The following is a 57,671-nucleotide window of genomic DNA, read 5'->3' as shown; positions in this document are numbered from 1 at the left end:
CCCATTGACAGTATTTCAATGATACTTGAGAGTTGCACGCCAAAGCCTGTAAGTGAAACAACACCCACAATAATCCCTGCCGTTGCGGTTGCAATGCCAATGCCGATCATATTACGCGCCCCCGACTCTAAACCATCAATGAGTTCTTTTACTCCTTGTTTTAACAGAGCCACAGGATTACCCGGATCCTGACGGAAAAAACTCAGTAAAGGGCGTTGAGTGATTAAAATAACAGCAAGGACTAAGGTTCCCCAAAATGCTGACAACCCCGGAGAAAATTGTTCCACCATTAAACACCACATTAACACCACCACAGGCAGTAAGAAATGCAACCCTGCATTAACTGTCGGTTTACGGTGAGGTAAAACCGCCACAGGTGAATTTGGGTCATCTAATTCCAAGTCAGGGAACTGTGCAACACGGCGAATTAACCCTAAATAAATGATTCCCAGCAAGACACAAACAATCAAAAATGCCCAATCAGGCGTCACATTTTTGATCCAGCCTAAACCGTAATAAACCACTATAGCCAATCCCGTTACCACAAGTATATAACTAACTATTTTTAAGAGCGTGATAAGGATTGGGCTAACCGGATCAACACGGGCTAAACCACGTAATCCCATTTTTTGTGCTTCAAGATGCACAATATACACTAACGCAATGTAGGAAATGAAAGCGGGTAAAAAGGCGTGAGTAATCAACTGGCTATAGGGCATATTAACATACTCAATCATCAAGAATGCCGCCGCCCCCATTACAGGCGGCATAATCTGTCCATTAACAGAAGAAGCTACCTCAATAGCCCCCGCTTTCTCAGCACTTAATCCAACACGTTTCATCATCGGAATAGTAAAGGTTCCCGTTGTAACCACGTTCGCAATTGAAGAGCCAGACACCAAACCTGTTAATGCCGAAGATACGACGGCGGCTTTCCCCGGGCCACCGCTTAAATGACCAAGATAGGCAAAGGCTGTTTTAATAAAGTAGTTCCCAGCCCCTGCTTTATCGAGCAATGCCCCAAACAAAACAAATAAAAACACATATTTTGTTGACACGCCTAGTGCCACGCCAAATACACCTTCCGTTGTAATCCACTGTTGGTTAATAATCTGGGAAAATGATCCTGAACGATGGCTAATAATCCAACTAGATGGCAAAAATTGTCCCAAGTAGTTATAAAGTAAAAAGATAATGGCGATGATCACCAACGGTAACCCTAAACTACGGCGACAAGCCTCAAGTAATAATCCCAACCCCAAACAACCAGCAATGATGTCTTGTATATTCGGTGCGCCAAATCGGGTAACAAGCCCTTCATAGAAAAAAATGTAGTAAGCCGCTAAAAATGCGCCAACAGAGGCAAAAAGCCAATCTTGCCAAGGAATACGGTGTTTGGGTGAGTCGGCAAAGGCTGGAAAGGAAAGATAGGCTAAAAATATTGCAAATGCTAGGTGGATAGAACGAGCTTTGGTATCATCCACTACCACGTTTAAGTCTAAGTCCATATTACGCAACACTTCTTGCAACCAAAAAGGAAAAGGTGAAGTGTAATAAATTTGAAATAACGACCACAATATAGCAGTCAATACAATCAATTTTTTTGCCAAACCACTGGGGTTGCGCCCACCAGAATCATTTGATGCCACCATATCTTGCAGTTCATCATAATCAACTGCCTTGCTTTTTTCGGACATAAATCCCCCGAAGAGATAAAAAAATCAAAATGGAAAATTGCAAATCGTGCGCCACACAAACTTACAACTTCCCATTTTATCAAAACACAGATTCATCAATTATTGAATCCAACCACGCTCTTTATAGTAACGTACTGCTCCGTCGTGTAATGGTGCGGAAAGAGCATTTTTTATCATATCTTCCGCTTTAAGATGCGCAAATGCAGGATGCAAACGTTTAAAGCGATCAAAATTATCAAATACTGCTTTCACTACAGCATAGACTTTATCTGCATCCACATCTGATGAGGTAACAAGTGTGGCATAAACACCAAAGGTTTCCACCGGATTATCGGATCCCTTGTATAACCCCCCCGGAATCACAGCTTTAGCATAGTAAGAATGGTCTGCAACCAATTTATCGATAGCTTCTCCCGAGACAGGAACCAATTGTGTATCGCAAGAGGCAGCGGCTTCTTTCAGTGCACCATTTGGATGTCCAACATTATAAGTAATCGCATCTAAATTGTTATCGCACATCACCGATGCCATTTCAGATGGCTTAAGCTCAGAAGCGACTTTAAAGACTTTATCCGACCAGCCCTTTGCCGCAAGAATCACGTTCATGGTAGCACGTGTACCGGAGCCCGGATCCCCCACATTGACACGTTTACCTTTCAAATCATCAAAAGTCGCTATATTTGCATCCTTGCGAACCATCACAGTAAAAGGTTCAGGGTGAATAGAAAACACGGCACGCAATTTATCATTTTTCTTATTTTCAAAAGAACTCGAACCGTTGTAAGCGTGATATTGCCAGTCTGATTGAGCAATTCCCATATCCATTTCTTGAGCCGCAATGGCGTTGAGATTAGCAACCGATGCACCTGTAGAAGGCGCATTACATTTTATTTGTGTTTTTGCCGTATCACGGTTTACCAATTGGCAAATGGACTGCCCCACCACATAATAAACCCCTGTTTGACCACCGGTACCAATCGTAATAAATTTTTCTTCCGCTTGCCCAGACATCGCACTCATCGCAAGCGTTGCTGCAAGTGATAATTTTAATAATGTTTTCATAAAAAGCCCTCTTAAATATGGAAAGGAAGGAATGGAAACGGATCTCAAACTTTCTCCGAAACACGTTAGAATATATACGCCTATTTTTCCTATTACGCAAACGTTTTCTTCAAAAAAATAGGTGGAATTTTACATTTTATTCACATTTTAAGAATGGTAAGGTGACGACTTTTTATCTGAATGCAATCCTTTGATGAAAAGAAGATCCATAGCATTAACCCATCAACTAAAAATCTCGCCATAATGCCGACAACCTTGCAAATCACGTTATCGAAAAATGTCTCTGTGATTTCGTTTCGGATAAACTTTCGATAAGTTTGTGATAGTTTTCATAACGTATCGGAGAAATTCGTCCTTCCTCCACTGCCTCACGCAAAGCACAACCGGGATCATGTAAATGTTGGCAATCACGGAATTTACAGGTCCCTAACACATATTGAAACTCTCGGTATCCTTTGGTTATCTGCTCTTTATCTAAATGCCATAAGCCAAATTCTCTAATCCCCGGTGAATCAATTAAACTTCCCCCTTGAGGTAGATGATAAAGACGAGATGAGGTGGTGGTATGTTGTCCCAATCCAGAGGTTTCACTCACCGCCCCCACTTGTGCATTCACCGTCGGGAAAATATGATTAATCAGGCTTGATTTCCCCACACCGGATTGCCCAACAAAAATGGATGTTCCTTCACGGAAAAGTGCGGTCAATTTTTCCATATTTTTTCCATTTTGAGCGGAAACCATAAGGGTTTGATAGCCAATATCACGATAAATTTTTAACTGTTCGTCAACCTCTTTTTCTTGCGCTGAGGTCAAGAGATCCGCTTTATTCACCACTATAACAGGGTCAATTCCTGCGTTTTCACACACCACAAGATAGCGATCAATAATGTTGAGAGAAAGGGCGGGTAAAACAGCGGAAACGATAATAATGCGATCAATGTTTGCTGCAATGGGTTTCAAACCATCATAATAATCCGGTCTGGTCAGCTCATTTTTCCTTGGCTGAATGGCTTCAATCACCCCACTGACACCTTGCAATTGCTCGTTGCCTTTTCGCCAAATCACGAGATCGCCCACCACCAAACTTGAAAGGGTACGGCGTAAATTACAACGGCAAATTTCTCCTTGTGTATTCTCCACATCCGCATGCACGGAATAACGGGTCACCACAATCCCTTCTTGCGACTCCCCTAACATATCATCTTGCCATTCAATGTCTTTTTTATGATGACGATGCAAAGTGCGGGCATGGTTGGATTCAATTCGGCGGGCTTGGTTTCGGGTCAGTTTTCGTTTAGCCATAAAAGTGCGGTCGTTTTTTATTGTGATTTTGATAGAATGGAAAAAATTTTTACATAGGATACCTTATATTATGCCATTAGATAAACAAAATCTGATTTGGATTGATCTGGAAATGACGGGGCTTAATCCGGAAAAAGAACGGATTATTGAAATCGCCACCATTGTCACCGATAAAAACTTAAATATTTTGGCAGAAGGGCCTGTGCTTGCCATTCACCAAAGCGATGAATTATTAGGAAAAATGTCAGAATGGTGTGTTAAAACCCACACAGAAAACGGTTTAGTGGATCGGGTAAAAGCCAGCAAACTCACCGAACGGGCTGCCGAATTACAAACTTTGGATTTTTTAAAACGCTGGGTGCCCAAAGGGGCATCGCCGATTTGTGGCAACAGTATCGCTCAGGACAAACGCTTTCTTTATCAATATATGCCGGAATTAGCTGATTATTTCCATTACCGTCATTTAGATGTCAGCACCTTAAAAGAACTGGCAGCACGCTGGAAACCTGAAATTTTAGAAGGTTTTAAAAAAGCGAATACCCATTTAGCACTAGATGATATTCGTGAATCCATCAAAGAACTCGCCTATTATCGAGATCATTTCATTCAATTAGATTGATGAAAACTTAATCAGGCAAGTGATTTTGAGCAATTTGCCCTTGCAAGGGATCAAAATATTCGTATAATGCCACTCCATTCACTTAAGTGAACTGCGGGAATAGCTCAGTTGGTAGAGCACGACCTTGCCAAGGTCGGGGTCGCGAGTTCGAGCCTCGTTTCCCGCTCCAATCCTACATTCTCTGCGGGAATAGCTCAGTTGGTAGAGCACAACCTTGCCAAGGTTGGGGTCGCGAGTTCGAGCCTCGTTTCCCGCTCCAAATTCCAATCCATTGCCGAAAGGCGATGGATTTTTTGTTGATAAAACGCTGAACATTTTTATCAAACAAACACAAATAGCGGGAAAATCCCCTTAGCGAAAAACGCAAAAGTGCGGTAGAATTTCAGACTGTTTTTGACTTCGATAATCATCAATCCATGAATGCGTTAACCCAGTATATTCCTGATGAAGCCACGATGTTGCGTTTTGGCAAAAAATTGGCCGAAACCATTTTAGGCTGTCATGCCAAACGTGCCGTTATATTATATTTAAACGGTGATTTAGGTGCGGGCAAAACCACACTCACACGAGGCATGGTGCAAGGTTTAGGTTTCCAAGGCAAGGTAAAAAGCCCCACTTACACCCTTGTGGAAGAATACAATATTGCCGGGAAAATGATTTATCATTTTGATTTGTATCGTCTTGCCGACCCGGAAGAATTGGAATTTATGGGCATTCGGGATTATTTTGCCAAAGAGTCCATTTGCCTGATTGAGTGGGCTGAAAAAGGGGAGGATATTCTTCCTCCGGCTGATTTATTGGTCAATATTGATTATTATGATGATGCAAGAAACATCACATTAATCGCCCAAAATGATTTAGGTGAGCAAATTCTTCAACAACGTTAATTTTTTATCTGTTTTACCATGAAAACAAAATTTTTATTTTTTTTAGGAATAATACTCTCTGTTTTTTCATCTCCCCTTTTGGCGGCACCATGGACCATCGCCATTGATCCCGGTCATGGCGGGAAAGACCCCGGTGCTATCGGGCGTAATCTTGGTATTTATGAAAAAAATGTCACCCTTTCTATCGCCCGTGAACTCAAAGCCTTATTAGATAAAGATCCTAATTTCCGTGGCGTTCTCACCCGCAACGGGGATTATTATATTTCCGTACCGGAACGTTCGGAAATCGCCCGTAAATTTAAAGCCAATTATTTGGTTTCCATTCATGCCGATTCATCGCTAAACCCAAGCCAACGGGGGGCATCGGTTTGGGTGCTTTCAAACCGCCGGGCCAATGATGAAATGGGGCAATGGTTGGAAGATGATGAAAAACGCTCTGAATTATTAGGCGGGGCGGGAAAGGTTCTCTCTCACAATAACGACAAATATTTAGATCAAACGGTGCTTGATCTGCAATTTGGCCATAGCCAGCGTACCGGTTATGAAATAGGCAGAAATATTTTACGCCGTTTTTCTAAAATCACGACATTAAGTCGCAACACGCCACAACATGCCAGCCTCGGTGTGTTGCGTTCACCGGATATTCCTTCTGTTTTAGTGGAAACGGGTTTTCTTTCTAATGCCGAAGAAGAACAAAAACTCAATTCCCCGGTCTATCGCCGCCGTATCGCTTATATGATTTATGAGGGGCTTGTGGCTTATCGTAACGGTAATTTGAAATCCATTGTGGCTTTTGAAGAGAACGATAAAGAAAACAGCAACAAAACCAACCGCACTTTATCCTCAAAAGGGGAAATTAAAGACAGCTTAATTCGCCATAAGGTAAAAAATGGCGAAAGTTTAGGTAGCCTTGCCAATAAATATGACGTGAAAGTCGCCGATATTGTGGCACTTAATAATTTGAAACGAAAAGAACTCTGGGTGGGTGAAACCATTAAAATTCCGGATAATGGAAAAACAAAAAAATCGGAAAAAACCGACCGCACTTTATCCACCAAAGGAGAAATTAAAGACAGCGGTATTCGCCATAAAGTGAAAAAGAGTGAAAGTATTAGTAGCCTTGCCAATAAATATGAAGTCAAAGTGGCGGATATTATTGCTCTTAACAAATTAAAACGTAAAGAACTCTGGATAGGTGAAACCATTAAAATTCCGGATAACGGTAAAAATCAAAAAATAGCTGAAAACCCAAAAACGGAAAAAACAACAAAATCAGCAGATAAAAAAGACAATAAAAAAACCGATAAAAAAGAGGAAAAGAAAAACAGCAATACTGAAAGTAAAAAAGCGGCTATTCCTCGCTATCACACCATCAAAAAGGATCAAACAATTTATGCGGTTTCACGGGAGTATAATATTCCGGTAAACCAAATTTTAAAACTCAACCCGACATTAAAAAACGGTAAAGTCGTGACCGGTCAAAAAATTAAATTAAGGGAAAAATAATGGCGATTAAAATTCTTTCCCCCCAACTTGCCAACCAAATTGCCGCCGGTGAAGTGGTGGAACGTCCTGCTTCGGTAGTGAAAGAATTGGTTGAAAATAGTTTGGATGCCGGTGCCAATAAAATCCAAGTGGATATTGAAAATGGCGGCGCAACGCTTATCCGTATCCGTGACAATGGCAGCGGTATCCCCAAAGCGGAATTAAGCCTCGCCCTTGCCCGTCACGCCACTAGTAAAATTGCCGATTTAGAGGATCTCGAAACGATTTTAAGTTTAGGCTTTCGTGGCGAAGCCTTGGCGAGTATCAGCGCCGTTTCCCGTTTAACCCTCACCTCACGCACGGCTGAACAAAACGAAGCATGGCAAGTGTACGCCCAAGGGCGTGACATGGAAACGACCATCACGCCGGCCTCTCACCCGGTTGGCACCACAGTAGAAGTGGCGAATTTGTTTTTCAACACCCCTGCCCGCCGTAAATTTTTGCGAACCGATAAAACCGAATTTGCCCATATTGATGAAGTGATTCGCCGCATTGCACTGGCAAAATTTAATATCGCTTTCACTCTCACCCACAATGGCAAAGTGGTTCGTCAATATCGTCCGGCTATCGAGCTTTCCCAACAACTCAAACGGGTGGCGGCCATTTGCGGGGAAGAATTTGTCAAACATGCACTGCGTATTGATTGGAAACACAATGATCTCCACCTTTCCGGCTGGATTGCTACCCCCAACTTTAGCCGCACACAAAATGATCTGAGTTATTGCTATATCAATGGACGAATGGTGCGTGATAAAGTCATTACTCATGCCATTCGCCAAGCCTATGCAGCGCATTTACCTAACGAAAGCTACCCGGCTTTTGTGCTGTTTATTGATCTCAATCCTCATGAGGTGGATGTGAACGTACACCCCACCAAACACGAGGTGCGTTTTCATCAACAACGCCTTATTCACGATTTCATTTATGAAGGGGTAAGTCACGCATTAGAGAGCCAACAGGCGATTCCACTTCTCTACCCAAAAGAAAGTGCGGTTGAAAATCGCTCAGAAAATGTGGTGCGTGAGCCTGCTGCGACTTATCACAAGGATTACGCTCCTAAGCCCAATCGTGCAGCAGCCGGGCAAAATATGTTCGCAGCGAATTTTTCCATGGAAAAAAGTGAGACAAAATCAGCGCAAAATCTACCGCACTTTTCTGCCCACAATATCCCTTCATCACATCAAGGATATCGTGATTATCGGGAAAATTATCGTGCCGAACAGCCAAGCAAAACCGAGCAGAAACTCTATGGCGAACTATTGGGTGCGACACAACATGATGAAAAAACGACAAAACCTACACCGCCATCAATCATTGTGCCAACAGAGATAAGCGACAATCCATCACATTTGCGTGCCTTATCGCTCATAGAAAACCGAGCGTTATTACTCCAACAAAACCAAGATTATTTTTTGCTTTCTTTGGAAAAATTACAACATTTGCAATGGAAACTGGCTTTACAGCAATCCCAAATTGAGCAACAACCTTTATTGATCCCTATCGTATTTCGTCTAACGGAAAAGCAATTTAACGAATGGGAAAAAAAAGCGGAAGATTTTGCACAAGTTGGTTTTGAATTTATCGGAAACAAAGCCCAACTACGCCTAACCCTCAATCGAGTACCGCTGATATTACGCACACAAAACTTACAAAAATGCGTGATGGGATTACTCAACGAAACTGAAAATTCCCCCCCATTTTTGACCGCACTTTGCACAAAGTTAGAAAGCAAAGTGTTCAACGTATTTGCCGATGCGGTTAAATTATTAAGCGAGGTGGAACGCTTGCTCAATAACGACAATCGGGATGAATTTAACCATTTACTCAAGCCGATAAATTGGCAACCTTTATTAGACGAACTCTAAATGAAACCAACTGCAATTTTTTTAATGGGGCCTACCGCCTCCGGTAAAACGGATTTAGCCATTCAACTGCGTCAACAGTTGCCGGTGGAAATCATTAGCGTGGATTCCGCCTTAATTTATAAAGGAATGGACATTGGCACGGCAAAACCCTCCAAAGAAGAATTGGCTTTAGCTCCCCACCGCCTCATTGATATTTTAGATCCGGCGGAAAGCTATTCCGCCATGAATTTTCGTGAAGATGCCTTACAGGAAATGGCAGACATTACCTCACAGGGCAAAATCCCTCTGCTTGTGGGTGGCACTATGCTCTACTACAAAGCCTTACTTGAAGGGTTATCCCCTTTACCCTCAGCAGATGAAGCAATCCGTGCCGAGATTGAACAAAAAGCCGCACAGCAAGGTTGGGCGATGCTGCACCATGAACTGGCAAAAATTGATCCGATTTCTGCACAACGCATCAATCCTAATGATAGTCAGCGCATCAATCGAGCCTTAGAAGTTTTCTATATTACGGGAAAATCCCTCACTGAGTTGACTGAACAAAAGGGCGAAACCCTACCCTATGAGATCATGCAATTTGCCATTGCCCCTGAAGATCGCCATATTTTGCATAATCGAATAGAACAACGTTTTCATAAAATGATTGAATTGGGTTTTCAACAAGAAGTGGAAAAACTCTATGCACGAGGCGATCTCACAGCGGATTTACCTTCTATCCGCTGCGTGGGCTATCGCCAAATGTGGGACTATTTGCAAGGCAAATATGAGCACGATGAAATGGTATTTCGTGGTATTTGCGCCACCCGCCAACTCGCCAAACGCCAAATCACTTGGTTACGGGGCTGGAAAACACCGGTTCAATGGTTAGATAGTCTCAATCCTACCCAAGCCAAAGAAACGGTGTTACGCCAAATCGAAGCACAGATAAAGAATTAGCAAAAATGACCGCACTTTCCTCGCTTATAGAACAAAAACTTACCGCACTTGGTTCGATTTTGTGCCAATCTTTTCCTGAAACGGATATCCATGTCATCACCCAACACATTCAGCAATATCAACAAGAAAAAAGCCACCCAATCGGGCGATTAGGCTATGCGGTGGCGATGTCGGAGTTTGTGGAAAAAGTCTTGCAAAAACAACCGCACTTATTGGCACAATGGTGGGAAAAAAGCCCAACTTTTGCAGAGTACGAACAATATTCAGCTCGTCTGAACAATCAACTGGCGAATATTTCCGATGAAGTGGCGTTTTATAAAACACTGCGTATTTTCCGCAATATAGAAATGGCGAAACTCAGTTTTTGCCAAAGCCTCAACCTTGCCACGGTTGAAGAGATTTTTATCCGTCTTTCACAGTTGGCTGAAAGCCTTATTATTGCTGCTCGGGATTGGCTTTATCGCCAAGCCTGTGAGGAAATGGGCACACCATTGGACGAACAAGGCAAAGCCCAACCACTTTATATTTTGGGCATGGGAAAACTCGGTGGATTTGAGCTTAATTTTTCTTCCGATATTGATTTGATCTTTACTTATCCCACTCAGGGAGAAACGAATATCGAAGGAAGCCGGGCAAGAAAACCGGTGGATAACGCCAAATTTTTCACACGCCTAGGGCAACGCTTAATCAGTGCCTTAGATGATTTCACCGTAGATGGGTTTGTTTATCGTGTGGATATGCGCCTACGCCCTTTTGGTGAAAACGGGGCGTTAGCCCTAAGTTTTGCCGCCATGGAGCAATATTATCAAGACCAAGGACGGGATTGGGAACGCTATGCCATGATTAAAGGGCGTATTTTGGGCGCACAAAGTGATGATCCGAATATCACCTATTTGGAAAAAATGCTCCGGCCTTTTGTTTACCGCCGCTACATTGATTTCAGCGTGATTCAATCATTGCGGGAGATGAAAGGAAAAATTGAACGAGAAGTTCGCCGCCGTGGGCTGAAAGAAAATATCAAACTGGGGGCAGGTGGGATCCGTGAAGTGGAATTTATCGCCCAAGTTTTTCAATTAATTCGTGGGGGACGGGAAATTGCCTTACAACAGCAGAGTTTGCTTCATATTCTGCCTAAAATAACCCAATTGGGGCTTATTACCCCAACGCAATATCAGCATTTGCGGGAAAGTTATCTTTTCTTACGCCGGGTCGAAAATAGCCTACAAGCCATCAATGATCAACAAACCCAAACCTTGCCCACCCATGACATAGACCAATGGCGATTAATTGAGGCCTGTCGGCATTTCACTTGTTTAGATGAGCAAAATCAGCAGATTGAACGCCACTATATAATAGAAAACTGGCAAGATTTTCACCGCACTTTACAACAGATGCAGGAAAAAGTGCGCGCGGTGTTCAATCAACTTATTGGTGAAGAAACAGAGGAAAACAGGGAAAAAGAAAACCAATGGCTGGACTTTTTAGAGGCAGATTTTGATGACATAGCGCAAATGCTACAAGAAAGCGACATCCAGCCTGAAGACATTAATGAAATATTAAATAAACTCGGTCAATTTAAGGAAAATTTACATCGCCGAGTGATTGGAAACCGTGGACGGGAAGTGCTGGCACAATTAATGCCAACGGTGTTTTCACTGATTTTTAAACAAGAAAACTACCGCACATTATTACCACGAATTTTGCATCTTATTGAGAAAATCTCTAGCCGAACCACCTATTTAGAGCTGTTACTTGAAAATCCTCAAGCCTTACGTCAAGTGATCGAACTGAGTGCCCAATCTCAGCTGATTGCCGATCAACTTGCCCAACATCCGATTTTGCTTGATGAGCTTCTTAACACGGAAAGTTTGCGTCATCCTCTCCCCTTCACCCAATATGCTGATGAACTTCAACAATATTTATTGCGCTTACCCCAAGATGATGAAGAGCAATTTATCAATGCCTTACGCCAATTTAAACAAGCCACGTTGTTGAGGGTCGCTGCTGCGGATATTTTAGGCGCATTGCCGGTGATGAAAGTCAGCGATCATCTCACCTATTTGGCAGAAGCCATCATTCAATCCGTGGTGAATTTGGCGTGGAAACAGGTTTCTGCCCGCTTTGGTGTGCCTCAACATTTACAACATGGTGAAAAAAACTTCTTGGTGGTGGGCTATGGAAAGCTCGGGGGGATCGAATTGGGTTACAAATCCGATCTCGATTTGGTTTTTCTTTATGAAGCGATGGAAGGCCAAACCGTAGGCGGGAAAAAAATCATCGATAACAATCAGTTTTACCTCAAACTTGCCCAAAAAATCGTGAGCATTTTTAGCTTAAATACCAGTGCGGGGGTACTTTATGACATTGATATGCGATTACGCCCCTCCGGTGAAGCCGGTTTACTGGGGTGTTCCCTCTCCGCCTTTGAAAATTATCAATTGAATGAAGCTTGGACTTGGGAAAAACAAGCCTTGGTACGGGCTCGCCCGGTTTTTGGTGAAGCCTCATTGCGGGAAAAATTTGAAGCCATTCGTCAGCGGGTTCTTTCCACCCCAAGGGACGGTGCAACGCTAAGACAAGAAGTGTCAGCCATGCGTGAGAAAATGTTTACCCATTTATCCCATTCTCAAGACAATGAATTTAACATTAAAACAGATCGTGGCGGCATTACGGATATTGAATTTATTGCCCAATATTTAATGTTGGCTTATGCCCCACAAAACCCCGCATTAACCAGATGGTCGGACAATGTGAGAATTTTTGAATCTATGGCGAAAGCGGGCATTATTCATCAATCGGATGCCACCCAACTCAAACAATGCTATGTGGATTTACGCAATAACATTCATCACCTCAATTTGCTCGGTAAAAATGCCGTCGTGTCCAATGATGAATTAATAACGGAAAGGACGTTTATCAAGCAATTTTGGGATAAACTGTTTCACTAACGCTTACTGTTATTTACCAATCCCATACTGCTTTAATTTATTGGCAATGGCGGTATGGGAAATGCCCAAACGTTGTGCCAGTTTTCTTGTGCTGGGGAACTCTTTATAAAAGGCACGCAGTACTTTTTCTTCGTATTGTCCGATAATTTCTTCTAGGGTTTGATGTTCAAATTCATTAATAGAAATGACCGCACTTTGTGGCATTGTCAAATCTAAACTGGCAATCGTTAAATGATTTTTTTCTGATAATGAACAGGCTCGATAGAGCGTATTATAAAGCTCTCGGACATTGCCCTGCCAATCATATTGGGCTAAATAAGTGAGAAAATCAGGCTCAAAGGTTGGCAGTGAAATATTGAGTTGATCGCTAATTTCTTGCAAAAAACCTTGTACAAGGGAAGGAATATCCTCAAGCCGTTTACGCAATGGCGGCACATTAATTGTCAATACATTGAGGCGATGAAATAAATCTGCTCTCACCTTTCCCTGCTCAACCAACCGATTAAGCGGCACTTGCGAGGTACAAATCACCCGTACATTGGCATAATGCTCTTTCTCTTCGCCCACTCGGCGGAATGAACCATCCGTTAGAAAACGGAGCAATTTTGCTTGAAGATTGAGTGATAATTCAGCGATACCATCCAACAATACCGTGCCTTCATTGGCATATTCAAAAAAACCGATGGTTTCACTTTCCCCCACTTTTCGCCCAAACATTTCGCTTTCTGCATCTTCATCAGGCAATCCCGCACAATTGACCGCAATAAATTTTTTATCTCGGCGTAAACTTTGAAAATGGCAGGCTTTTGCCAATAAATCTTTTCCCGTTCCTGTTTTACCTTGGATCAATAAAGGCACATCAAACATGGCAAAACGCTGTGCATTTTCTACCGCACTTTTCATGGTTTCGCTTTGGCTAACAAAGCAAGCAAAAGGATGTTGAGGATCAAATTTGAAAGTCATCGAGCGTGGCTAAAATGAGTTGAAAGTATCGCTATAATAAGGGGTTTACAAAAAGGTGTAAAGATTGTTTTACAGAAAAGCCAAAAGTGCGCTGAAAATCAACCGCACTTTGAGCTGAATTACAGTTTTAACATCCGTATCGCGTCTTTCGCGCGGCTCAAGAATTGTTTACGCTCTGCCGTTGCCATACCGCTACTGGTTCCCGGTAATTTCACGGTGAGCGGATTGACCGGTCTTCCATTAATATGGAATTCATAATGTAAATGTGGTCCGGTGGAAATACCGGTATTACCGGAAAGGGCGATGCGTTCGCCTTTTTTTACCTTTTGCCCTGCACGCACTAATGGACGGCTTAAATGCATATAAACGGTTTGATATTCACGACCATGGCGTAACACCACATAACGCCCTGCGCCCCCTGCTTGATAAGCCACTTTTTCGACTAATCCATCTGCCGGTGCGATGATAGGTGTACCTGTTGGGACAGAGAAATCCACACCTTTATGGGGACGAACCCGACCTGTCACCGGGTGACGGCGGCTTGGATTAAATGGCGAAGAAATTCGAGCCTGACGCTGCAACGGATAACGTGCAAAACCTTTTCCTAGGGTTTCGCCTTGTTGGTTATAATAACGACCATTTGAGGCTTGAATGGCATAATAACTCTTGCCGTTAGCGATAATATGAATCCCCTCAACATTACCTTGACCGGTGAGTTTATCCCCTAAATATTCCCGTGAAACCAGCACCGCAAACTGCGTATCTTTTTTGAGTTTTTGTAAACTCACTTGCCATTGTAATGCGGAGCTTAATTGCGAGATCTGACGAGAATCTAGCCCCAATGCACGCAAACTTGCCGAAAATGAACCCTTTACTTGACCTTTCAAGACTTCTTTTTTCCAAACACTTTGTTTTTCGAGAATTTGACGTTTAAATTTTCCCTCTGCAATACGTTCATAGATCCTCTCCTCTTTTTCGGAGACGAGCCAATTTAAGTATTCCAGTTGATCGTTTTTATCTAAAATCCAGTAGAATTGTTGCCCTGCCCGCAGATTTTTTAATTCCGGATAAGCCGCAATGAGTGATTTTGCCGTTTCATCATCCAAACCTGAAAGCCCTAATACATCACTTAACTTATCACCACGCACCACGGTATGACTAAATTGATCGGTAATTCGCAATGCTTCGTCTGCCACATCAAGTAAACTGCTTAAGGCATCTTGTGCATCTTGAGGAAGGGTATCCAGCTCATCAAACTCCGGTTTCACTTCTTCAACTTCATCATCTTGGGCTTGTAATTCGTCATCATAAGAAGTGGCGTCTTCCTCTGTGTGTTGAGGTAAAGCGGCTTGATTGACAGTTTCTTCCGGTATGAGGGATTGATATTGCGCATCACCGACCATTTCAGGTTCAAGATTGCTTTGGACGGAAGGTTCCGATTCAGTGTTATCTTTAATCCCCAACATGATACCGCTAAAAATTAACGCCAATGAAACAAAAAAAATCAGTGCTTTGATACGGGATCTTCTTTTTCGTCTGTCTCGGGCTAATTTAACATGTTGCAAAATAGATTACCTAAATGAAAATAATATCGTCTTTCAGACTACAAATTATTAAAGAGGTTCATTCTACCTTAAAACCCATCAAAAGGATGGCGAAATATTCATCATAAGGTGCGAACATCTTGAGAAAACAACGAAAATAGGCTAAGGTTAGCCACCAAATTTGATACAGACAGTATTATGCAAATCCATTCCATTCAGCGCGATCCAAACAAACCCTTAATTGAACTCAACAATATCAATGTGGTATTTGAACAAAAAACAGCGTTAAGTAATATCAACTTAAGGATTTACCCAAACACTATTATTACGATTGTCGGGCCTAACGGCGGTGGAAAATCAACCTTATTGAAAACCTTACTCAAATTACAACAGCCGACTTCCGGTGAGGTGATTTACGGTAACGATGTGCGCATTGGCTATGTACCGCAAAAAATTCATTTAGACCACAGTTTACCGCTCACCGTAGAACGTTTTCTTGCTTTAAAAAAAGGGGTAAAAACACAAGAAATTTCCACCGCACTTGAGCAACTTTCTATCACGCATTTACGCCAAAGTACTATGCAAAAACTCTCCGGTGGTGAAATGCAACGGGTACTGTTAGCCCGAGCGATATTAAACCGACCAAATTTATTGGTATTAGATGAGCCGACCCAAGGGGTGGATATCACTGGGCAAGCAGAGTTGTATCAACTTATCCGCCAAACACAACAAAAACTCAATTGTGCGGTATTGATGGTTTCTCATGATTTACATATTGTCATGGCAGACAGCCACGAGGTGCTTTGCATTAACCAGCACATTTGTTGTGCCGGTACGCCGGAAACGCTCTCAAACGATCCGGCTTTTATCCGTTTATGGGGTAATCAACTTTCTCAAAATGTGGGCTTTTATACACATCATCACAACCATCACCATAACTTGCACGGCGATGTGTGCGACTGTAATGGCTCATCAATCCATTGTCAAAATTAAGGATAATGAATGTTTGAAATTCTTTTTCCGGCGTTGTTAACCGGTATATTACTATCGCTTATCACCGCCCCACTTGGGGTTTTTGTCGTATGGCGTAAAATGGCCTATTTTGGCGATACCCTTTCCCATTCCGCCTTACTTGGTGTAGCTTTAGGTCTTTTTCTCCAAATCAATCCCTACTTGGCGATTGTGGTGCTGACTTTAATTATCGCGCTCTTAATGGTTTGGTTAGAAAATCACACTCAATTTTCCATTGATACGCTATTAGGCATTATTGCACACAGTTGTTTATCTCTCGGTGTCGTCACCGTTGGGTTACTTAAAAATGTGCGGGTGGATTTAATGAACTATCTGTTTGGCGATTTACTGGCAATAAATTACACGGATTTATTGTATATCGGTATTGGCGTGATTTTAGTTCTCTCAACCTTATTGTATTTTTGGAAGGACCTGCTTTCTACCACCATATCCCCTGAACTCGCTCAAGTGGAAGGGATCAATGTCAAAAAAATGCGTTTTATTGTGATGATTTTAACCGCATTAACCATTGCATTGAGCATGAAATTTGTCGGCGCATTAATTATCACCTCGCTTTTAATTATTCCTGCCGCTACCGCCCGCCGTTTTGCCAAAACACCGGAAGCGATGGTCGGCTTTGCGGTTATCATCAGCATTCTTTCGGTGATCGGCGGCTTAATGCTTTCCGCATTTTATGATACCGCTGTCGGTCCTTCTGTTGTCATTTGCTCGACATTTTTATTTGCCTTATCGTTACTTAAAAGAACGAGTTTGTAGCCTCCCCCAACCAGTGAAAACTATTTGCGCCGCCTGTTAATTCTTGATAAAGTGCGGTAGATTTTTACGGTGTTTTTAGGATAAGAAAATGACCCAAGAATATTTAGATTTTGAATTACCTATTGCAGAGCTGGAAGCAAAAATCGAAGCATTACGCACCGCCTCTGACGATAAAGTCGATTTAACCGATGAAATTACCCGCTTACAAAAGAAAAGCGATGAATTAACCAAAAAAACCTTTGCCAATCTTGATGCATGGCAAGTTTCACGAATGGCTCGCCACCCAAACCGTCCTTATACCCTTGATTATATTGAACACATTTTTACCGAATTTGAAGAGCTTGCCGGTGATCGTGCCTTTGCCGATGATAAAGCCATTGTCGGCGGATTAGCCCGCTTGGACGGTCGCCCTGTCATGGTGATTGGCCATCAAAAAGGTCGCACGGTAAAAGACAAGGTGAAACGTAACTTTGGTATGCCTGCACCGGAAGGCTATCGTAAAGCGCTACGTTTAATGGAAATGGCAGAGCGTTTTAAACTCCCGATTATCACCTTTATCGATACCCCTGGCGCTTACCCCGGCATTGGGGCAGAAGAACGGGGACAAGCAGAAGCCATTGCCCGCAATTTGCGTGAAATGTCGCAATTATCCGTGCCGGTCATCTGTACGGTTATCGGTGAGGGCGGCTCAGGCGGTGCCTTAGCAATTGGGGTGGGCGATAAAGTGAATATGTTGCAATATTCCACCTATTCTGTGATTTCACCGGAAGGTTGTGCCTCGATTTTATGGAAAAGCGCAGACAAAGCCTCAACGGCTGCTGAAGTGATGGGATTAACCGCAGCACGTTTAAAAGAACTCAATTTAATTGATAATATCGTGCCGGAACCGCTTGGTGGTGCACACCGCAATTATACGTTAATGGCAGAGAATTTGAAAAAGCGCTTAACTGAAGATTTAGCCGAACTTGACGGATTAAACCAAGAAGAATTATTAAATCGCCGTTATGAGCGTTTAATGTCTTATGGTTATTGTTAACCATTGAAAAAAAGAGCGGTCATTTTACCGCTCTTTTTAAATTTTATAAAAAATCATATCAAAAATAGGGACAAATATGAAAAATGTACTTTCTATCCAATCCCACGTGGTGTATGGCTTTGCCGGCAATAAATCCGCCACCTTTCCAATGCAATTATTAGGCGTGGATGTATGGGCACTTAATACCGTGCAATTTTCCAACCATACTCAATATGGTAAATGGACAGGTATGGTGATTCCACAAGAACAAATTCGTGAAATCGTTACGGGATTAGAAAACATTGAAAAATTACAAGAATGTGACGCATTGCTTTCCGGTTATTTAGGCTCACCGGAACAAGTGGATCAAATCCTTTATGCCTTAGAACAAATTAAAAAACACAACCCAAATGCCCTTTATTTATGCGATCCGGTGATGCCAAACCCGGAAAAAATTTGTGTGGTGGCAAATGGTGTTCGTGAAGCACTTATCGAGAAAGCCATTCCTGTTGCGGATATTATGACGCCGAATATGAATGAACTGCGTCAACTCAGTGAGTTCCCCATCAATTCTTTTGAGGATGTATTAAAAGCCGCAAATGCTTTGCTGGATAAAGGGGTGAAAAAAGTCCTCGTGAAACATTTAGGCAAAGCAGGGAAAATCAATGATCCGGACACCTTTGAAATCATTATGGCAACACCGGAAGGCATTTGGCATTTAAGCCGCCCACTTTATCAATTCAATTTTGAACCGGTAGGTGTAGGTGATTTAATTGCTGGTACATTCTTAGCGAATTTACTTAATGGAAAATCCGATGTGGAAGCCTTTGAAGCAATGAATAATGAAGTGGCTGGCGTGATGAAAACCACCTTTGAACTCAATTCTTACGAGCTACAAACCATTGCGGCACGTTTTGAGATTCTCAATCCGACTACCCAATACAAAGCAGAAAAAATTGCCTAATGGATTTGTTTTCGGCTTTTGAACAACAAGTTAAACAAACCACCGCTCAACACTATCTTATCGCCTTGAGCGGTGGTTTGGATTCCACGGTTCTTCTTGATTTATTTGCAAAACTCCGTCAAATTCAGCCGCACTTTTATCTCCGTGCGATTCATATTCATCATGGATTAAGCCCTAATGCCGATAGTTGGGCTGAACATTGTCAATCTTTGTGCAACCAATATACGATTCCATTTATCATTGAAAAGGTACAAATTGACCGTAAAAATGGCATTGAAGCAGGGGCACGTGAGGCACGTTATCAGGCTATTTTGCGACATATTCACCCTAATGAAATTCTTGTCACCGCCCACCATTTAAACGATCAAACGGAAACCTTTTTCCTCGCACTAAAACGAGGGAGTGGTTTGCAAGGTTTAGGGGCAATGCAAACCCAAAGCGAATTATTGGGTATGAAAATTTTTCGTCCATTGCTTTCTTTTACTCGAGAGCAATTAGAACACTATGCACAGCGTGAAAATTTGACTTGGATTGAGGATGAAAGTAACCAAGATAGCCGTTACGAACGCAATTTTTTACGTAATGAAATTCTGCCAAAACTCCGTGCACGTTGGACACATTTTGATCGATCCGTTCAACGCGCTGCACAACATTGTTTTGAACAGCAACAGCTCATTAACGAACTCTTACAAGAAACTTTTCTTGAACATTGCCAAACGCCAACAGAATTTCAACTTCACAAGTTCAATCAATATTCATCGCAAAAACAGACCGCACTTTTACGAATGTGGTTTTCTCAACATCAATGGGAAATGCCGACTAAACGCCAACTTGAACAACTGCTCAGTGATGTTGTGTTCGCCAAACAAGACGCTAATCCACAGTTTCATTTCGGAAAACAGATTATCCGCCGTTATCAATCCTGTTTGTATCTCACCTCCGATTTTGCGGATTTAACGAATATTTGCCTTGAGATGCGGGATACCCCGATTCTGCTTCCCGATAATCTGGGTGAACTTGATTTAAAACGAACCCCACAACAGTTTATTTTTTCTTGGCAACAACACACTGTTGCGTTGCCTCCTACTGACTTACCCATTCAAATCCGCTTCGGTTATTCAGGAAAAATCAAACGTCACCCAAAACGTCCGAAGGAGGAAATGAAGAAGATTTGGCAAGAGTTGGGGGTTCCTCCTTGGCAACGGAGCCGTATTCCACTGATTTTTTACCGTGAGCAATTCCAAAGTGCGGTCGGTTTTTTTAAGGTTTTTGAAGATACCGAAAAATAGCTAAAACTTACCGCACTTTGTACTTTTTATCTGATAGAATAGCTCGGCTTTCTATCATTTAGCTCGATTATTTATAAAGGAAAAGAAATGTTTGATTCTTTGATTGTGCAGTTTGTTGTACTTTGGGCTGTCATTGATCCCATCGGTTCAATTCCCGTTTATCTTTCCAAAACCATTGGTTTTTCTCTTGAGGAACGCCGAAAAATTGCGCGTAATGCGGTGATTATCTCTGCCGGTATTCTCCTTTTCTTTTTAATCGGCGGACAAATTCTCTTTGAAGCTATGCAGGTGCCCCTCCCAGCCTTCCAAATCGCAGGAGGACTGGTGCTGTTCCTCTTTGCGCTAACGATGATTTTTGGTGAAAGTAAACCGGAACAAGAAATAAAAATGAGAGCCAATATGACCGAAATTGCCGTTTACCCTCTCGCCGTGCCTTCTATTGCCTCACCGGGGGCGATGATGGCGATTGTGCTTTTAACCGATAACCACCGTTTTAATTTCACCGAACAATTTATCACCGCAGGAATTATGTTCGCAGTATTATTCATTACTTACATTTTATTGCTTGCGGCTAACCGAATTCAGCATTTTATCGGAAACTCCGGTGCCGCAATTATCAGCCGTGTGATGGGATTAATTTTGGCAACGGTGGCGGTGAATAACGTGTTAATCGGGCTGAAAGACTTTTTTACTCAGGTGGCATAAGAAATTGAAATAAAATTGATATTGGAAAAAAGGTTTCTGTGGTGGAAACCTTTTTCTTTTTGGGATATTCATATCGGGTTTCACCGATGGGGGCCAACTTTTTTTGCTCATGCAAAGAGAAAGGAACCTATTTTTTCTACGAATGAAGTGCGGTTAAAAATTTAATATTTTTAAAACTTTTCTAAAACCAACCGCATTTTAAATAATGCGACATAAATTCGGGACCCATATAAATCGCCTTTGCGACTTGGCATTTTTAGCTAAATTTGTACTGTTTGAGCGTAGCGAGTTTACAAATTTAGCGTTAAGAAAATAAGACAAAATCCAACGAATTTTGAATGTCGGCTTTGTCGACAGCCCCGAAGGGGTGAGCAAGTCAGCTATGTTGAATTGCGAATAACAGCGATTTAACTGGGGTGTGTTTTCTTTACCTACTTTCTTTACACGAGTAAAAGAAAATAGGTCGCTAGGTCAACCCTAATAACCTAAAAAATCCCTTAAAATCCCTGCCGTAAACTCTTTCCTTAAATAAAAACCTAAGGGTAAAGTGTCCACCACTTCACCATATTTTCCAATACCTTTAGTGATGGCTTTGCTGTTTGCCCCTTTAGGGCGTAATTGCATCACTTCCCCAATACGGGCGGTAATTTCATGTAGCCGACCGAGGGTGATATAGTCCATTAGCTCTTCCCAATCCTGCTTTAATTGGCGTTCTTGCTCCGGGGTGGGCTGCCATAAAATCGGTGCACCAATATGGCGATCACGCAAAGCAATATGTCGGCTTCCTTCAATAGGAATCCAAAGCACACAGGATAATTTATGGCGAACGTGGGAATTTTCCCATTGCACTCCGGAATTTTGTATCAACGGTGCAAGGCTAACAAAGGTGGTTTCTAGCGGGAAACCTTGTTCATTAATCGGTAAGGTTTTAAGTTCTACCCCAAGATGGGCAAAATCTTGTTCGGCTTTACTGCCGGCAGTCGCCCCTAATGCCGTTTCCAAAAGCATCCCCACCCAGCCTTTATCACGCTTCAAATCCGGGGGAACCGGTATCCCCAAAGTATCGGCAAGCTCACCAAAGGTTAAACCGGCGATAGATTGTGCCTGCACAAGAAGTTGTGTTAAGGTCTGTGTGATCATTATTGGTGATATTTCTTGAAAAAACGGGGTTTTGTGTCTTCAGTTCCTTTATCAATATAAGGAATTTTTTCTAATTGGAGTAAAAAACGTTTTGCAGCCAGCCCACCACCAAAACCGGTGAGCGTTTTATCTTTACCTAAAATACGATGGCATGGAATGATAATACTAATCGGATTGCTTCCCACCGCACCACCCACGGCTCGCACCGCTTTTGGGTTATCAATCATTTTGGCTAATTCGCCATAGCTTGAGGTTTCTCCATAGCCAATTTGTCGCAATGCCTGCCAAATGGCTTGTTGGAATGGCGTTCCCTCCGTTTTCAAGGGAATATCCGAAAATGTTTCCGCTTCTCCCTTAAAATAACGATCAAAAGCTGACCGCACTTTTTGAAAAAGAGGCAAATTATTTTCTTCAATCCATTTAGAATTGGGTTCGAACTGCTCTTTTTCAAAATCAATATGCGTGATCTGTTCACCATCAGATAGAACCAAAAGTTTCCCTACAGGGGAAGGATAATAAGTGTAATAAAGTGCGGTCATTTTCTGCCCCATTTTTTAACATAAAAAAAGCGTACCGAAGTACGCTTTATTATGCGGAATTTTTCCCAGATTAGAAAGCATAGTTTACATTTAAACCATAGAGATTAGCACTCGATTTACTCGTATAATTTACGGCAAAAGGAATATTTTCTTGCGACTCTTTAAATGTTATTTTCTTACCTTTTAGGTGAGCATAAGCAACGTCAATTGATAAATCAGGCGTGACTTTATAGGTTGCGCCTAAACTATACCAAGTCCGATCCGTATCAGGGATAGAGGCAGAATGATGCTGATTTGCCGCCGTTTCATCATAAGCGATCCCGGTACGTAACGTTAGCTTATCTGTCGCATCATAGGAAACCCCTAGGGCAATACGAGAATTGCCACGGAAATATTCAGGTTTTCGCAAAGCCTCTGCGCCATCGCTATTATAGTTCGCTTTCAATTCTTTAAAGCGTTTCCAATCCGTATATTTATAGCTATAGTGGAACGCAAATTTATCCGTCACTTTATGGTAACCGGAAATTTCCCAATAGCCCGGTAAATCAAGATCCAATTCTGCCGTGTCTGTGCGACCTAAAATACGATTGAAAGCTGTATTATCTTTATAATTCACTGTAATCGGAGAATGATAAGCCACCCCTAACCGGTTACGCTCATTAAATTCATACACTAATCCAGCATTCCAACCAAATCCCCATTCATTATCCTGTAAACGCGTCACAACATCACTTCTATCAGATACCTTTCGACCTGCTTGTAGGTTAGTTAAATCAGCAAGAACACCATTTGTTCGCTCTAATTTTGCTTTGGTATAGAGTGCATTAATCCCTAGACCGAAACTCAATCCTTCTGAAATACGATAAGCTCCACTAAGGTTTAAATTAATCGCTGTTAAATCCGTTTTTCCGCCCAAAACACCTGCGCTATAATCTGAATCAAATTCCGTTTTTAAGCCAAAAGGAACATTCATTCCACCACCAACGGAGAATTTTTCATTAATTGGATAAATAAAATAAGCATTTGGAACAAAAGCAGAAGGCACAACGTTATCTTGATTAGCATTTCTACTGGCAAGTGCTGCGTTGATACGAGGATTGTCCGAAGTAAATTGTCCGGATAAATCCACTTTTGCATCAACATAAACACCACCAAAGGAAATTTCAGGACGTTTAAATAAAGTCATCAACGCCGGGTTCGTTGCTACCACTGAAGCATTATCCGCTATCGCTGCTTCACCCGCATAAGCACGCCCCAAACCGGACGTAGAAACTTCGGCTAACTGGAATGCCGCAGCATTTACACCACCGGCAGCAAGGAACATTGCTGTTGCTAATAAAGATTGATTAAATTTTTTCATTGAAAACCCTTTGTTGTTTGGATAAAAACTTAAAAGCTACGAGATTCTAAAACTCCATTTAATTGAGTGCAAATTCATTTTATTGATTTTTATAGAGTTCCGACCAGTGACGATTTTTTATTTAAAGTACGGTGAGTTTTCATCTGTTTTTTAAAAGTGATAAAATAACGCCAATTTCATTTCAAAATAAGGACAAAATATGACCGTAAAATGCAAAGCAGAAGAATCATTGACTTGTAGCTGTGTGGATGTGGGCGCTATTATTGACGGTTCTGACCGTACTGTTAATATTGAGCAAATTTATGCCAGCCAAGCAGAGGCGGAACAAGCCCTAATCCGTTTCACGGAAAAGGCTCGTAAAACAGAAAGTGATCCTTGCGAAATTGTGAGTGAAATCTCGCCTGTAGAAGGGGGGATACAATTAAAGGCAAGTTTTACCTTCAGTTGCCAAGCTGAAGCGATGATCTTTGAATTGGCTAACCGCTAAAAACCTTTTTCATTCTGACCGCACTTTTAAAAAGTGCGGTCTTTTTTTCCGATAAATTTATCGCAAACGTTTGCGTAAACTGATACAATCCGCACTGATTTTTCATTTAATTACTATGGGAAAAACATTGTGAGCAAACCATCATTAAGTTATAAGGATGCCGGCGTTGATATTAATGCAGGCAATGAACTTGTCGAACAAATCAAACCTCACGTTAAACGCACGACCCGTCCGGAAGTGATTGGGGGCTTGGGCGGTTTCGGTGCATTATGTGCCATTCCAAGCAAATATAAAGAGCCTATTTTGGTTTCGGGTACTGACGGTGTCGGAACAAAATTACGCTTAGCCATTGATTTGAAAAAACACGACACCATTGGCATCGATTTAGTGGCAATGTGCGTCAATGACTTAGTCGTACAAGGTGCCGAACCCTTGTTTTTCTTAGATTATTATGCCACCGGGAAATTAGAGGTCGATGTGGCAGCCGATGTGGTGAAAGGCATTGCAGAAGGTTGTGTGCAATCAGGCTGTGCCTTAGTTGGCGGTGAAACAGCTGAAATGCCGGGAATGTATCACGAAGGCGATTATGATTTAGCCGGTTTTTGTGTCGGCGTAGTCGAGAAAGCCGACATCATTGACGGCAGTCAGGTTCGTAGCGGCGATGCCTTAATTGCGTTGGGTTCGAGCGGCCCCCATTCAAACGGTTATTCCTTAATCCGTAAAGTGATTGAGCTTTCCGGTGTTAATCCGTCAACAGAACAATTAGCCGGCAAACCACTAAGCGAACAAGTGCTTGCACCGACTAAAATTTATGTGAAATCCGTTTTATCTTTGATTAAACAAACAGATGTTCACGCCATCGCACACCTGACCGGTGGCGGCTTTTGGGAGAATATTCCACGAGTATTGCCGAAAAATACTAAAGCGGTGATTGATGAAAAAAGTTGGCAGTGGCAGCCTATTTTCAAATGGTTACAGGAACAAGGTAATATTTCCACTTACGAAATGTACCGCACTTTCAACTGCGGCGTGGGGATGGTGATTGCCCTTCCGCAAAATCAAGTGGAAACCGCTTTGGCATTGTTAAAACAGGCGGGCGAAAACGCTTGGCTTATCGGGCATATTGAACAAGCGGCAGAGGGCGAAGCACAAGTCGTCATTCAATAGCCCCACCCTTTTCTTTGAGGCGAATGAAAATTCGCCTTTCTTTTCTTTATTTTTAGGATCTTTATGAAAAAAATTGCCGTCCTGATTTCAGGACAAGGAAATAATCTCCAAGCGATCATCGATGCCTGCGAAAAAGGGTTTATCACCGCCCAAATAGCCTGTGTCGTCAGTAATAAAGTAGAGGCTTTTGGGCTTGAACGGGCGAAAAGTGCGGTCATTCCTACGGGTGTTTTTTTACGTCAAAATTTCACGAGTAATCAAGAAATGGATCGCCACATTGGGGATTATTTGGAAAGTGCGGGGGTTGATCTGATCGTGCTTGCCGGCTATATGAAAATTTTAACCCCAGATTTTATCCAACGTTTTAATGGGAAAATTATTAATATTCATCCGTCATTATTACCTAAATACCCGGGGCTAAACACTTATCAGCGTGCATTCGATGCAGGTGATTGCGAACATGGTACGACAGTCCATTTTGTCAATGAAGAAGTGGATGGCGGTGCGATTATTTTACAAGCCAAAGTTCCGATTTTCCCTGATGACAATGTAGAAGAAATTGAATTACGCACGAGAGAGCAAGAATATCGTATTTACCCGATGGTCATTAAATGGTTTGTAGAAGATCGTTTAACCCTCAAAGAAGGTATTGCCTATTTAGATGGGAAACCACTATCAAAACAAGGTTATGCTTGTGAGTAAAAGAAAAGCGATGAAATCATTCATCGCTTTTTTGCTAAATAGAGGACGATTTATAATTAGAAACGATATGCCAAACCTGTGAAGAACACAAATGGATCAAGTTTGAGTTTGACTTCGTGTTCATAGTTTCCACTTACTTGTGGAACTTTAAATTTAGCAGTCGTTTTAATACGGGTGTACCACATTGCGGTATTCAAATATAAGTTGTCGGTTAATTTAATATCGATACCCGCATTCACAACCGGGGCAAAAGAATGTTTTTTCACATTAACATCGGTAATTAACGGGTCAATTGATTTAGCATTAAAGAAACGTGTGTAGTTTAAACCCACACCAAGATATGGACGAGAACCCGCATCTTTATCTAAGAAATAATATTGTAAATAGAGACTTGGCGGTAATTGTTTGACTTTCACTACATTACCAAGATCAGCTCCTAACGCTGGCACATTCGCTTTCACTTTGTGTGAAAATGGAGTTGCCGCTAACAACTCTAAACCGACATTGTCAGTGAACATATAAGTACCGGTTAAGCCTAATTGAGCATTATCACCCACTTCTAAATTAATCTGCGTATTAGTTTTAGTGGTAGATTCAGAATTTGCTGATACAAACACACCACCGGCACGTAAAATCACATCGCCTGCTTGGTGAGCATTTGCCATACCTGTGAATAACGCAGCAGTTAAACCTAACGCAAGTGCTGTTTTTTTCATATTGAACTCCTTAAGTCTGATATTTGAATGATAACCATAAAAAGACTATGGTTATTTGCGGTTCGTAATATACTCCATATTAAGTAGTAATTCTGTGATCTAGTTCAAGTTTTTATAAATTAATAAAATTATTTATACAAAATGACCGCACTTTTTCCCAAAAGCCCGAAACAGCAAAATTTGCCCCATATCAAAAAGCGGAATTTTTAGATAAGATAAATGGCAGAAGTGCATAAACAAGGTATAATTGCCCCATTTTTTGATTAAGAGAAGTTCGAATGAAAATTAACTTTACGCAAATTTTACAAGATAGTTGGAATTTTTTCCGTAATCAGCAAAAAACAATGTTTCAATTTGTCTCCATTCTCTTTATGGTGCAAGTATTTAATATATTATTAAGCCCCCCAATCGCTTCAATAGATACGGCGTTGACTGTTGATACCTTACCTCAATTAATGGAGGAAAATGCCTCAAGTATAGCCTTTTCCTTTTTAATCACCCAATTAGTGACCACCTTTATTGCTTCTTGGGGACTTATGACGATCTCTCAAATCAGCCGACAAAATCACCGCACTTTAGCCCAAAGTTTTCAGGCCACACTTCCACGATTTTTAGGGGTGGTTATTTTGGATTTAATTGCAATTATGCCGATATTGCTCGGTTTATCTGAAATACTGGCAGCGGTTTTAATGAAAACATCACCATCCATTATTTCACTTGCTGCGCTTATCTTTGGAATGGGATTTTTTATCCGTTTAAACTTATCCACCACCCATTATTTAACCACACAAGATAGCATCGGGCACAGCCTACGAAAAATTTGGTTACAAGGAAAAAATCAAAAAACCGCCTTATTGATTTATGCGTTACTCGTCTATTTCGTTACCCCTATTTTGATCTTTCAACTCTCAGCTATTTTCAATCACCTTATTTTTAGTGTTTTCGTGGGTATTTTAGCTGCTGCGCTCAACATTTTTATGTTGGTGGTGACTTATCGTTTTTACAGTTTGTTTATGAAGGAGTCATAATGAAACAACTACTTGAATTTATTCCGCTGATTTTATTTTTTATCACCTATAAACTGAGCGGTGTACGTGATGCCGCAATTGTTTTAGTGATCGCAACCCTTGTACAAATGGCTATCTTAAAATGGAAATACGGCACAATTGAAAAACAACAAAAAGTCATGGCAAGTGCGGTCATTTTTTTTGGACTTTTAACCGCCTATTTTAATGAAATACATTATCTCCAATGGAAAGTCACTCTTGTAAACGCACTTTTTGCCATCATATTGCTTGTGGCACAATTCCAATTCAAAACACCTTTGATAAAAAAATTACTGGGTAAAGAAATTAAGCTACCGGAAAAGGCTTGGAATACCCTCAACCTCGGTTGGGCTATTTTCTTTATGATTTGTATGTTGGTGAATATTTATATTAGCCGCAATATGTCGGAAGCGGCTTGGGTTGATTTTAAATCCTTCGGTTTAATCGGTATGACACTGATTGCAACCCTCATTTCCGGTGCTTATATTTACAAATTTCTCCCCAAAGATGAACAAAATAACCATAAAGACGGAGGGAACTTATGACCTCAAATTTTATTGATAAAAACGGTCGCCAATCAAAAGGCGTACTTTTACTCCGCACGCTCGCTATGCCATCCGACACCAATGCAAATGGTGATATTTTTGGTGGATGGATTATGTCACAAATGGATATGGGAGGCGCTATTTTAGCCAAAGAAATTGCCCACGGGCGGGTGGTGACCGTTGCCGTAGAAAGTATGAATTTCATTAAGCCTATTGCCGTAGGGGATGTGGTGTGCTGTTACGGTCAATGCCTAAAAATCGGACGTTCTTCTATTCAAATTAAAGTCGAAGTCTGGGTAAAAAAAGTTGCCAGCGAACCCATTGGCGAACGCTATTGCGTCACTGATGCGGTGTTCACCTTCGTTGCCGTAGATAGCAAAGGAAAATCCCGTGCGATTCCACGAGAAGGTAATGAGGAGCTGGAAAAAGCCCTCGCCTCCATTCAAGAATATGAAAACCAACAAACTCACAATGTTTAAAGGAGAAAATTATGTATTATGTTATTTTTGCCCAAGATATCCCCGGCACACTTGAAAAACGCCTTGCTGTTCGTGAGCAACATTTAGCCCGTTTAAAACAATTACAAGCCGAAGATCGTTTACTCACTGCGGGCCCTAATCCGGCGATTGATGATGACCCCCCCGGAGAGGCAGGATTTACCGGTTCAACCGTCATTGCCCAATTTGACAGCCTAGCTGCGGCTAAAGATTGGGCTGAACAAGATCCTTATGTTGAGGCTGGGGTTTATGGAGAGGTCATCGTAAAACCCTTTAAAAAAGTATTCTAAGGGAACGCATCCACAAAAAAGCGAATCTTTAGATTCGCTTTTTTGTTAATTGAATCATACAGGTTTAACCGTCTATAGCATTAAACAAACTCAACCTCACAAAGAATATTCTTATCTTACAGGAATAGTATGAAAAAACGTTCTCTTATTTCTCTTGCAATCTTAACCGCACTTTCTCTGCCGATCAGCGCAACTATCAATGCTGATAAGCCGAAAAGCACGCAAACTATTAATCTCGCAGAAGAACAGTCGAAATGGCAACAAAATCAACATAGTGCTGAGTTAAAGCGTCTTAATCAACGAACAACATTCTTACAATTTGAAAACCTGTTGAAAAGTGCGGTGAAAAATCAGCGAGTTTTTGAAAATCGAGCCATTTTTTTATCATTAATTCATTCCTTAGAAGGCTATCCGTTACAAACTGATGCTTGGGTGGCTTATTTTGACAGCCAAATAAAATCGGTAACGCAAAGCACGCCTTCAACAGAAGTGATGGTACTAAAAAAAGAAATTGAAGATTATATTGCCCAACATCCTCGACATTTTTTCCGCTCCCGTTTAGAACAGCATATTCTGACACTACTGAATAACAGTGGCGCCGAACAATTGGTGGACTATGCCAAAAAGCTCCCCCCCGCAAGCCTAGAGATGCAACTGGCGGTATTAAATCGAGAATATCAGATTGCTCAACAATCCTCAGTATTTCCCTCCCAAGAAGTAGAGATTTTGAACCGTTTTGAAGCCCTTTGGCTTAATCATGGCGAAGTAGCCCAACAGTCCGAGCTATGGCAAAAATGGTATGCGAAGGGAGGACGAAGCACAGATAAAATTTATCAAAAAGCAGAAAAGTTATTCAGTCAAAATGATGCCAAAAGCTTGGCTTTGCTGGCAGGAGAATTGGATCATCTCAATAACATAAAAGAAGATCCGAGCATTTTAGCCAATTTACAACGCTACATAGATTTACTCAACAATCCGGCTAATTTCAATACCTTTGCAGAAGCCTTGCCTGATAAGGATGAAGAGAAAATTCGACATCAATTTGCGATCATACAAGGCTTTTCCCGTTATTTACGCACTCTATCCGAAAATAGAGAAAATCCGGATTTTACCCCTTATTTACAATGGGCGAAAAATTGGCAACTCAATGAGGCTCAACTTCGTGATTGGAAAATCGCTTTTATCAGCCGTTTTTTTGATAATGAATCCCCCCATTTTCAACAATGGCGTGATGCTGAACTCTTAACGTTAAATGCCGATAATCTAATTGAACGCCGTTTACGAATGGCAATTTGGCAAAAAACCGATCTTATGCCTTGGCTCAATGCCCTTTCAGTAGAGGGAAAAGCAAAACAAGAATGGCGTTATTGGCGGGCTAAAAGCGATCAACAAAAAACACAAGAAATATTAACCGCACTTTCCAAAGAACGGGGATTTTATCCGATGTTAGCTCAAGCTATGCTCAATCCTCAACATCGTGGTGCGGATTATCGTGTTGAACTCAATCCCTCACTCGTCAATGAAACCCTTATTAAATCGTATCACAATGAGTTAGCGGAAATCGCCGAGCTTAGACAATTAGATCGTTTTGGGGTGGCCAAACAACGTTGGCGTTTTTTACTCGACAATCTTCCTGGTGCAGAAAAGCAAGTGCAGCAAATTGCACTCAGCGAATATGCCAATCAACAAGGCTGGTTTGATTTAGGGGTGGATGGGTCGATTATGGCAAAAGCCTGGGATCATATCGCCCTACGCTTACCTAATGCTTATCAAAATTATTTTGATATGGCATTAATGCCCTCTTCCATAAAAAGGGAACATACCATAACCAAAACCTTTGCCATGGCAATTGCCCGTCAAGAAAGCGCTTGGAACCCAATGGCACAATCTTCTGCGAATGCACGAGGATTAATGCAACTTTTACCAAGCACAGCCAAAGCCACCGCCGATAATAATCAATTGCCTTATCAAACGGAAAAGGATTTGTTCAAACCATTGAATAATATTTTGCTTGGTACGGCACATTTGAATGAGCTTAATGAGAAATATCCGAATAATCGGATCCTTATTGCAGCAGCTTACAATGCCGGAGCAAGTCGGGTGGAAAAATGGTTGGCAAGAGCGGGAGGAAAATTGACGATGGATGAATTTATCGCCTCCATCCCTTTTTTTGAAACCCGTGGTTATGTGCAAAATGTATTGGCTTATGATTTTTATTACCAACTCTTGCAACATAAAGAAAATCCACAAACCTTTAGCCAGGAAGAATTCGATCGGCTATACTAAGCGCACTAGTTTAATAGTATAGGATAATACTCATGTATATCAGTCGCAATTTAGATCAATGGCAGGCTTTTCTTGCCATGTTACAAACCGCTTTTGAACAAGGCAAAGCACAGGATTTATTAACCTTACTTCTCACCGCAGACGAACGTGATGCCGTGGGGTTACGCTTACAAATTGTCTCCCAACTATTAGACAAAAATTTATCTCAACGTGAAATCCAGCAAAATCTGAATACCAGTGCCGCCACCATTACGCGTGGCTCGAATATGATTAAAACCATGGATCCGGATTTTATGGAATGGGTAAAAGCACAACTTGATCGCCTTGAAAAAAACTAAGCAAATTTTAACCGCACTTTTACGGTTACTCAGCCTAAAATGGTGGAAGAAAAATTGGCAACGCATCGCAATCCGATTTTTCTTCGCCATTTTTGCCTTTATCCTTTTTTTCCGCTTTGTGCCTGTACCTTTTTCCTCTTATATGGTTCAGCAACAAGTGGGACATTGGCTTCAAGGCGATTTCCATTATCGGGCAAAATCCACCTGGGTCAGCCTTGAAAAAATTTCCCCCAATATGCAACTGGCGGTGATCGCCGCAGAAGATCAAAAATTTCCTTCTCACTTTGGTTTTGATTTCACGGCTATCCAAAAAGCCTTTAAATATAACGAAAAATCAACACACCAAATTCGGGGTGGCTCGACCATTTCTCAGCAAACGGCTAAAAATTTAATGCTATGGCACGGACAAAGTTGGCTCCGTAAAGGATTGGAAGTGCCTGCCACGCTGTTATTGGAACTAGGCTGGTCTAAAAAGCGAATTTTAGAAGTCTATCTCAATATTGCGGAATTTGGCGAAGGGATTTTTGGTGTGGAAGCGGCAAGCCGTTTTTACTTTAATAAATCTGCAAAAAATTTAACTCAATCCGAAGCGGCATTGCTGGCAGCCATTTTACCCAACCCCATCATTTACCAAGTCAACAAGCCCAGTGCTTGGGTACGTAAAAAACAGCAATGGATTCTCAAACAAATGAGAAACTTAGGAATCAATTATTTAAAACGATTAGATTAAAAAAGTGATCTGATCCCAAAAAGTTAGACTCATTTAATTCAAGGACTGAGTTTTGTATTCCACGGGGCTTAGTCCTTTTAGTTTTGCTTGAATCCGTTCATGATTATAGTAATGAATATATTCATGAATCGCTTTTTCAAGTTGCTCAAACGTTTCAAATCGATTGCCGTAATAACATTCCGTTTTTAATCGGGCAAAAAAAGCTCTTCATCGCACTATTATCAAGGCATTTCTCGACATACTTTATTGAATACTATCCTCAAGTATTTTACGATAGCTTTCCATTTGATATTGCCCCCCTTGGTCTGAATGGAGTATCGGTTTTGCGCCATCATTCTCGTAATCTGCTCAAAATTTGGGCTTGGTACCAAGTCATAAACGATAGTTTCGCCGTTAAACAAGTCTTTAATTGGAGATAAATAAAGTTTGCCTTCAGCACATTTAAACTCACTGACATCTGTTAGCCATTTCTCATTCGGGGCAAGTGCAACAAAATTTCGCTGTAAAAGATTGTCGGCGATATGCCCTACTTCACCTTGATAGGAACGATATTTCCGTTGTTTGCATTTTCTCTTTAATCCCAATTTATGCATAATGGATTGCTCTCTTTTGTGATTGATGCTCATCGTTTTTCTTAATGCTAATGTCACTCAACGATAGTCATAGCAACCATTATTTTCATGATAAATCCGTTCTATTTCTTGCAGAATAAAGGTTTTTTCGCTACTTGAGCTTTTAAGTGATAAAAGAAAACACTTCGTGCTAACCCAATTAAACGGAGTAACAACTCAAGTGGAAAGTGAATGCTCAAGGCTTATACAATTTCTGCCTTTTCTCCATTTTTTGTTGGTTGAGTTCCCGCAACTTTTTTAAGATGGCATTCTCCGCTTCAAGCTCTAAAATTCGGTAACGCAAACGTTCTTCTTCTGTTTTGGGCGGTGGCGGCATTTCTTATAGAATAGTGCCTATTTTTAACGGCTTGTATGACGGTTAATTTAAATTCAGGAGAATAGATTTGTTTGTGGTTTAGTTTAGTATCGTTAAGCTATTGATTCCACAGTGATTAAATCGGGTAATCCAAAATCTTAACGTACGCTCTTTAAGACGAAATTGTTTGCGTGTCAGTGAGCGATTTTTATTGTGTTGGAGATAAAATTCGATCACTTGCTGTTTGAAAAGTGGGTTATATTTAGTCATAAAAAATCTGCACCTTAGTGAGTTGAAATTTAGTCCAACTTTTGGGAGCAGATTAGTTTTTCTTCGTATTTTTACTGATCGATGTGGAAACAGGAGATCAGCCTTCCACCATCATATCGTTCAAAAGGGGGGAGGGTTTCACGACATTTCTCAGTGGCTTTCCAACAACGAGGATTAAAAGCACAGCCTTTTGGCGGATTAATCGGGCTTGGCAATTCCCCGGTTAATTTAATACGTTCACGGCGTAAATGCGGTGAAAGACGGGGGGTAGCCGAAAGTAAGGCTTGTGTGTAAGGATGCTGTGGATTAGAAAAAATCTGCGCCGTGCGGCCTTTTTCCACACAACGCCCTAGATACATCACCATCACTTCATCGGCAATATGCTCCACCACAGAAAGATCGTGAGAAATAAACACATAAGAAAGCCCTAATTCATCCTGTAAATCCATCATTAGATTTAACACTTGCGCCCGTACAGATACATCTAACGCTGACACCGGTTCATCGGCCACCACAATATCCGGTTCTAACATTAAGCCTCGAGCAATGGCAATACGTTGGCGTTGTCCACCGGAAAACATATGAGGATAGCGATCGTAAAATTCCGGACGTAATCCCACTTTTTCCATAATCGAAAGGACTTTTTCCTTACGTTGTTGAGCGGAAAGTGTTGTATTGATAACAAGCGGCTCTTCCAAAATTGCGCCGATTTTCTTGCGTGGATTCAATGAGGCATAAGGATTTTGGAAAACAATTTGAATTTTCTTACGACGTAAGGCTTTGGTCTTTGCATTATTCTCTAAAAAATTCTGTCCGTTGTAATAGAGCTCACCCTCTGTGGGCTGTTCAATCATCGCAAGCAATCGCCCCAAGGTGGATTTACCGCAACCGGATTCCCCCACCACAGCAAGGGTTTTGCCTCTCTCTAACTGAAACGACACACCGTCTAACGCTTTTACCAACTGAGGTTTAGCCAATAAGCCTTTTTTAACCGGATAGTATTTTTTTAACCCGATGGCATTCAATAAAGGCGCATTCTCTTTGATAGGATCTGTCATTGATTATTCTCCTTTACCGCATGCAACCGGTTCCCCATTCACATTGAGTGGGGTATGGCATTTCACTTTACGCTCACCGAACTGATGTAATTCAGGTTCAACTTGGCGGCAATATTCCGTTGCATAAGGGCAACGAGGGTTTAATAAACATCCGTTTGGTCGGTCATAACGCCCCGGCACAACCCCGGGCAGGGATTGTAAACGTGATTTTCCTTCAGCAAACTCCGGTAAAGATCGCAATAAAGCTTGGGTATAAGGATGTTTTGGTTCTCGGAAAATCTCCTCAGCACGGCCTTCTTCAACCACTTGCCCCGCATACATCACCACAATGCGATGTGCTGCTTCGGCAACGAGCGCAAGATCGTGGGTAATTAAAATGAGCGACATACACTCTTTTTTCTGTAAATCGAGTAGCAGATCCACAATTTGTGCTTGAATGGTTACATCCAATGCGGTGGTTGGTTCATCGGCAATCAGTAATTTAGGTCTACAGGCAATTGCCATGGCAATCATCACCCGTTGACTCATCCCTCCCGAAAGTTGGTGAGGGTAAACATCAATGCGTGATTGTGGATCGGGAATACCAACCAAACGTAGAAGCTCCAACGTGCGTTCACGGCGTGATTGCTTTGAACCGCCTTCGTGAATTTTGAGCGCTTCCATAATTTGAAAACCTACCGTATAGGCTGGATTAAGGCTCGTCATCGGGTCTTGGAAAATCATTGCCACATCGGCGCCAATGAGAGAGCGTTTGTCTTTATCACTCAGCGTTAATAAATCTTTATCCTCAAAGACTAAGGATTTTGCCGACACTTTTCCCGGATAATCAATTAACCCCATAATGGCAAGGGAACTCACGGATTTCCCCGAACCGGATTCGCCCACAATGCCCAGCACTTCCCCTTGCTCGACTTGATAGCTCACCCTATCTACCGCTTTAAAAGCAGTGTCTTCCTCACCGAAATGAACAGAAAGATCGTTGACTTCTAATAATGCCATAGCGCTCCCCTATTGTTTCAGTTTTGGATCGAGGGCATCACGCAAACCGTCCCCCATTAAATTAAATGCTAATACCAAGGATAAAATCACTAATCCCGGAATGGTGACAAGCCAATTCGCCGCCTGCATAAAACTACGAGCCTCAGAAAGCATCGTGCCAAGTTCCGGTGTAGGTGGTTTTGCCCCAATACCGAGGAAACCCAGGGTAGCAAGCTCCAAAATAGCATTAGAAATCCCCATGGTCATTTGCACAATCAGTGGCGCTAAACAGTTAGGCAAAATCACAATAAACATCAAACGTAAAACACCGGCTCCCGCTACTTTTGAAGAGGTGACATAATCCCGATTTTTTTCATTCATCACCGCCGCTCGGGTTAAGCGCACATAACTTGGAATAGAAACCACCGCAATAGCCAATGTTGCGTTCACCAAGGAGGGTTCAAGAATGGATACCACAACAATCGTCAGTAATAAATTGGGAATGGCAAGCATGATATCAATTAAACGGACAATCACCGTATCTAACAGCCCACCGTAATAGCCTGCCAACAACCCTAAACTCGTTCCCAATAAACAAGAAAGGATCACGATCACAAACCCGGCAAATACAGAAATTCTCGTGCCATAAATAATACGAGAGAGAATATCCCGACCGATATCATCCGTCCCCAGTAAATAAACCGCATTCCCCCCCTCATACCAAGCCGGTGGCAATAAAAGTGCACTGCGGTTTTGCTCAGCGGGATCAAAAGGGGCAATATAAGGCGCAAAGAGGCTAATTAATGCCACGATTAAAATAAAAGTTAACCCGATAAGCGCCCCTCTATTTTGCTTAAAATAAAACCAAAATTCTTGTAGAGGTGTTTTAGGCGCTAACATTGATGTCGTTTCTGTCATTTTTTCACCCACCATTAATGACGAATACGCGGATTTACCACGCCGTAAAGTAAATCGATGGTTAAATTCACCACGATGATGATTGTGGCGATAATTAACACAGAACCTTGTAGCACCGGATAATCCCGCGCATGAATGGCATCAATAATCCATTTACCGATACCCGGCCATGAGAAAATAGTTTCCGTTAATACCGCACCGGAAAGCAGCTGACCGACAATTAACCCCACCACGGTCACTACCGGAATTAAGGCATTACGCAAAGCGTGCACAATCACCACACGGGGATAACTCAACCCTTTTGCTTTCGCTGTGCGAATATAATCTTCACCTAATACTTCTAACATCGCCGAGCGGGTCATTCTGGTAATGATAGCAAGGGGAATTGTGCCTAACACAATCGCCGGCAAAATCAGCGATTTGACTGCATTTTCAAAAGCCCCCGGCACACCGGAAAGCCAAGTATCAATCAACATAAACCCGGTTGGCGTGTCAATCCAAAAATCATTCTCTAAACGCCCCCCTTGTGGTAAACCTAAGGCAGGGGATACATATAAAATCAGAATTAAGCCCCACCAGAAAATGGGCATGGAATAACCGGTTAATGACAAAGTAGTGACCGTATGAGAGATCCAACCGTCTTTTTTTACTGCGGCGATCGTGCCCAATATCACGCCACCGAGTAATGACCAAAAAAGTGCAAAAAAAGCCAACTCAGCCGTAGCAGGGAAAAGGGTAAAAAATTCGCTCAGAACCGGTTGTTGAGTACGAAATGAAGCGCCAAAATCCCCTTGAAGCACATTGCCAATATAGTTGAAATATTGCTGATATAAAGGAAGATCTAACCCTAATTGATGCATCATTTGCTGATGAACTTCAGGCGTTAACCCACGTTCGCCCATCATAATTTCCACCGGATCTCCCGGGATAAAATGTACGAGAGCAAAGGTGACAAAAGTAATAGCGATAAAGGTTGGAATCACCATTAAAATTCGTTTGAAGATAAATTTAAACATGCAATCACTCTGTAATAGAAAGCAAAAGTGCGGTCATTTTCACCGCACTTTTACCATAAAGTCGCTATACCTAAAATAAAATACTTTCGGATTCTACCGCACTTTTTCCCCTTTTTTCAAATTACCAATTGTTATTAGTCATTCTTTTCTAGAATATGCAGATATTCTATTGTTGAATCAGCCTTATAATTCCTACTTTTCGATTTATCTGCTTTAAATCGCTGATAGTCGGTTGCCACAAGATCATATTTTCCATATTGAGAAAAAATTTGCCTGATTTTTGATTGAGGCATTAATCCTTCATTATTGTAACTCAAAAATATATATTTAAAATTTGCTTGTTGAATCAGGTCTTCAAACTCTTGTTCAACAGTTACTTTTGAACAATATTTAGAACGGGAATATTCCCTTAAACCTGTTTTACCTTTTGGTATAAATTCATCATACTCTGCGATAGTATTAAGCAGATGGTAATTAGCACCATACTGACGACTATTATACGGAGGATCAAGATACAAAATGTCACCTGATATTTCTTTAATAAGCTTATTAGCATCTTCTTGAAAAACTCGATGAGTATTTTTAGTTAAGTCAAAATCAGCAGGCTCAAGAAATAAATCTTTCTCCGCAGTTTTTTTAATCCCCTTAAGAAACGCTCCATAAACTGATGCTGTATTAGCAACCTTATCTGCACTTTCAAGTAATGATGCTAACAAAAAATAATAACAATCTTCCGTAATTTCTTTATTATTTCTTAACTTACTTATTGTTTTTCTAATAGTATCAATCTTTCTACCATTATTATCTTTAAAATATTGACGTCCTTGTCCGCCTCCCAAGCAATAATTTTTAAAAATAAATCCTTCCTCTAGCGGTAGATTATTTAATTCATTAATAATGTCTGAAGCAGATTTGATTATTCTATGATTACCAATATAATTCCGATTAATAACATAACTATATTTTTCAAGATCGTTTACGATAACTTCTCTTACATCTTTCTTTAATGCTCTAGAAATAGCGCCTGTTCCAGCAAAAATATCAGCAAATATTTTCTGAGATAAGTCTTGACCAACAACACTATGAATTTCTTTTTTTATCCAATTTGATAATTTAAGTTTTGAACCAATATAATTCATTATTTTTCCGGATATAATTTATTTAGAATAAACCTAGCAGAATACTTAGATACTTCGTCAGATATTCTTTTCACACAACTCTTACGATATTGAACCGGGTCATATTGATAACATCCTATACAACCTAATTCCTGGGTATAATTCTCATCTCCTTCATAGAATGAATAAGGATTACCTAAAATATTTCTAGCATCCCATCTTTTATTTGTTTCCTTGCAAGACTTACATATTTGTCGTTTCACATCATTCGCTGCTTTACATAAGGGCTGAAAATCTTCTAGTTTTTGTGTAGCTATATTACTAACTCTATTATCATCCTTTCTTCCATTCTTATGATCTATCTCTATTTTAGTATTTTCCGAACAACCATTAATCCCTAACATTACACATTTTTGGCTTTTATAATAGTTTTTAATATCTTGCCTAATATTTTGGTTAAAACTTTTTTTTCGATTAAACCCAGCAAGACGAATAGCATCAATAGAATTCCCCAATGTTCTAGTTTTATCAAATTCTACAATATATTGTCTAGCTAATTGAGAACTTGCTCTACACCAGCTCCCCCCATTGCCTAACTTAAGTTCCTTATATTTTCCAGAAAATTCTGCTGAATCAACCCAGCGTGAAAATCCCTGTTCATCAGGAACTGCCAATTCTAAGAAAAGTTGTATTTTTGTTTTTTTAGTCATTAAAATTCCTTCTTAAATACCATAATATATTCATGTTTAAAAATGTAGTAATCACTTGCTAATGCCCTATACCGCCATATTCCTTGAGTACCAAATTTCCCACGATTACCCTCAATATTTTTAACAATAATACCTTTTAACTTAACTTTAAAAGTCCTTTTTATCATATCCATACAATAGAAAGCTAAGGGCAATACTTCACTATTTTTATAAACGTCACCAACTACAATTGAAAAATATCGACCTTTATCTAAAAACCTTAATACATTCTGACACACAATCTTAAATCTATTTATAAATTCATTAATATTACTAACTTGAGAAAGATCATTTTCATCACTAGTAAACTTAACAATATCCATATATGGAGGATGCATCAAAATAAATTGCGCTGTTTTCTGAATTTCAGAAAATATTCTATCTGTTTCATAAAAATCCATTGAATTACAATATCTTATATGAAACTTATTAAAATTAGAATTCCTCATTGTATCATCAACATAAGTAACCATCTGCTTATTTATATCAAAACCTATGTACTCTCTATTAAGATTCTCACACTCAAATAGTGTTGTTCCACTTCCCATAAATGGCTCAAAGACAACCTCACTCTCCCTAGTATAACGTCTAATAAGTTGATTTGGTATCTGTGGAATAAAATTTCCATGATAAATATTTTTATGCTTTCCTGTTTTATCTCGTTCAGACATTAACCACAGACTATCGGTGTTAATATCTAGCCCTCTCCAGTTAGCCAAATCAAGATTATTTATCTTCATAATAATTATCCCTATATAAAATATCAATATTCATATTCTTCTAATTTTAACTCATCATTCTCTACAAAAAACTCAATATATTTTAATTTTATATTATTAAACTTATTGAAAAAATTAAACTCATTAATCAGACTAGAAAAACATTCTGATTCCTTCATATCAATTCTCCTCGATATCAATATTGGTGATAAATCAGAAGGACAATTAGGGAGATAATACTGATGAAGCCAATCTACATAACGTTGAATCTGATTAGTTATTCCTAAATATGCCTCTGTTGATTTTAACTCGATAGGTAAACATTCTCGATTAATTCCTTTTTTCTTTGAAATTAAGATATCAATACGTTGCATACCAACCCCACAAGATACTTCATTACCAATCCATTCAATATATTTCCCTAAATAATACTCAGCATTTTGGAGAATATAAGCCTGTAAATGAGACTCAAATTGCCTATTAGCATTAAATTTACCAATTAACCTTGGAAATAAATTTATTTCTTCTTTCCTACCTTTATACTCTCTAAAGAGCGAAGAGGAAATAATCTTTTGGGTTTCTATATCAAAAGAAAAAGCACTACTATCTAATATATTTTTATTATTTTTATTTCTTAATAATTGACGTAATCTTTCAAACTCATAAGAGGTAATCATTGTATTACCACGATTACCCTTTAATTTTCGATAAATTAAACTCCATAACATTTGATTAGGTGATGTTATATTTTTTATTTCATCTAATGCTTCCCACTCAGTTACTCCTTCTTGATAAACCTCATAAGGTTTTATTTGAATTCTAAATGTCAATGATTTTCCTAGCTCTGAAGTAAGATATTGTTCTCCACCATAATTATCTAGAAAAGAGCTACTAATGACCTCAAAAATACCGTAAAATTTACCTTCAAAAATTTTATTTTGTCCACTTTGTTGTAAATAAAAAATTATGTGATCACCAATTCTAATTCTATTTATATCCGCAATCATTCCAACAAGATTATTTTCTGTCTTGTGATTGAGTGTAGAGTTACTTTGAGAATTAAAATCAATATATTCATCTCTAACACCTGTGCCTGCAAACATATATTCAAGATGAACTTTAAATGTTTGACTATTTACAATAAAAACATGCGCTGTGGCCATGAAACTCCCCTCTTAATTATCAATAGTAACCTATCGCACTTTCTCCAATTTTGCCAAATGAGCGATCAGCCATTTAATGCCTTGCGCTTGGAAAGCGATTTGTAACCTTGTGTTATTATCCGTTCCCTCAACATTGATCACCGTTCCTAAACCAAACTTTTCATGTTTGACTTTTTGTCCCATTTTCCATTCATTTTCACTGTCTGCGGAAGCGGTCAACGTGCCAACTTTGGCTAAATTCATCGCTCGGGTTACAGTTCCCCGTAAACGAATTTCTTGAATACATTCTTGTGGTAACTCAGCGATAAAGCGAGAAGGCAAATGCCGCTCTTCTTTTGCATATAAACGGCGGCTTTCCGCATAAGAAATCGTGAGTTTTTGCTTTGCTCTGGTAATCCCTACATAGGCTAAACGGCGTTCTTCTTCTAAGCGTCCCGGTTCTTCAAAAGAACGGAAACTTGGAAATAATCCTTCCTCTACGCCAACCATAAATACTCGTGGAAATTCTAACCCTTTGGCGGAATGTAATGTCATCATTTCCACACAGGATTGGTGTGGCGATGCTTGTTCTTCCCCCGCCTCAAGGGAGGCATGGGTTAAAAAGGCCGTCAGCTCTGTCATCTCATCAGCCTCATCCGGTTTTACAAATTCACGGGTAGCGGTGACTAATTCTTCCAGGTTTTCAATCCGAACTTCACCTTTTTCACCCTTTTCCTGTTTATACATTTCATATAAACCGGAGTGTTTAATCACAAAATCCGTTTGAGCAAAAAGTGGCATCTCTGAGGTATCCAATGCCAAGGCATTGATCAGCTCTTGGAAACGTAATAAGGCCGTACTGGCACGGCCTGTGAGCCTATTTTCCTGTATGGCAACCTGTATCGCTTGCCATAAGGTAATTTGTCGCTCACGGGTTAAGTTTCTCAAAATATCTAAGGTGCGATCACCAATACCACGAGGGGGCGTATTGATCACCCGTTCAAAAGCGGCATCATCTTGGCGGTTATTAATCAAACGCAAATAAGCCAACGCATCTTTAATTTCTTGGCGTTCAAAAAAGCGCATTCCCCCATAAATACGGTAAGGAATTTGACAGCGAATTAGGGCTTCTTCAATCACACGGGATTGGCTGTTACTGCGATAAAGCACAGCACAGTCATCCAATTTTCCGCCATTTTCAATCCAATCTTGAATTTGGGAGGCCACAAATTTTGCCTCATCTAATTCATTAAATGCGGCATAAATACCAACCGGTTCGCCTTTTTCCCCTTCTGTCCATAAATTTTTACCAAGACGATCGGCGTTATTGGCGATTAATTCATTGGCGCTTTTTAGGATATTGGCGGTAGAGCGATAATTTTGCTCAAGGCGTATGGTTTCTCCTTTGAAATCTTTGAGGAATTTTTGGATATTTTCAATCTGAGCCCCACGCCAGCCATAGATAGACTGGTCATCATCGCCCACAATCATCACTTTGCCTGTTTGTCCTGCAAAAATTTTAAGCCATTGATATTGAATTTTGTTGGTATCTTGGAATTCGTCCACCAAAATATGTTGGAAACGTTGTTGATAACGCTGCAAAATCAGCGGTTTTTTGGCAAATAATTCATAAGCACGAATGAGCAATTCTGCAAAATCCACCAAACCTGCCCGATCACAAGTATCTTGGTAGATCTGATAAATTTTAATCCATTCACGCTCTTGGCGATCATTGAAATCTTCGATCTCTTGTGGTCGTAAACCTTCATCTTTTTTATTATTGATGTACCAACAAGCCTGTTTGGGTGGAAAAGCTTTTTCATCAACGTTATGTAATTTCAACAAACGTTTCACCAAACGAAGTTGATCTTCTGAATCTAAAATTTGAAAGTCTTGTGGTAACCCCACATCTAAATGATGCGCCCGCAATAAACGATGAGCAATGCTATGGAAAGTCCCAATCCACATACCCAATAAATTTGAGTTGGAATATTGATTTAATGTGGTTTGAATACGATGACGCATTTCTGCTGCGGCTTTATTGGTGAACGTCACCGCCATAATGCTACCTTCGGAAATATTTTCCACCGCCACCAACCAGCCAATACGATGGGTTAATACACGGGTTTTTCCACTTCCCGCCCCGGCCAATACTAAATAATTGCCAAGCGGTGCGGTCACCGCTTCACGTTGTTTATCATTCAAACCGTCAAGTAATTCAGAAATATCCATAGCATTATATTATCTGTTTAAATTTACAGTTATTATAGACATTATTTTTTAATACCACAACGACAGAAACAAAAACAGATCAGACTTTACAAAAATAAGATTAGCACTTATAGTTCCGGGTCGGTTAGTCGGGGTGCGAAAATCGCTGAGAAATACCCGTGAACCTGAAGCAGTTAGCACTGACGTAGGAAACTAATCTCCTCTTCCTCAAGGGCTGACTTACTTTTTCTTTGATTCATAATAAGTAAGGATGCATGATGACCCATTATACGCATTTAAAAAACACCTTAAAATTTACCGCACTTTGCGTTCTTTTAGGTTTCAGTTTACCCAATCACGCCCAAGCACAGGGCAAACTCGTTATTTATTGTAGTGTTCAAAACACCACCTGCGAGAAAGTTTCGCAGGCATTTAGCAAAAAATATAATGTTGAAACGCAATTTGTGCGCCATAGCACCGGCACGGTGCTCGGCAAACTCAAGGCTGAAAAAGATAATCCTCAAGCGGACGTTTGGTACGGTGGCACTTTTGAGCCACATCTTCAAGCGCGTGATGCCGGTTTGCTTGCCACTTACCGTTCGCCCGAACAGAAAAATATTATGCCGCAATTTAAAAAATTAGTTGAAGAGCGTGGCGATACCACCTCAATTATTTATTTGATGGAGCTTGGTATCGGTATCAATGAAAAACTGCTTGCGGAAAAAAATATCAGCAAACCACAATGTTACGCTGATTTACTCAAACCCGAATTTAAAGATCTGGTTCAATACCCTGATCCGCGCGTATCTGGTACAGGATATAGCATTCTCACGACCTTAATTGAAACCATGGGTGAAGATAAAGCCTTCGATTATTTAAAAGCACTCAATAAAAATATTTCCCAATACACCAAAACTGGTATGGCAACCAGCCATCTTTCAACAGGTGCGACTGCTGTGAATATTAGCTTTATGCATGCCTATGTGCGTGAAAAAGATAAAGGCGCGCCGGTTGTCGGTATCCTACCTTGTGAAGGTGTGGGCTATACATTAGGTGCAGCGAGTATCATAAAAAACGGGCGAAATTTAGACAACGCAAAACGCTTTATCGATTTTGTGCTTTCTGCCGAAGCACAAGAAATTCCATGGCGTGAGGCGGACTCTTATCAATTACCGACAAATATTCATGCCAAATCACATCCTAATCTTCCGGATCCGATGAAATTAAAATTAATTGATATTGATTTCGTTCGATTTGGTTCGGATCAAGAGGCAAAACGCTTGATTAACCGTTGGATGAAAGAGGTGAAAGGCGAATAAAAGTCCAACAAAAAGACGAGGCGATATTAGGTCACCTCGTCTTTTTTTACCTCAGTAGGTTAGCAGTAAAAACACCTAAAAAATCAACCGCTCTTTTCCGCTGTAAATGTTGCCTTTTCCTTCCCTGGCGAATCCAACCAAAGTGAGATTATGCGCTTCCGCCATTTTCACGGCTAAATCCGTTGCCGCAGAGATAGCAACGAGTAATTCAACCCCACTAGAAACCACTTTTTGTACCATTTCATAACTTGCCCGACTTGAGGCAATAATAAAACCTTGCGGTTTACCTGCTTTGATATACCATCCTATCAATTTATCCAGCGCCACATGGCGACCAACATCTTCCCGAATCGCAAGCAATTTACCTCGTAAATCAAAAAATGCGCAGGCATGCGTTGCCCCTGTTTGTTTGCCAAGTTGTTGATGGGTTTGTAAAGTAAAAAGACAACTATCCAATAAGTTAATATCTAGCTGAAAAGTGCGGTCCAATTTAGGAAAGTTTTTGTAAACTTGGTTAAGTTGTTCCGCCCCACAAATACCGCACCCCGTACGCCCGGTGAGATTACGGCGATGGGTCTTAAGAGCCATAAATTGACGACTGGAAAGCTCAATTTGCACTTCAATACCATTACATACTTCTATTACGTCAACCCCATAAATCTCCGAAGGGCTATTAATGATCCCTTCAGTTAAGGAAAACCCTAAAGCAAAATTCTCTAAATCTTGCGGAGAACACATCATCACCGCATGGGAAATACCGTTATAAACAAGCGAAACCGGGATTTCGACAGCAAGAAAATCATTTTTTGTTTGTAAAAGTGCGGTTGATTTTTCTGATATTTTTGGCTTTTTGAAAAAATTGACGGCTTGTTCTATAAATCCATTCATTGGTGACCTGACTATTGAATAATGTAAAACAAATGTTAATTCATTGCTAATTTCGTGATCTTGGTCACGCATTTTTGTGGATATAATGTATTTTGATTATAGATTTATCGCTAAAAAATCGGTATCCTACGCCCAACTTAAATTGCTGTTTTTCTATACGCAATTTAGTCTATTGGTTGTCGTTTATTCTAACGAAATCAGCTCAATTTTCTAGATGAATTTCTTTACTATCTAAAATATCTCAACAATCTTTTGTTGAAAGGAGTGATTATGCAGGTCTCAAGAAGAAAGTTCTTTAAGATCTGTGCAGGTGGTATGGCGGGCACTTCTGCTGCTATGTTAGGCTTTGCTCCGGCAAATGCGTTAGCGGCACCGCGTGAATATAAATTATTGCGCGCTTACGAATCCCGTAACACCTGTACATATTGTGCCGTCAGTTGCGGTATGTTGCTTTATAGTACAGGCAAGCCTCATACAGGCTTAAGTGGCTACACCGGTACAAATACTCGTTCAAAATTATTTCACCTTGAAGGCGACCCTGACCATCCAATTAGCCGTGGTGCGCTTTGTCCAAAAGGCGCTGGTGCCCTTGATTATATTAACAGTGAAAGCCGTGCTTTATACCCTCAATATCGTGCACCGGGTTCCGACAAATGGGAACGTCTCTCTTGGCAAGATGCCATCAAGCGCATTGCCCGCTTAATGAAAAATGACCGTGATGCCAACTTTGTTGAAACCGATGCAAGCGGGAAAACCGTCAACCGTTGGTCAACCACAGGAATTATGACCGCTTCCGCCATGAGCAATGAAGCTGCGTTACTGACGCAAAAATGGATTCGAATGCTCGGGATGGTGCCGGTCTGTAACCAAGCAAATACTTGACACGGACCAACGGTAGCAAGTCTTGCTCCATCATTTGGTCGCGGTGCCATGACAAATAACTGGGTTGACATCAAAAATGCCAATTTAATTCTCGTTCAAGGCGGTAACCCTGCCGAAGCCCACCCTGTCGGCTTCCGTTGGGCAATTGAAGCGAAGAAAAACGGTGCCAAAATCATCGTTATCGATCCACGCTTTAACCGTACAGCCTCTGTAGCTGATCTTCATGCGCCAATCCGTTCCGGTTCTGATATTGCGTTCTTAATGGGCGTGATTCGTTATTTATTGGAAAAAGATAAGATTCAGCACGAATATGTTAAACACTACACCAACGCCTCTTTCTTAGTCAACGAAGGCTTTAAATTTGAAGACGGCCTGTTCTCAGGCTACGATGCAGAAAAACGTAGCTATGACAAATCAACTTGGAATTATCAATTTGATGAGAATGGTCAGGCTAAGCGTGATATGACATTACAACACCCACGTTGTGTCATTAATGTCTTAAAAGAGCATGTTGCTCGTTACACCCCTGAAATGGTTGAACGTATTACCGGTGTAAAACAAAAACTGTTCTTAGAAATTTGTAAAGAAATCGGTGAAACCGCTAAGCCGGATAAAACCATGACGCATTTATATGCATTAGGTTTTACGGAACATACTATCGGTACACAAAATATCCGCTCAATGGCAATGATCCAGTTGCTATTAGGTAATATGGGGATGCCGGGCGGTGGTATTAACGCATTACGCGGACACTCAAATGTACAAGGTACGACCGATATGGGGTTATTACCTACCTCCCTACCGGGCTATATGCGTTTACCAAACGATAAAGACACCTCTTATGAGCAATATATCAATGCGATTACGCCAAAAGATATCGTTCCGGGTCAAATCAACTATTACCGTAATACCTCAAAATTCTTTGTGAGTATGATGAAAACCTTCTATGGTGATAAAGCAACCAAAGAAAATGGCTGGGGCTTTGATTTCTTACCGAAAACCGATCGTTTTTACGACCCGATCACTCATGTGAAATTAATGAATGACGGTCAAATGAACGGTTGGATTTTACAAGGCTTTAACGTATTAAACTCATTACCGAATAAGAACAAAACCCTTGCCGGTATGAGTAAGTTAAAATACTTAATCGTCCTTGATCCGCTTCAAACAGAAAGCTCTGAATTCTGGAAAAACTTTGGCGAATCAAATGATGTGAATCCTGCTGAGATTCAAACAGAAGTCTTCCGTTTACCAACCACCTGTTTTGCCGAAGAAGACGGTTCCATTTCCAACTCCGGCCGTTGGGCACAATGGCACTGGAAAGGTTGTGATCAACCGGGTGAAGCCTTACCGGATGTGGATATCCTTTCTATGATTCGTGAGGAAATGCACGAACTCTATAAAAAAGAGGGCGGCCGTGGTATTGAGTCTTTTGAAGCCATGACATGGAACTATGCCCAACCACATTCTCCAACAGCAGAAGAGTTGGCAAAAGAATTAAATGGTTATGCCCTTGAGGATCTTTATGATCCAAACGGTAATCTAATGTATAAAAAAGGTCAATTACTCAGCGGATTCGCTCACTTGCGTGATGACGGTACCACCACATCGGGTAACTGGATATATGTTGGTCAATGGACGGAAAAAGGTAACCAAACTGCCAATCGGGATAATTCAGACCCATCCGGTCTAGGCTGTACCGTGGGTTGGGGCTTTGCCTGGCCGGCAAACCGCCGCGTGCTTTATAGCCGTGCCTCTTTAGATATTAACGGCAATCCATGGGATAAACACCGTCAGCTAATCAAATGGAACGGTAAAAACTGGAACTGGTTTGATGTTGCCGACTATGGTACTCAACCGCCGGGTTCTGAAACCGGTCCGTTTATTATGTCTGCTGAAGGGGTTGGTCGCTTATTTGCTGTGGATAAAATCAACAATGGGCCAATGCCTGAGCATTATGAACCGGTTGAAAGCCCGATTGATACTAACCTACTCCATCCAAATGTGGTGGTGGATCCAACCGTGCGTATTTACCAAGAAGACCGTGAATTTATCGGTTCAAACAAAGAGTTCCCATTCGTGGCAACCACTTATCGTTTAACCGAGCATTTCCACAGTTGGACGGCACAATCTGCACTGAATATTATCGCTCAACCACAACAATTTGTGGAAATAGGTGAAAAATTAGCGGCAGAAAAAGGCATCCAGAAAGGCGATATGGTGAAAATTACCTCAAAACGGGGTTACATCAAGGCCGTTGCCGTGGTCACCAAACGTTTGAAAGAATTGGAAATTGACGGTAAAACCGTTCACCATGTGGGTATTCCAATTCACTGGAATATGAAAGCCTTGAATGGTAAAGGTCATCGTGGATTCGCCACTAATATTCTCACACCATCTTGGGGTGAAGCCAATACACAAACACCGGAATACAAAACATTCTTGGTCAACATTGAGAAAGCGGAGGTATAAACCATGAGTGTACAATCTCAAGATATTATTAAGATCTCCGCCACCTCTGGGCTGACACCGGCACCACAAGCACGAGATCATAAAGTTGAAGTGGCAAAACTGATTGATGTGTCTACCTGTATCGGCTGTAAAGCCTGTCAGGTGGGCTGTTCGGAGTGGAATGACATCCGTTCCGATGTCAACGCGCAATGTATCGGCGTTTATGACAACCCTGTTGATCTTAACGCCAAAGCATGGACAGTTATGCGCTTTAATGAAGTGGAAGAAAACGACCGTTTAGAATGGTTAATTCGTAAAGATGGCTGTATGCACTGTTCCGAACCGGGCTGTTTAAAAGCCTGTCCTGCACCTGGGGCGATCATTCAATACAAAAATGGTATTGTGGATTTCCAATCCGACAAATGTATCGGCTGTGGTTACTGTATTGCCGGTTGTCCGTTTAACATTCCTCGAATGAACCCGGATGACAACCGTGTGTACAAATGTACCCTTTGTGTTGATCGTGTTTCTGTCGGTCAAGAACCCGCCTGTGTTAAAACCTGTCCGACTGGTGCGATTCGTTTCGGTTCAAAAGAAGAAATGAAGATCTATGCGGAACAACGTGTGGCGGATCTGAAAGCCCGTGGCTATGAAAATGCCGGACTTTACGATCCACCGGGTGTGGGCGGTACACATGTTATGTATGTGCTACACCATGCAGACAGACCTGAGCTTTACCATGGTCTTCCTAAAGATCCGCAAATCGACCTTAGTATCACCTTGTGGAAAGATGTATTAAAACCGGTTGCCGCTGTAGCAATGGGGGGATTAGCCTTAGCGGAACTCGGTCATTACTTGGCGGTAGGCCCAAATGTTGAGACTGATGTCGAAGATCACCATGAAAAATTTGAAAACGAAGATAAACACGGAGGAAAACAAGATGAGTAAATTTGAAATTACTAACGATACTCGTATCGTGCGTCATCGAACTCCTGCGCGTTTCAGCCACTGGTTTTTGGTAATCTCATTCTTTATGACGATGTTCACCGGTGTAGCCTTCTTCTTCCCGGATTTTTCTTGGTTAACAGAAATTCTAGGAACCCCGCAGCTTGCTCGAGCAGTTCATCCATTCACAGGGCTTTTAATGTTTGTTGCCTTTATTTTCTTATGTTCTTTATATTGGCATCATAACATTCCTGAGAAAAATGATATTCGCTGGTTAAAGGGTATCGTTGAAGTACTCAAAGGTAATGAACACGAAGTTGCCTACAACGGAAAATACAACCTTGGTCAGAAAATGCTATTTTGGACATTGATTCTTGCCATGTTCACCTTGTTAGCAACCGGTATCATTATGTGGCGTCAATATTTTTCACACCACTTTTCTATTCCCGTACTGAGATTTGCGATTCTTCTTCACTCCGCCAGTGCCTTTATGCTCTTCACCGGTATCATGGTGCATATGTATATGGCATTCTGGGTGAAAGGATCGATTCGTGGTATCGTGGAAGGATGGGTTACCGTTCGCTGGGCGAAAAAACATCATCCGAAATGGTATCGTGAAGAAATTCTCCCTGAATTAAAAAAAGACGAAGAACGTGAAGCCAGAGGTGAAAAAACCAAAGCACTATTTAAACGTATTTCGGATTAAACTAAAACTTGTAAAAGTGCGGTTAAAAATGACCGCACTTTTTATTATCGTGGTTACTAAAGAGAAATTATGAGCATTAAAATCTTATCTGAATCAGAAATTAAACAACAAAAAAACCATTCTTACGAAGCACCGCCTATCCTCTTTGCCAATCCCAAAAATCTTTATCAACGCCGTGCAAAACGTTTAAGAGAACTTGCCAACGCCTACCCACTCTCGGACTATTTACTTTTTGCCGCTAACGTTGTTGAAGCCCAACTCAGCATATTAGAGAAAAATCCACTACCGAAACAAACGCTAGAAAATTTGACGGGCATTGAACCACTCAGTGGGAAAAACCTCAAGCGAAATAGCATTTGGCGTGAATATCTCAATGAAGTTTTGTATGAAATTAAACCAAAAGCGAATGAACAAGTTGCTGCAACCATTGATGTGCTGGAAAAAACCTCCAGTGCTGAACTTGAAGAAATGGCAACACATTTACTTTCGCAAACGTTCAATTTAGTCAGCTCGGATAAAGCCGTGTTTATTTGGGCTGCACTCTCACTTTACTGGCTCCAATTAACGCAACAAATTCCCCATCATAGCCGCCAGGAAAATGCGGAAAACCTACATCACTGTCCGGTTTGTGGCTCCTTGCCGGTATCCAGTATGGTGCATATTGGCACATCGCAAGGTTTACGTTATTTACATTGTTCATTATGTGAGAGTGAATGGAATCTTGTGCGTGCACAATGCACCAATTGTAACGGACACGATAAATTAGAAATGTGGTCGCTCGATGAAGAACTCGCCCTCATTCGTGCCGAAACTTGCGGCAGCTGTGAAAGCTATCTAAAAATGATGTTTCAGGAAAAAAATCCTAATGTGGAAGCCGTTGCCGATGATCTCGCCTCGATTTTCTTAGATGTAGAAATGGAAGAAAAAGGCTTTGCACGAAGCGGTCTTAATCCTTTTCTTTTTCCCTCGCAAGAGGCTTAGTAAAAATGGTCGTTATTTTCCGGTAACGACCGTTTTTACAAATAACACGCCATCACCACCGCATTTTCTCTTTTACCATTCGGTAAAGGATAATAGTTTTTGCGAATATCCACCTCATTAAACCCTTGCCTTTCATAGAGCTGACGGGCAGGGTTAGATTCTCTCACTTCAAGCCATAGGGCTTGGATCCCTCTTTTTTTAAGCTGTGCCATCAGAGCTTTTAAAAGATATGTGCCAAATCCTTTTCCTTGCATTGTAGGTGCAATGGCAATATTGAACAAGGTGGCTTCATCCAATACGGTTTGGCAAATGGCAAAGCCAATAATTCGGTTATTCTCAACCAATTTTAAGTTTAAATAACGTTCACCTTGATTATTTTTTAGCGTTCCCAAAGACCAAGGAATAAGATGTGCTTGTTGTTCAATCTCATATAAGCGATCAAAATCGCATTCTTCAATCGTTAAAATTTGAGCCATCATACTAAATTTGTTGGATTTGCTGCCAAAGTTCACGTTTTGCCTCGGGTGAGGTGAGAAAACGAGTGTAATCAGGAGAGCGATAAATTCGCTCTGCACACAAACAATAGGGCAAAGTGCGATCAATTTTTTCAGCATTTTCCGCTAATAACCAATACTGTATGGGGTGATTTAACGCAAGATGCTGAATTTGATCATAATTCAAACAAAGGCAATCTTCTTTTTTCAATGTCAGGCTTAACAGAACATCCGTCAATAAAGGCGACCGGTTCAAATTTTCATCCGATACCACAATAAGCCGGATATGTTCTGCCACGGCAATCCCAACCGCACCTTTCAACACGTCAGGGCGATACAATTGCCATTGGGTAATCCCCATTTCTTTTAAAAGAAGATTGCGTCTATCCATATGAAACGATTAACGGGAAATAGAATCAAACGGATAGTTCATCAAGCCTTGCACAATGGCTTTTTCTTCTACCTCAGTTGGTTTTTGTTGATAGGCTTTTAGGCTACGGAATGACACAATATTTTTCTCTTTATGAACTACGGCGATAAAACGTTGGAAATCTTTACCATTACACACATAGTAAGAAGATGTGCCATTGGTTAACGTTTGCAAATCGCACACCTTTTTATTGGCATCTAAATATTTCGAAATGAGGTTCGGTTCGTGAGCAAGATCTTTTAAATAAAAAGTTTCACTGGTAATTGATTTTCGATTTTTACGATCCACACTTGCTGCAAGGCTTAAAAAACGGGGTTCGTCCCCTTTCACCGCTTGTGTTTGTTTCACGTATTTTTCACCATTAAACTCAATTTCAATGCCCGCTTTTTTCACACGCTCAAATTGAGCATCTAATTTTTTCAATTGCTCAACTTGTTCCGGTGTCTCCTCTATTTTAGAAGGAGTTTGAGGCTTACCTTGCCATTGCTCAATTAATTGACACCCTGACAACAACATTGCCATCGTTGTCGCTAACACGATTTTTTTCATAAAACATTCCTTAATAGTAAAAATGGCACAACGCCATGAAATCATTTTTTATCGGTGCTATCTTTGCTAGAATAGCGCCCAATTTTAAACCAATCACTCACAGGATTCAAAGCGTGATTTCTCTTGAAAGCGAAGTTTTAGAACGCCATCTCCCCTTTTTCCGAGGTAAATCGGTTCTCCTTGCCGGTGGTATTAACGATCAATTTCCACAAAAACTCGTGCAACATAGCCAATCTGTTCAGGTTTGGACTTGCTATTTTGATTATGCCCGAAGCCAAAGTGCGGTCAATTTTTCCATCGAATTTCAAGGCAATGCTGATCTTATTGTTTACTATTGGACAAAAAACAAACAAGAAGTACAATTCCAACTTTTGCAACTTCTTGCCAATGCACAAGAGGAGCAAGAAATGCTCATTATCGGTGAAAACCGCTGCGGTGTGCGTTCGGTAGAAAAAATGCTTTCCCCTTTTGGAGATATTGCCAAAATTGATTCTGCACGCCGTTGCGGTTTATATCATTTTTCTCTGAAAAAACGACCGCACTTTTTACTCAATAGCTATTGGAAAACCTATCATCACCCTCAACTACAAGGCTTAACAATTCACAGCTTGCCGGGCGTATTCAGTGCCAATGAATTGGATGTGGGTACGGCACTTTTGCTTTCAACACTTAACCACCCAATTAAAGGTAAAGTACTTGATCTCGGTTGTGGGGTTGGGGTAATCGGTTCAATAATCAAAAAAACCAATCCTAAATCAGCTGTAATGATGACCGATATTCACGCCATGGCGTTGGAATCTGCCCGCAAAACCCTTGCGGAAAATCAATTGGAAGGCGAGGTTTTCGCCAGCGATGTGTTCTCTGATGTTGAAGGAAAATTTGACCTCATCATTTCCAATCCGCCCTTCCACGATGGGATTGATACTGCTTATCAAGCGGTAAAAACCCTGATTAGCCAAGCCAAGTGGCATCTCAATCAAGGGGGAGAATTGCGCATTGTCGCCAATGCGTTCCTGCCTTACCCTGATTTATTGCAACAACATTTTGGTGAATTTGAAGTATTGGCTCAAACCTCAAAATTCAAAGTTTACTCGGTAAAAAATTAATCCATGACGGAAAAAAATTATACGATTAAGGATATCGCCAAACTATGTCAAGTGGGAAAATCTACGGTTTCCCGCGTATTAAACCACGATCCCAAAGTCAGCGAAGAAACACGAAAAAAAATTCAAGCGGTCATTGACAGCGTTGGGTTCAAACCCAATCGTTCCGCCCGAGCAATGCGTGGCGTTCAAGAGCCCATAGTCGGTATTATCGTCTCAAAACTCAATTCAAGCGGTGAATCACAAACATTACGGGCAATGTTGACCGCACTTTATCGTCAAAAAATCACGCCCATCATTGTTGAAAGTCAATTTGACGAAAAACAAGTAGCACACCATCTCAATTTATTTAAGCAACGCCAAGTGGATAGCGTTGTTGTCTTCGGATTTTCTCCGCTTTCAGAAAAAATATTACAACAATGGCGAGGAAATATGGTGGTAATCGCCCGTTATTTTAAGAATATTTCTTGCGTTTATTATGATGATCAAGGTGCGATTTATGCGCTTATGGATAAACTTTACGCCCAAGGACATCGCCACATTGGTTATCTCGGCATACACGACCAAGACGAAACCACAGGACGATTGCGTACACAAAGCTATTTGAATTTCTGTCAGCAACACCGGCTCTCTCCCAATTTTGTCCTCACGGAATTGGATATTGACGCCGGCTATCAACATTGCGCTCGGCTAGCCCAACCATTTGATGCCCTGCTATGTGCCACCACCAGCCTTGCCGTTGGTGCAGTAAAGTATTTACAAGAGCAGCAATCAATGCGCCCTCTGGCTTATATCGGACAAAATCCCCTGCTAGAGCATTTCGTCCCTAATTTAATAAGCCTTAATTTCGGCTACGAACAAGCCGGAAACCGGGCTGTAGCGTTACTCCTTGAACAGATTCACGGAAACAAAACCGTACAACAACAGTTAATATCATTTCAGCTATCCTAGTTGTGATTCCTGAAAAATTATGCAACAAAAACATAATTATGCTCCGCCAACCATAATTTTGCATAAAAAGGAATAAAAAATGATCATATTAAAATCTGATCAGCGCTATTTTCCCCGTATAGAACACAAACTGACTTCGCTATCCATCCAATTAATTCCCCCCCAATTCCGTGATCTACCTCACATTTATTGATCTATCCCTCATTATTGGGAACGTTCCCATTTACTTTTAATTTCTAAAGCGTATAATCCGCAACAGTTTAATTTTTATACTAAAAAGAAGGTTTTTCTTATGGCAAAACAAAAAATTGATCCGCAAAATGTGGATAAGCTAATCCAACTGATTGGTGGAAAAGAAAATATTTCCGCTGTGACCCACTGTATTACCCGCTTGCGCTTTGTACTAAATGATGAAAGCAAGGCGGATAAAGCGGCAATTGATGAATTATCAATGGTCAAAGCGACTATTTCTACGGGCGGTCAGTTCCAAGTGGTGATTGGTCAGGAAGTGGGCGATTACTACAAAATTTTGCTCGAGAAAACAGGCTTGGCGAGTGTGGATAAAGAGCAAGTGAAAGCCACCGCAAGGCAAAATCAAAAATGGTATGAAAGCCTGATTTCCCATATGGCGGACATTTTTATTCCACTTCTCCCTGCGCTAATTAGTGGTGGTTTGATTCTCGGTTTCCGTAATGTGATTGGCGATATTGCGATGTTTGATGGCAAAACGCTAACCCAAATCAGCCCATTCTGGAGCAGTATGCACAGTTTCTTATGGTTGATTGGCGAAGCCATTTTCCATTTCTTACCGGTGGGAATTTGTTGGTCGATTGCCCGTAAAATGGGCACTTCGCCTATTTTAGGTATCGTCCTTGGGATTACCCTCGTTTCCCCACAACTGATGAATTCTTATGCTCTCGGCTCACAATTACCGGAAGCCTGGGATTTTGGTTGGTTCGCGATTGAAAAAGTGGGCTATCAGGCACAAGTGATCCCGGCAATTATGGCGGGCTTAACGCTCTCTTACATTGAACGTTTTATGACAAAAATCGTGCCGGATTTCTTAAATCTTATCATTGTCCCGGTCGTCTCCATCATTCTTGCGGTGTTCTTAGCCCATACTCTCATCGGACCTATCGGGCGTGAAATCGGCAATGGCGTGGCATTTGTCGTGAAATATGCAATGACAGGCGATTTTGCGCCAATTGGTGCAGCGTTATTCGGTTTCCTTTATGCACCGCTTGTGGTCACGGGCGTACATCAAACCTCGCTTGCCATTGATATGCAGATGATCCAAAGTATCGGCGGCACACCGGTATGGCCAATTATTGCGTTATCCAATATCGCACAAGCCTCGGCGGTAGTTGGGATTATCTATGTGAACAAAAGTGCACAATCTCGTGAGGTAGCGATTCCTGCGGCACTCTCCGCCTACTTAGGCGTAACCGAACCGGCAATGTATGGGATTAACCTCAAATATCGCTTCCCGATGTTATGTGCGATGATCGGTGCTGCCGTAGCCGGCTTAATCTGTGGCTTATCCGGCGTATTGGCAGGCAGTATCGGTGTTGGCGGCTTACCGGGGATTCTCTCGGTGCAACATCAATATTGGGGCATTTTCGCTCTCGCTATGCTCGCTGCAATGGTGATTCCATTTATACTTACCACAATTGTGTATAAACGTAAAGAGAAAGCGGGGACATTAGCGTAACGCTTGCAAAATCTTCCAGCTTTATGTAACTGTTGCACAAAAATAGAAATGTCAATGACATGTATGGACACACTGCGTGTGTCCATTATAAAATCAAATCATTTCAATAGGTTAAAATTCGCACACACGCAGTGTGTCCCTACAAGATAACAAAAAACAACGTTGTGCAACTGCTGCATAAT

The 57,671-nt window shown here is 41.0% G+C and carries 52 protein-coding genes, 2 tRNA genes, 1 pseudogene and 1 riboswitch (1 of these 56 running past the window's edge); of the genes and pseudogenes, 32 read left to right on the top strand and 23 right to left on the bottom strand.

The features are described 5' to 3' along the window. The 3 genes from BKK50_RS00285 to rsgA form a co-directional block, all read right to left on the bottom strand. Positions 1 to 1,697, bottom strand: partial view of a TRAP transporter permease gene (locus tag BKK50_RS00285; protein ID WP_077414168.1) — the 5' portion only. 937 nt of this gene lie to the left of the window's left edge; the window shows 1,697 of its 2,634 coding nt (coding positions 1–1,697); its start codon is at positions 1,695 to 1,697; its stop codon lies beyond the left edge, outside the window. Between the two features lie 99 nt (positions 1,698 to 1,796). After that, on the bottom strand, positions 1,797 to 2,759 hold the full coding sequence (locus BKK50_RS00280) for a TAXI family TRAP transporter solute-binding subunit (protein WP_077414166.1): 963 nt from the start codon (positions 2,757 to 2,759) through the stop codon (positions 1,797 to 1,799). A 262-nt stretch (positions 2,760 to 3,021) separates the two neighbouring features. Next, a complete protein-coding gene (gene rsgA / locus BKK50_RS00275; protein ID WP_077414164.1) occupies positions 3,022 to 4,062 on the bottom strand; it encodes a small ribosomal subunit biogenesis GTPase RsgA in 1,041 nt (346 codons plus the stop codon). A gap of 70 nt (positions 4,063 to 4,132) precedes the next feature. Between rsgA and orn the strand changes: the two genes are divergently transcribed. From orn to glnE, 8 genes are all read left to right on the top strand, one after another. Beyond that, the gene (gene orn, locus BKK50_RS00270; RefSeq protein WP_077414162.1) at positions 4,133 to 4,681 is read left to right on the top strand and encodes an oligoribonuclease; all 549 of its coding nucleotides are present in this window, start codon (positions 4,133 to 4,135) and stop codon (positions 4,679 to 4,681) included. 93 nt (positions 4,682 to 4,774) lie between these two features. After that, positions 4,775 to 4,850, top strand: a tRNA-Gly gene (locus BKK50_RS00265). A gap of 14 nt (positions 4,851 to 4,864) precedes the next feature. Next, positions 4,865 to 4,940: transfer RNA gene (locus BKK50_RS00260), tRNA-Gly, on the top strand. A gap of 157 nt (positions 4,941 to 5,097) precedes the next feature. Beyond that, positions 5,098 to 5,568 carry a tRNA (adenosine(37)-N6)-threonylcarbamoyltransferase complex ATPase subunit type 1 TsaE gene (gene tsaE / locus BKK50_RS00255; protein ID WP_077414160.1) on the top strand — a complete coding sequence of 157 codons (471 nt, stop codon included), beginning with the start codon at positions 5,098 to 5,100 and terminating at the stop codon, positions 5,566 to 5,568. 18 nt (positions 5,569 to 5,586) lie between these two features. After that, positions 5,587 to 7,074, top strand: a complete 1,488-nt coding sequence (locus tag BKK50_RS00250; RefSeq protein WP_077414158.1) for an N-acetylmuramoyl-L-alanine amidase — start codon at positions 5,587 to 5,589, stop codon at positions 7,072 to 7,074. Next, on the top strand, positions 7,074 to 8,978 hold the full coding sequence (mutL, locus tag BKK50_RS00245; protein WP_077414156.1) for a DNA mismatch repair endonuclease MutL: 1,905 nt from the start codon (positions 7,074 to 7,076) through the stop codon (positions 8,976 to 8,978). The genes BKK50_RS00250 and mutL overlap by 1 nt, the downstream gene beginning before the upstream one ends. Then, positions 8,979 to 9,914 (top strand): tRNA (adenosine(37)-N6)-dimethylallyltransferase MiaA, encoded by a 936-nt coding sequence (gene miaA / locus BKK50_RS00240; RefSeq protein ID WP_077414154.1) that lies wholly within the window; start codon positions 8,979 to 8,981, stop codon positions 9,912 to 9,914. Between the two features lie 5 nt (positions 9,915 to 9,919). Next, complete coding sequence (gene glnE / locus BKK50_RS00235) at positions 9,920 to 12,862, top strand: bifunctional [glutamate--ammonia ligase]-adenylyl-L-tyrosine phosphorylase/[glutamate--ammonia-ligase] adenylyltransferase (RefSeq protein ID WP_077414152.1); 2,943 nt, start codon at positions 9,920 to 9,922, stop codon at positions 12,860 to 12,862. A 9-nt stretch (positions 12,863 to 12,871) separates the two neighbouring features. On the opposite strand, the gene BKK50_RS00230 is transcribed toward glnE, so the two are convergent. Together BKK50_RS00230 and mepM are read right to left on the bottom strand one after the other, a co-directional pair. Further along, a complete protein-coding gene (locus BKK50_RS00230; protein WP_077414150.1) occupies positions 12,872 to 13,825 on the bottom strand; it encodes a sigma 54-interacting transcriptional regulator in 954 nt (317 codons plus the stop codon). Positions 13,826 to 13,944: 119 nt separating this feature from the next. Further along, positions 13,945 to 15,390, bottom strand: a complete 1,446-nt coding sequence (mepM, locus tag BKK50_RS00225) for a murein DD-endopeptidase MepM (protein WP_077414148.1) — start codon at positions 15,388 to 15,390, stop codon at positions 13,945 to 13,947. A gap of 177 nt (positions 15,391 to 15,567) precedes the next feature. Here mepM and znuC point away from each other — a divergent pair, with 177 nt between their 5' ends. The 6 genes from znuC (at position 15,568) to BKK50_RS00195 (ending at position 21,130) form a co-directional block, all read left to right on the top strand. Further along, complete coding sequence (gene znuC, locus BKK50_RS00220; RefSeq protein ID WP_077414146.1) at positions 15,568 to 16,362, top strand: zinc ABC transporter ATP-binding protein ZnuC; 795 nt, start codon at positions 15,568 to 15,570, stop codon at positions 16,360 to 16,362. A gap of 9 nt (positions 16,363 to 16,371) precedes the next feature. Next, entirely contained in the window at positions 16,372 to 17,157 is a 786-nt protein-coding gene (znuB, locus tag BKK50_RS00215; protein WP_077414144.1) for a zinc ABC transporter permease subunit ZnuB, read from the top strand. Positions 17,158 to 17,245: 88 nt separating this feature from the next. Then, positions 17,246 to 18,193 (top strand): acetyl-CoA carboxylase carboxyl transferase subunit alpha, encoded by a 948-nt coding sequence (gene accA, locus BKK50_RS00210; protein WP_077414142.1) that lies wholly within the window; start codon positions 17,246 to 17,248, stop codon positions 18,191 to 18,193. 76 nt (positions 18,194 to 18,269) lie between these two features. Next, positions 18,270 to 19,136, top strand: a complete 867-nt coding sequence (pdxY, locus tag BKK50_RS00205) for a pyridoxal kinase (protein WP_077414140.1) — start codon at positions 18,270 to 18,272, stop codon at positions 19,134 to 19,136. Further along, positions 19,136 to 20,425, top strand: a complete 1,290-nt coding sequence (tilS, locus tag BKK50_RS00200; RefSeq protein ID WP_077414138.1) for a tRNA lysidine(34) synthetase TilS — start codon at positions 19,136 to 19,138, stop codon at positions 20,423 to 20,425. Before pdxY ends, tilS begins: the two co-directional genes overlap by 1 nt. A gap of 87 nt (positions 20,426 to 20,512) precedes the next feature. Further along, the gene (locus BKK50_RS00195) at positions 20,513 to 21,130 is read left to right on the top strand and encodes a MarC family protein (RefSeq protein ID WP_077414136.1); all 618 of its coding nucleotides are present in this window, start codon (positions 20,513 to 20,515) and stop codon (positions 21,128 to 21,130) included. A 477-nt stretch (positions 21,131 to 21,607) separates the two neighbouring features. On the opposite strand, the gene mutH is transcribed toward BKK50_RS00195, so the two are convergent. The 3 genes from mutH to BKK50_RS00180 form a co-directional block, all read right to left on the bottom strand. Then, positions 21,608 to 22,270, bottom strand: coding sequence for a DNA mismatch repair endonuclease MutH (gene mutH / locus BKK50_RS00190; protein WP_077414134.1), 663 nt, complete (start codon positions 22,268 to 22,270; stop codon positions 21,608 to 21,610). Continuing rightward, a complete protein-coding gene (locus BKK50_RS00185) occupies positions 22,270 to 22,809 on the bottom strand; it encodes a methylated-DNA--[protein]-cysteine S-methyltransferase (protein ID WP_077414132.1) in 540 nt (179 codons plus the stop codon). The genes mutH and BKK50_RS00185 overlap by 1 nt, the downstream gene beginning before the upstream one ends. Positions 22,810 to 22,879: 70 nt before the next feature. After that, positions 22,880 to 24,169 (bottom strand): outer membrane protein transport protein, encoded by a 1,290-nt coding sequence (locus tag BKK50_RS00180; RefSeq protein WP_077414130.1) that lies wholly within the window; start codon positions 24,167 to 24,169, stop codon positions 22,880 to 22,882. Positions 24,170 to 24,368: 199 nt separating this feature from the next. On the opposite strand from BKK50_RS00180, the gene BKK50_RS00175 reads away from it, so the two are divergent. From BKK50_RS00175 to purN, 3 genes are all read left to right on the top strand, one after another. Further along, positions 24,369 to 24,656, top strand: a complete 288-nt coding sequence (locus BKK50_RS00175; RefSeq protein WP_077414128.1) for a YfcZ/YiiS family protein — start codon at positions 24,369 to 24,371, stop codon at positions 24,654 to 24,656. Positions 24,657 to 24,785: 129 nt separating this feature from the next. Beyond that, on the top strand, positions 24,786 to 25,823 hold the full coding sequence (purM, locus tag BKK50_RS00170; protein WP_077414126.1) for a phosphoribosylformylglycinamidine cyclo-ligase: 1,038 nt from the start codon (positions 24,786 to 24,788) through the stop codon (positions 25,821 to 25,823). A 63-nt stretch (positions 25,824 to 25,886) separates the two neighbouring features. Further along, a complete protein-coding gene (gene purN / locus BKK50_RS00165) occupies positions 25,887 to 26,525 on the top strand; it encodes a phosphoribosylglycinamide formyltransferase (RefSeq protein WP_077414124.1) in 639 nt (212 codons plus the stop codon). 56 nt (positions 26,526 to 26,581) lie between these two features. Here the strand turns inward: purN and BKK50_RS00160 are convergent, their stop codons facing one another. Then, positions 26,582 to 27,241, bottom strand: coding sequence for an OmpW/AlkL family protein (locus tag BKK50_RS00160; RefSeq protein ID WP_077414122.1), 660 nt, complete (start codon positions 27,239 to 27,241; stop codon positions 26,582 to 26,584). Positions 27,242 to 27,519: 278 nt separating this feature from the next. Here BKK50_RS00160 and BKK50_RS00155 point away from each other — a divergent pair, with 278 nt between their 5' ends. The 7 genes from BKK50_RS00155 (at position 27,520) to mtgA (ending at position 32,973) form a co-directional block, all read left to right on the top strand. Next, the gene (locus tag BKK50_RS00155; RefSeq protein WP_077414120.1) at positions 27,520 to 28,269 is read left to right on the top strand and encodes a hypothetical protein; all 750 of its coding nucleotides are present in this window, start codon (positions 27,520 to 27,522) and stop codon (positions 28,267 to 28,269) included. Next, positions 28,269 to 28,832 carry a septation protein A gene (locus tag BKK50_RS00150; protein ID WP_077414118.1) on the top strand — a complete coding sequence of 188 codons (564 nt, stop codon included), beginning with the start codon at positions 28,269 to 28,271 and terminating at the stop codon, positions 28,830 to 28,832. The genes BKK50_RS00155 and BKK50_RS00150 overlap by 1 nt, the downstream gene beginning before the upstream one ends. Beyond that, positions 28,829 to 29,311, top strand: coding sequence for an acyl-CoA thioester hydrolase YciA (gene yciA, locus BKK50_RS00145; RefSeq protein WP_077414116.1), 483 nt, complete (start codon positions 28,829 to 28,831; stop codon positions 29,309 to 29,311). Before BKK50_RS00150 ends, yciA begins: the two co-directional genes overlap by 4 nt. Positions 29,312 to 29,322: 11 nt before the next feature. Beyond that, entirely contained in the window at positions 29,323 to 29,619 is a 297-nt protein-coding gene (locus tag BKK50_RS00140) for a YciI family protein (RefSeq protein ID WP_077414114.1), read from the top strand. A gap of 129 nt (positions 29,620 to 29,748) precedes the next feature. After that, entirely contained in the window at positions 29,749 to 31,905 is a 2,157-nt protein-coding gene (locus tag BKK50_RS00135) for a transglycosylase SLT domain-containing protein (RefSeq protein WP_077414112.1), read from the top strand. 32 nt (positions 31,906 to 31,937) lie between these two features. Then, positions 31,938 to 32,243 carry a trp operon repressor gene (trpR, locus tag BKK50_RS00130; protein WP_077414109.1) on the top strand — a complete coding sequence of 102 codons (306 nt, stop codon included), beginning with the start codon at positions 31,938 to 31,940 and terminating at the stop codon, positions 32,241 to 32,243. After that, complete coding sequence (gene mtgA / locus BKK50_RS00125) at positions 32,230 to 32,973, top strand: monofunctional biosynthetic peptidoglycan transglycosylase (protein ID WP_077414107.1); 744 nt, start codon at positions 32,230 to 32,232, stop codon at positions 32,971 to 32,973. The genes trpR and mtgA overlap by 14 nt, the downstream gene beginning before the upstream one ends. Positions 32,974 to 33,006: 33 nt before the next feature. Here the strand turns inward: mtgA and BKK50_RS00120 are convergent. The 10 genes and pseudogenes from BKK50_RS00120 to uvrD all read right to left on the bottom strand — a co-directional run bounded on the left by BKK50_RS00120 (position 33,007) and on the right by uvrD (position 44,100). Next, positions 33,007 to 34,170, bottom strand: a pseudogene (locus BKK50_RS00120) (IS3 family transposase). A gap of 71 nt (positions 34,171 to 34,241) precedes the next feature. Beyond that, entirely contained in the window at positions 34,242 to 35,228 is a 987-nt protein-coding gene (locus BKK50_RS00110) for a peptide ABC transporter ATP-binding protein (protein ID WP_077414103.1), read from the bottom strand. Positions 35,229 to 35,231: 3 nt separating this feature from the next. After that, positions 35,232 to 36,227, bottom strand: a complete 996-nt coding sequence (gene dppD, locus BKK50_RS00105) for a dipeptide ABC transporter ATP-binding protein (protein WP_077414102.1) — start codon at positions 36,225 to 36,227, stop codon at positions 35,232 to 35,234. 9 nt (positions 36,228 to 36,236) lie between these two features. Continuing rightward, the gene (locus tag BKK50_RS00100) at positions 36,237 to 37,124 is read right to left on the bottom strand and encodes an ABC transporter permease subunit (protein ID WP_077414184.1); all 888 of its coding nucleotides are present in this window, start codon (positions 37,122 to 37,124) and stop codon (positions 36,237 to 36,239) included. A gap of 14 nt (positions 37,125 to 37,138) precedes the next feature. Beyond that, a complete protein-coding gene (locus tag BKK50_RS00095; protein ID WP_077414100.1) occupies positions 37,139 to 38,140 on the bottom strand; it encodes an ABC transporter permease subunit in 1,002 nt (333 codons plus the stop codon). Positions 38,141 to 38,274: 134 nt separating this feature from the next. Continuing rightward, positions 38,275 to 39,279, bottom strand: coding sequence for a DNA adenine methylase (locus BKK50_RS00090; RefSeq protein WP_077414098.1), 1,005 nt, complete (start codon positions 39,277 to 39,279; stop codon positions 38,275 to 38,277). Beyond that, on the bottom strand, positions 39,279 to 39,968 hold the full coding sequence (locus tag BKK50_RS00085; protein ID WP_077414096.1) for a restriction endonuclease: 690 nt from the start codon (positions 39,966 to 39,968) through the stop codon (positions 39,279 to 39,281). Before BKK50_RS00085 ends, BKK50_RS00090 begins: the two co-directional genes overlap by 1 nt. Continuing rightward, a complete protein-coding gene (locus tag BKK50_RS00080; protein ID WP_077414094.1) occupies positions 39,968 to 40,747 on the bottom strand; it encodes a DNA methyltransferase in 780 nt (259 codons plus the stop codon). The genes BKK50_RS00085 and BKK50_RS00080 overlap by 1 nt, the downstream gene beginning before the upstream one ends. Before the next feature lie 23 nt (positions 40,748 to 40,770). Further along, complete coding sequence (locus BKK50_RS00075) at positions 40,771 to 41,889, bottom strand: EVE domain-containing protein (protein ID WP_077414092.1); 1,119 nt, start codon at positions 41,887 to 41,889, stop codon at positions 40,771 to 40,773. 30 nt (positions 41,890 to 41,919) lie between these two features. After that, entirely contained in the window at positions 41,920 to 44,100 is a 2,181-nt protein-coding gene (uvrD, locus tag BKK50_RS00070) for a DNA helicase II (protein ID WP_077414090.1), read from the bottom strand. Positions 44,101 to 44,219: 119 nt separating this feature from the next. Continuing rightward, positions 44,220 to 44,308: riboswitch (TPP riboswitch) on the top strand. A gap of 49 nt (positions 44,309 to 44,357) precedes the next feature. On the opposite strand from uvrD, the gene BKK50_RS00065 reads away from it, so the two are divergent. Beyond that, positions 44,358 to 45,398, top strand: a complete 1,041-nt coding sequence (locus BKK50_RS00065) for an ABC transporter substrate-binding protein (protein WP_077414088.1) — start codon at positions 44,358 to 44,360, stop codon at positions 45,396 to 45,398. A 75-nt stretch (positions 45,399 to 45,473) separates the two neighbouring features. Here the strand turns inward: BKK50_RS00065 and fdhD are convergent, their stop codons facing one another. Beyond that, positions 45,474 to 46,286: a formate dehydrogenase accessory sulfurtransferase FdhD gene (gene fdhD / locus BKK50_RS00060; RefSeq protein ID WP_077414086.1), complete on the bottom strand. Its 813-nt coding sequence runs from the start codon at positions 46,284 to 46,286 to the stop codon at positions 45,474 to 45,476. 270 nt (positions 46,287 to 46,556) lie between these two features. On the opposite strand from fdhD, the gene fdnG reads away from it, so the two are divergent. From fdnG to fdhE, 4 genes are all read left to right on the top strand, one after another. After that, positions 46,557 to 49,640 (top strand): formate dehydrogenase-N subunit alpha, encoded by a 3,084-nt coding sequence (fdnG, locus tag BKK50_RS00050; protein ID WP_143529712.1) that lies wholly within the window; start codon positions 46,557 to 46,559, stop codon positions 49,638 to 49,640. Positions 49,641 to 49,643: 3 nt separating this feature from the next. Further along, entirely contained in the window at positions 49,644 to 50,567 is a 924-nt protein-coding gene (gene fdxH, locus BKK50_RS00045) for a formate dehydrogenase subunit beta (protein ID WP_077414080.1), read from the top strand. Beyond that, the gene (locus BKK50_RS00040; RefSeq protein WP_077414078.1) at positions 50,560 to 51,270 is read left to right on the top strand and encodes a formate dehydrogenase subunit gamma; all 711 of its coding nucleotides are present in this window, start codon (positions 50,560 to 50,562) and stop codon (positions 51,268 to 51,270) included. Before fdxH ends, BKK50_RS00040 begins: the two co-directional genes overlap by 8 nt. Before the next feature lie 69 nt (positions 51,271 to 51,339). Continuing rightward, complete coding sequence (fdhE, locus tag BKK50_RS00035) at positions 51,340 to 52,251, top strand: formate dehydrogenase accessory protein FdhE (protein WP_077414076.1); 912 nt, start codon at positions 51,340 to 51,342, stop codon at positions 52,249 to 52,251. 35 nt (positions 52,252 to 52,286) lie between these two features. On the opposite strand, the gene rimI is transcribed toward fdhE, so the two are convergent. The 3 genes from rimI to BKK50_RS00020 are packed head-to-tail and all read right to left on the bottom strand — an operon-like array spanning position 52,287 to position 53,724. Then, positions 52,287 to 52,727 (bottom strand): ribosomal protein S18-alanine N-acetyltransferase, encoded by a 441-nt coding sequence (gene rimI, locus BKK50_RS00030; protein WP_077414182.1) that lies wholly within the window; start codon positions 52,725 to 52,727, stop codon positions 52,287 to 52,289. Positions 52,728 to 52,731: 4 nt separating this feature from the next. Next, positions 52,732 to 53,136 carry a DNA polymerase III subunit psi gene (locus BKK50_RS00025; protein WP_077414074.1) on the bottom strand — a complete coding sequence of 135 codons (405 nt, stop codon included), beginning with the start codon at positions 53,134 to 53,136 and terminating at the stop codon, positions 52,732 to 52,734. A 9-nt stretch (positions 53,137 to 53,145) separates the two neighbouring features. Then, on the bottom strand, positions 53,146 to 53,724 hold the full coding sequence (locus tag BKK50_RS00020; protein ID WP_077414072.1) for a hypothetical protein: 579 nt from the start codon (positions 53,722 to 53,724) through the stop codon (positions 53,146 to 53,148). A 113-nt stretch (positions 53,725 to 53,837) separates the two neighbouring features. On the opposite strand from BKK50_RS00020, the gene rsmC reads away from it, so the two are divergent. The 3 genes from rsmC (at position 53,838) to treB (ending at position 57,489) form a co-directional block, all read left to right on the top strand. Next, a complete protein-coding gene (gene rsmC / locus BKK50_RS00015; RefSeq protein ID WP_077414070.1) occupies positions 53,838 to 54,830 on the top strand; it encodes a 16S rRNA (guanine(1207)-N(2))-methyltransferase RsmC in 993 nt (330 codons plus the stop codon). Positions 54,831 to 54,833: 3 nt separating this feature from the next. Next, positions 54,834 to 55,778: a LacI family DNA-binding transcriptional regulator gene (locus BKK50_RS00010; protein WP_077414068.1), complete on the top strand. Its 945-nt coding sequence runs from the start codon at positions 54,834 to 54,836 to the stop codon at positions 55,776 to 55,778. Between the two features lie 292 nt (positions 55,779 to 56,070). Continuing rightward, positions 56,071 to 57,489 (top strand): PTS trehalose transporter subunit IIBC, encoded by a 1,419-nt coding sequence (treB, locus tag BKK50_RS00005; RefSeq protein WP_077414066.1) that lies wholly within the window; start codon positions 56,071 to 56,073, stop codon positions 57,487 to 57,489. Positions 57,490 to 57,671 lie beyond the last annotated feature (182 nt).

Source organism: Rodentibacter rarus (assembly GCF_001998965.1).
Classification (GTDB): Bacteria; Pseudomonadota; Gammaproteobacteria; order Enterobacterales; family Pasteurellaceae; genus Rodentibacter; species Rodentibacter rarus.
This window is presented reverse-complemented; position numbering and strand designations above follow the sequence as displayed.

Excerpts from the sequence above, each read along its gene's own strand:
- BKK50_RS00280 (WP_077414166.1), bottom strand. The coding sequence starts at position 2,759 with ATGAAAACATTATTAAAATTATCACTTGCAGCAACGCTTGCGATGAGT.
- rsgA (WP_077414164.1), bottom strand. The coding sequence starts at position 4,062 with ATGGCTAAACGAAAACTGACCCGAAACCAAGCCCGCCGAATTGAATCC.
- orn (WP_077414162.1), top strand. The coding sequence starts at position 4,133 with ATGCCATTAGATAAACAAAATCTGATTTGGATTGATCTGGAAATGACG.
- tsaE (WP_077414160.1), top strand. The coding sequence starts at position 5,098 with ATGAATGCGTTAACCCAGTATATTCCTGATGAAGCCACGATGTTGCGT.
- BKK50_RS00250 (WP_077414158.1), top strand. The coding sequence starts at position 5,587 with ATGAAAACAAAATTTTTATTTTTTTTAGGAATAATACTCTCTGTTTTT.
- mutL (WP_077414156.1), top strand. The coding sequence starts at position 7,074 with ATGGCGATTAAAATTCTTTCCCCCCAACTTGCCAACCAAATTGCCGCC.
- miaA (WP_077414154.1), top strand. The coding sequence starts at position 8,979 with ATGAAACCAACTGCAATTTTTTTAATGGGGCCTACCGCCTCCGGTAAA.
- glnE (WP_077414152.1), top strand. The coding sequence starts at position 9,920 with ATGACCGCACTTTCCTCGCTTATAGAACAAAAACTTACCGCACTTGGT.
- BKK50_RS00230 (WP_077414150.1), bottom strand. The coding sequence starts at position 13,825 with ATGACTTTCAAATTTGATCCTCAACATCCTTTTGCTTGCTTTGTTAGC.
- znuC (WP_077414146.1), top strand. The coding sequence starts at position 15,568 with ATGCAAATCCATTCCATTCAGCGCGATCCAAACAAACCCTTAATTGAA.
- znuB (WP_077414144.1), top strand. The coding sequence starts at position 16,372 with ATGTTTGAAATTCTTTTTCCGGCGTTGTTAACCGGTATATTACTATCG.
- accA (WP_077414142.1), top strand. The coding sequence starts at position 17,246 with ATGACCCAAGAATATTTAGATTTTGAATTACCTATTGCAGAGCTGGAA.
- pdxY (WP_077414140.1), top strand. The coding sequence starts at position 18,270 with ATGAAAAATGTACTTTCTATCCAATCCCACGTGGTGTATGGCTTTGCC.
- tilS (WP_077414138.1), top strand. The coding sequence starts at position 19,136 with ATGGATTTGTTTTCGGCTTTTGAACAACAAGTTAAACAAACCACCGCT.
- BKK50_RS00195 (WP_077414136.1), top strand. The coding sequence starts at position 20,513 with ATGTTTGATTCTTTGATTGTGCAGTTTGTTGTACTTTGGGCTGTCATT.
- mutH (WP_077414134.1), bottom strand. The coding sequence starts at position 22,270 with ATGATCACACAGACCTTAACACAACTTCTTGTGCAGGCACAATCTATC.
- BKK50_RS00185 (WP_077414132.1), bottom strand. The coding sequence starts at position 22,809 with ATGACCGCACTTTATTACACTTATTATCCTTCCCCTGTAGGGAAACTT.
- BKK50_RS00180 (WP_077414130.1), bottom strand. The coding sequence starts at position 24,169 with ATGAAAAAATTTAATCAATCTTTATTAGCAACAGCAATGTTCCTTGCT.
- BKK50_RS00175 (WP_077414128.1), top strand. The coding sequence starts at position 24,369 with ATGACCGTAAAATGCAAAGCAGAAGAATCATTGACTTGTAGCTGTGTG.
- purN (WP_077414124.1), top strand. The coding sequence starts at position 25,887 with ATGAAAAAAATTGCCGTCCTGATTTCAGGACAAGGAAATAATCTCCAA.
- BKK50_RS00160 (WP_077414122.1), bottom strand. The coding sequence starts at position 27,241 with ATGAAAAAAACAGCACTTGCGTTAGGTTTAACTGCTGCGTTATTCACA.
- BKK50_RS00155 (WP_077414120.1), top strand. The coding sequence starts at position 27,520 with ATGAAAATTAACTTTACGCAAATTTTACAAGATAGTTGGAATTTTTTC.
- BKK50_RS00150 (WP_077414118.1), top strand. The coding sequence starts at position 28,269 with ATGAAACAACTACTTGAATTTATTCCGCTGATTTTATTTTTTATCACC.
- yciA (WP_077414116.1), top strand. The coding sequence starts at position 28,829 with ATGACCTCAAATTTTATTGATAAAAACGGTCGCCAATCAAAAGGCGTA.
- BKK50_RS00140 (WP_077414114.1), top strand. The coding sequence starts at position 29,323 with ATGTATTATGTTATTTTTGCCCAAGATATCCCCGGCACACTTGAAAAA.
- BKK50_RS00135 (WP_077414112.1), top strand. The coding sequence starts at position 29,749 with ATGAAAAAACGTTCTCTTATTTCTCTTGCAATCTTAACCGCACTTTCT.
- trpR (WP_077414109.1), top strand. The coding sequence starts at position 31,938 with ATGTATATCAGTCGCAATTTAGATCAATGGCAGGCTTTTCTTGCCATG.
- BKK50_RS00110 (WP_077414103.1), bottom strand. The coding sequence starts at position 35,228 with ATGACAGATCCTATCAAAGAGAATGCGCCTTTATTGAATGCCATCGGG.
- dppD (WP_077414102.1), bottom strand. The coding sequence starts at position 36,227 with ATGGCATTATTAGAAGTCAACGATCTTTCTGTTCATTTCGGTGAGGAA.
- BKK50_RS00100 (WP_077414184.1), bottom strand. The coding sequence starts at position 37,124 with ATGACAGAAACGACATCAATGTTAGCGCCTAAAACACCTCTACAAGAA.
- BKK50_RS00095 (WP_077414100.1), bottom strand. The coding sequence starts at position 38,140 with ATGTTTAAATTTATCTTCAAACGAATTTTAATGGTGATTCCAACCTTT.
- BKK50_RS00090 (WP_077414098.1), bottom strand. The coding sequence starts at position 39,279 with ATGAATTATATTGGTTCAAAACTTAAATTATCAAATTGGATAAAAAAA.
- BKK50_RS00085 (WP_077414096.1), bottom strand. The coding sequence starts at position 39,968 with ATGACTAAAAAAACAAAAATACAACTTTTCTTAGAATTGGCAGTTCCT.
- BKK50_RS00080 (WP_077414094.1), bottom strand. The coding sequence starts at position 40,747 with ATGAAGATAAATAATCTTGATTTGGCTAACTGGAGAGGGCTAGATATT.
- BKK50_RS00075 (WP_077414092.1), bottom strand. The coding sequence starts at position 41,889 with ATGGCCACAGCGCATGTTTTTATTGTAAATAGTCAAACATTTAAAGTT.
- uvrD (WP_077414090.1), bottom strand. The coding sequence starts at position 44,100 with ATGGATATTTCTGAATTACTTGACGGTTTGAATGATAAACAACGTGAA.
- BKK50_RS00065 (WP_077414088.1), top strand. The coding sequence starts at position 44,358 with ATGACCCATTATACGCATTTAAAAAACACCTTAAAATTTACCGCACTT.
- fdhD (WP_077414086.1), bottom strand. The coding sequence starts at position 46,286 with ATGAATGGATTTATAGAACAAGCCGTCAATTTTTTCAAAAAGCCAAAA.
- fdxH (WP_077414080.1), top strand. The coding sequence starts at position 49,644 with ATGAGTGTACAATCTCAAGATATTATTAAGATCTCCGCCACCTCTGGG.
- BKK50_RS00040 (WP_077414078.1), top strand. The coding sequence starts at position 50,560 with ATGAGTAAATTTGAAATTACTAACGATACTCGTATCGTGCGTCATCGA.
- fdhE (WP_077414076.1), top strand. The coding sequence starts at position 51,340 with ATGAGCATTAAAATCTTATCTGAATCAGAAATTAAACAACAAAAAAAC.
- rimI (WP_077414182.1), bottom strand. The coding sequence starts at position 52,727 with ATGGCTCAAATTTTAACGATTGAAGAATGCGATTTTGATCGCTTATAT.
- BKK50_RS00025 (WP_077414074.1), bottom strand. The coding sequence starts at position 53,136 with ATGGATAGACGCAATCTTCTTTTAAAAGAAATGGGGATTACCCAATGG.
- BKK50_RS00020 (WP_077414072.1), bottom strand. The coding sequence starts at position 53,724 with ATGAAAAAAATCGTGTTAGCGACAACGATGGCAATGTTGTTGTCAGGG.
- BKK50_RS00010 (WP_077414068.1), top strand. The coding sequence starts at position 54,834 with ATGACGGAAAAAAATTATACGATTAAGGATATCGCCAAACTATGTCAA.
- treB (WP_077414066.1), top strand. The coding sequence starts at position 56,071 with ATGGCAAAACAAAAAATTGATCCGCAAAATGTGGATAAGCTAATCCAA.